The 57,448-nt window shown below is 71.4% G+C and carries 49 protein-coding genes and 1 pseudogene (2 of these 50 running past the window's edge); 26 read left to right on the top strand and 24 right to left on the bottom strand.

Translation table 11 applies throughout. The features are described 5' to 3' along the window. A protein-coding gene (locus QE428_RS03870; protein WP_307470623.1) for a sensor histidine kinase crosses the window boundary here: on the bottom strand, positions 1-1,468 show its 5' portion. The gene continues 164 nt to the left of window position 1, outside the view; only the first 1,468 of its 1,632 coding nucleotides appear in the window; it begins with the start codon at positions 1,466-1,468; the stop codon falls past the left edge of the window. A 169-nt stretch (positions 1,469-1,637) separates the two neighbouring features. On the opposite strand from QE428_RS03870, the gene QE428_RS03865 reads away from it, so the two are divergent. Together QE428_RS03865 and QE428_RS03860 are read left to right on the top strand one after the other, a co-directional pair. Then, positions 1,638-3,158 carry a CitMHS family transporter gene (locus QE428_RS03865; RefSeq protein WP_307463240.1) on the top strand — a complete coding sequence of 507 codons (1,521 nt, stop codon included), beginning with the start codon at positions 1,638-1,640 and terminating at the stop codon, positions 3,156-3,158. A gap of 86 nt (positions 3,159-3,244) precedes the next feature. Continuing rightward, positions 3,245-3,745: a hypothetical protein gene (locus QE428_RS03860; RefSeq protein ID WP_307463236.1), complete on the top strand. Its 501-nt coding sequence runs from the start codon at positions 3,245-3,247 to the stop codon at positions 3,743-3,745. A 9-nt stretch (positions 3,746-3,754) separates the two neighbouring features. Here the strand turns inward: QE428_RS03860 and QE428_RS03855 are convergent, their stop codons facing one another. Genes QE428_RS03855 through QE428_RS03835 form a run of 5 tightly spaced genes read right to left on the bottom strand, consistent with a single transcriptional unit; the run spans position 3,755 to position 8,924 of the window. Next, entirely contained in the window at positions 3,755-5,074 is a 1,320-nt protein-coding gene (locus QE428_RS03855) for an MATE family efflux transporter (RefSeq protein WP_307463233.1), read from the bottom strand. A gap of 44 nt (positions 5,075-5,118) precedes the next feature. After that, on the bottom strand, positions 5,119-6,537 hold the full coding sequence (locus tag QE428_RS03850) for a rhamnulokinase family protein (RefSeq protein WP_307463230.1): 1,419 nt from the start codon (positions 6,535-6,537) through the stop codon (positions 5,119-5,121). Further along, positions 6,534-7,391, bottom strand: coding sequence for an alpha/beta hydrolase fold domain-containing protein (locus tag QE428_RS03845; protein WP_307463226.1), 858 nt, complete (start codon positions 7,389-7,391; stop codon positions 6,534-6,536). Before QE428_RS03845 ends, QE428_RS03850 begins: the two co-directional genes overlap by 4 nt. A gap of 7 nt (positions 7,392-7,398) precedes the next feature. After that, positions 7,399-8,565, bottom strand: a complete 1,167-nt coding sequence (gene rhaI / locus QE428_RS03840; protein WP_307463223.1) for an L-rhamnose isomerase — start codon at positions 8,563-8,565, stop codon at positions 7,399-7,401. Next, on the bottom strand, positions 8,562-8,924 hold the full coding sequence (locus QE428_RS03835; RefSeq protein WP_133399136.1) for an L-rhamnose mutarotase: 363 nt from the start codon (positions 8,922-8,924) through the stop codon (positions 8,562-8,564). The genes rhaI and QE428_RS03835 overlap by 4 nt, the downstream gene beginning before the upstream one ends. A 106-nt stretch (positions 8,925-9,030) precedes the next feature. Here QE428_RS03835 and QE428_RS03830 point away from each other — a divergent pair. The 3 genes and pseudogenes from QE428_RS03830 to QE428_RS03820 form a co-directional block, all read left to right on the top strand. Next, positions 9,031-9,606, top strand: a pseudogene (locus QE428_RS03830) (LacI family DNA-binding transcriptional regulator); the annotation flags it as partial. Further along, positions 9,494-10,033, top strand: coding sequence for a substrate-binding domain-containing protein (locus tag QE428_RS03825; protein ID WP_307470621.1), 540 nt, complete (start codon positions 9,494-9,496; stop codon positions 10,031-10,033). The pseudogene QE428_RS03830 and the gene QE428_RS03825, both read left to right, overlap by 113 nt. 437 nt (positions 10,034-10,470) lie before the next feature. Continuing rightward, positions 10,471-12,765: a rhamnogalacturonan lyase gene (locus QE428_RS03820; protein ID WP_373457693.1), complete on the top strand. Its 2,295-nt coding sequence runs from the start codon at positions 10,471-10,473 to the stop codon at positions 12,763-12,765. Positions 12,766-12,885: 120 nt separating this feature from the next. On the opposite strand, the gene QE428_RS03815 is transcribed toward QE428_RS03820, so the two are convergent. Then, positions 12,886-14,190, bottom strand: a complete 1,305-nt coding sequence (locus tag QE428_RS03815) for a cellulase-like family protein (protein ID WP_307463218.1) — start codon at positions 14,188-14,190, stop codon at positions 12,886-12,888. After that, positions 14,187-17,411 carry a DUF5107 domain-containing protein gene (locus QE428_RS03810; RefSeq protein WP_307463214.1) on the bottom strand — a complete coding sequence of 1,075 codons (3,225 nt, stop codon included), beginning with the start codon at positions 17,409-17,411 and terminating at the stop codon, positions 14,187-14,189. The genes QE428_RS03815 and QE428_RS03810 overlap by 4 nt, the downstream gene beginning before the upstream one ends. A gap of 93 nt (positions 17,412-17,504) precedes the next feature. On the opposite strand from QE428_RS03810, the gene QE428_RS03805 reads away from it, so the two are divergent. Next, positions 17,505-18,368, top strand: coding sequence for an AraC family transcriptional regulator (locus QE428_RS03805; RefSeq protein WP_307463211.1), 864 nt, complete (start codon positions 17,505-17,507; stop codon positions 18,366-18,368). 48 nt (positions 18,369-18,416) lie between these two features. Here the strand turns inward: QE428_RS03805 and QE428_RS03800 are convergent, their stop codons facing one another. Then, positions 18,417-19,199: an alpha/beta fold hydrolase gene (locus QE428_RS03800; RefSeq protein ID WP_307463209.1), complete on the bottom strand. Its 783-nt coding sequence runs from the start codon at positions 19,197-19,199 to the stop codon at positions 18,417-18,419. Positions 19,200-19,376: 177 nt separating this feature from the next. On the opposite strand from QE428_RS03800, the gene QE428_RS03795 reads away from it, so the two are divergent. Beyond that, entirely contained in the window at positions 19,377-21,509 is a 2,133-nt protein-coding gene (locus QE428_RS03795; protein WP_307463208.1) for a beta-galactosidase, read from the top strand. Positions 21,510-21,533: 24 nt separating this feature from the next. On the opposite strand, the gene QE428_RS03790 is transcribed toward QE428_RS03795, so the two are convergent. The 5 genes from QE428_RS03790 to QE428_RS03770 form a co-directional block, all read right to left on the bottom strand. Continuing rightward, on the bottom strand, positions 21,534-22,493 hold the full coding sequence (locus tag QE428_RS03790) for a serine hydrolase (protein WP_307463205.1): 960 nt from the start codon (positions 22,491-22,493) through the stop codon (positions 21,534-21,536). Positions 22,494-22,527: 34 nt separating this feature from the next. Continuing rightward, on the bottom strand, positions 22,528-23,619 hold the full coding sequence (locus QE428_RS03785; RefSeq protein ID WP_307463203.1) for a mandelate racemase/muconate lactonizing enzyme family protein: 1,092 nt from the start codon (positions 23,617-23,619) through the stop codon (positions 22,528-22,530). 34 nt (positions 23,620-23,653) lie between these two features. Further along, positions 23,654-24,586 carry an NAD(P)-dependent oxidoreductase gene (locus QE428_RS03780; RefSeq protein ID WP_133399143.1) on the bottom strand — a complete coding sequence of 311 codons (933 nt, stop codon included), beginning with the start codon at positions 24,584-24,586 and terminating at the stop codon, positions 23,654-23,656. After that, positions 24,583-25,914 (bottom strand): Gfo/Idh/MocA family protein, encoded by a 1,332-nt coding sequence (locus QE428_RS03775; RefSeq protein WP_307463199.1) that lies wholly within the window; start codon positions 25,912-25,914, stop codon positions 24,583-24,585. Before QE428_RS03775 ends, QE428_RS03780 begins: the two co-directional genes overlap by 4 nt. A gap of 107 nt (positions 25,915-26,021) precedes the next feature. After that, positions 26,022-27,014 (bottom strand): LacI family DNA-binding transcriptional regulator, encoded by a 993-nt coding sequence (locus QE428_RS03770; protein ID WP_307463196.1) that lies wholly within the window; start codon positions 27,012-27,014, stop codon positions 26,022-26,024. 172 nt (positions 27,015-27,186) lie between these two features. Between QE428_RS03770 and QE428_RS03765 the strand changes: the two genes are divergently transcribed. From QE428_RS03765 to QE428_RS03755, 3 genes are all read left to right on the top strand, one after another. After that, positions 27,187-28,143: a Xaa-Pro peptidase family protein gene (locus QE428_RS03765; protein WP_307470618.1), complete on the top strand. Its 957-nt coding sequence runs from the start codon at positions 27,187-27,189 to the stop codon at positions 28,141-28,143. A gap of 45 nt (positions 28,144-28,188) precedes the next feature. Continuing rightward, entirely contained in the window at positions 28,189-29,007 is an 819-nt protein-coding gene (locus QE428_RS03760) for a hypothetical protein (RefSeq protein WP_307463194.1), read from the top strand. Between the two features lie 109 nt (positions 29,008-29,116). Continuing rightward, positions 29,117-30,433, top strand: coding sequence for an HNH endonuclease signature motif containing protein (locus tag QE428_RS03755; protein WP_307463191.1), 1,317 nt, complete (start codon positions 29,117-29,119; stop codon positions 30,431-30,433). 33 nt (positions 30,434-30,466) lie between these two features. Here QE428_RS03755 and QE428_RS03750 read toward each other — a convergent pair whose 3' ends face one another. The 6 genes from QE428_RS03750 to QE428_RS03725 form a co-directional block, all read right to left on the bottom strand. Continuing rightward, the gene (locus QE428_RS03750; protein ID WP_091357176.1) at positions 30,467-30,691 is read right to left on the bottom strand and encodes a hypothetical protein; all 225 of its coding nucleotides are present in this window, start codon (positions 30,689-30,691) and stop codon (positions 30,467-30,469) included. 49 nt (positions 30,692-30,740) lie between these two features. Further along, entirely contained in the window at positions 30,741-31,415 is a 675-nt protein-coding gene (locus tag QE428_RS03745; protein WP_307463188.1) for a rhamnogalacturonan acetylesterase, read from the bottom strand. 5 nt (positions 31,416-31,420) lie between these two features. Beyond that, positions 31,421-33,379: a DUF6807 family protein gene (locus QE428_RS03740; protein ID WP_307463185.1), complete on the bottom strand. Its 1,959-nt coding sequence runs from the start codon at positions 33,377-33,379 to the stop codon at positions 31,421-31,423. Between the two features lie 65 nt (positions 33,380-33,444). After that, a complete protein-coding gene (crcB, locus tag QE428_RS03735) occupies positions 33,445-33,828 on the bottom strand; it encodes a fluoride efflux transporter CrcB (protein ID WP_307463182.1) in 384 nt (127 codons plus the stop codon). Further along, complete coding sequence (locus tag QE428_RS03730) at positions 33,825-34,268, bottom strand: CrcB family protein (protein WP_205803050.1); 444 nt, start codon at positions 34,266-34,268, stop codon at positions 33,825-33,827. The genes crcB and QE428_RS03730 overlap by 4 nt, the downstream gene beginning before the upstream one ends. Positions 34,269-34,402: 134 nt before the next feature. After that, positions 34,403-34,735, bottom strand: coding sequence for a hypothetical protein (locus QE428_RS03725; protein WP_307463179.1), 333 nt, complete (start codon positions 34,733-34,735; stop codon positions 34,403-34,405). A gap of 159 nt (positions 34,736-34,894) precedes the next feature. Here QE428_RS03725 and QE428_RS03720 point away from each other — a divergent pair, with 159 nt between their 5' ends. The 14 genes from QE428_RS03720 (at position 34,895) to QE428_RS03655 (ending at position 50,347) form a co-directional block, all read left to right on the top strand. Further along, on the top strand, positions 34,895-36,670 hold the full coding sequence (locus QE428_RS03720) for an ABC transporter ATP-binding protein (RefSeq protein WP_307463176.1): 1,776 nt from the start codon (positions 34,895-34,897) through the stop codon (positions 36,668-36,670). Continuing rightward, the gene (locus QE428_RS03715) at positions 36,667-37,560 is read left to right on the top strand and encodes a hypothetical protein (RefSeq protein WP_307463175.1); all 894 of its coding nucleotides are present in this window, start codon (positions 36,667-36,669) and stop codon (positions 37,558-37,560) included. Before QE428_RS03720 ends, QE428_RS03715 begins: the two co-directional genes overlap by 4 nt. Positions 37,561-37,785: 225 nt before the next feature. Further along, entirely contained in the window at positions 37,786-39,072 is a 1,287-nt protein-coding gene (locus tag QE428_RS03710) for an ABC transporter substrate-binding protein (protein ID WP_307463173.1), read from the top strand. A gap of 68 nt (positions 39,073-39,140) precedes the next feature. Next, complete coding sequence (locus QE428_RS03705) at positions 39,141-40,133, top strand: carbohydrate ABC transporter permease (RefSeq protein ID WP_091357159.1); 993 nt, start codon at positions 39,141-39,143, stop codon at positions 40,131-40,133. Next, positions 40,130-41,068: a carbohydrate ABC transporter permease gene (locus tag QE428_RS03700; protein WP_091357157.1), complete on the top strand. Its 939-nt coding sequence runs from the start codon at positions 40,130-40,132 to the stop codon at positions 41,066-41,068. Before QE428_RS03705 ends, QE428_RS03700 begins: the two co-directional genes overlap by 4 nt. Positions 41,069-41,070: 2 nt before the next feature. Beyond that, positions 41,071-41,727: a hypothetical protein gene (locus QE428_RS03695; protein WP_091357155.1), complete on the top strand. Its 657-nt coding sequence runs from the start codon at positions 41,071-41,073 to the stop codon at positions 41,725-41,727. 202 nt (positions 41,728-41,929) lie between these two features. Further along, positions 41,930-43,057: a Gfo/Idh/MocA family protein gene (locus tag QE428_RS03690; RefSeq protein WP_307470617.1), complete on the top strand. Its 1,128-nt coding sequence runs from the start codon at positions 41,930-41,932 to the stop codon at positions 43,055-43,057. A gap of 3 nt (positions 43,058-43,060) precedes the next feature. Then, positions 43,061-44,263 (top strand): dihydrodipicolinate synthase family protein, encoded by a 1,203-nt coding sequence (locus QE428_RS03685; RefSeq protein ID WP_307463167.1) that lies wholly within the window; start codon positions 43,061-43,063, stop codon positions 44,261-44,263. Further along, on the top strand, positions 44,260-45,132 hold the full coding sequence (locus QE428_RS03680; protein ID WP_307463163.1) for a sugar phosphate isomerase/epimerase: 873 nt from the start codon (positions 44,260-44,262) through the stop codon (positions 45,130-45,132). The genes QE428_RS03685 and QE428_RS03680 overlap by 4 nt, the downstream gene beginning before the upstream one ends. A gap of 45 nt (positions 45,133-45,177) precedes the next feature. Next, a complete protein-coding gene (locus QE428_RS03675; protein ID WP_307463160.1) occupies positions 45,178-46,221 on the top strand; it encodes a LacI family DNA-binding transcriptional regulator in 1,044 nt (347 codons plus the stop codon). Beyond that, the gene (locus QE428_RS03670; RefSeq protein WP_307463157.1) at positions 46,218-47,324 is read left to right on the top strand and encodes a glycerate kinase; all 1,107 of its coding nucleotides are present in this window, start codon (positions 46,218-46,220) and stop codon (positions 47,322-47,324) included. The genes QE428_RS03675 and QE428_RS03670 overlap by 4 nt, the downstream gene beginning before the upstream one ends. Positions 47,325-47,335: 11 nt before the next feature. After that, positions 47,336-49,225, top strand: a complete 1,890-nt coding sequence (locus QE428_RS03665; protein WP_307463155.1) for a DUF2264 domain-containing protein — start codon at positions 47,336-47,338, stop codon at positions 49,223-49,225. Between the two features lie 175 nt (positions 49,226-49,400). Continuing rightward, positions 49,401-49,811, top strand: coding sequence for a DUF4383 domain-containing protein (locus tag QE428_RS03660; protein WP_091357136.1), 411 nt, complete (start codon positions 49,401-49,403; stop codon positions 49,809-49,811). Then, on the top strand, positions 49,811-50,347 hold the full coding sequence (locus QE428_RS03655) for a hypothetical protein (RefSeq protein ID WP_091357133.1): 537 nt from the start codon (positions 49,811-49,813) through the stop codon (positions 50,345-50,347). Before QE428_RS03660 ends, QE428_RS03655 begins: the two co-directional genes overlap by 1 nt. Positions 50,348-50,409: 62 nt before the next feature. Here QE428_RS03655 and araA read toward each other — a convergent pair whose 3' ends face one another. From araA to QE428_RS03635, 4 genes are read right to left on the bottom strand one after another with little or no spacing between them, the layout of a single operon-like run. Continuing rightward, on the bottom strand, positions 50,410-51,912 hold the full coding sequence (gene araA, locus QE428_RS03650; protein ID WP_307463150.1) for an L-arabinose isomerase: 1,503 nt from the start codon (positions 51,910-51,912) through the stop codon (positions 50,410-50,412). Then, positions 51,909-53,528 carry a xylulokinase gene (locus QE428_RS03645; RefSeq protein ID WP_307463147.1) on the bottom strand — a complete coding sequence of 540 codons (1,620 nt, stop codon included), beginning with the start codon at positions 53,526-53,528 and terminating at the stop codon, positions 51,909-51,911. Before QE428_RS03645 ends, araA begins: the two co-directional genes overlap by 4 nt. Then, entirely contained in the window at positions 53,525-54,220 is a 696-nt protein-coding gene (locus QE428_RS03640) for an L-ribulose-5-phosphate 4-epimerase (protein ID WP_307463144.1), read from the bottom strand. Before QE428_RS03640 ends, QE428_RS03645 begins: the two co-directional genes overlap by 4 nt. Before the next feature lie 60 nt (positions 54,221-54,280). After that, positions 54,281-55,273: a LacI family DNA-binding transcriptional regulator gene (locus QE428_RS03635; protein WP_307463141.1), complete on the bottom strand. Its 993-nt coding sequence runs from the start codon at positions 55,271-55,273 to the stop codon at positions 54,281-54,283. A gap of 127 nt (positions 55,274-55,400) precedes the next feature. Here QE428_RS03635 and QE428_RS03630 point away from each other — a divergent pair, with 127 nt between their 5' ends. Continuing rightward, positions 55,401-57,191, top strand: coding sequence for an alpha/beta fold hydrolase (locus QE428_RS03630; RefSeq protein ID WP_307463138.1), 1,791 nt, complete (start codon positions 55,401-55,403; stop codon positions 57,189-57,191). Positions 57,192-57,227: 36 nt separating this feature from the next. Beyond that, positions 57,228-57,448 carry the beginning of a M13 family metallopeptidase gene (locus QE428_RS03625; RefSeq protein ID WP_307463134.1) on the top strand. 1,762 nt of this gene lie beyond the right edge of the window, so only the first 221 of its 1,983 coding nucleotides appear in the window; it begins with the start codon at positions 57,228-57,230; the stop codon falls past the right edge of the window.

The raw sequence follows: 57,448 nt of genomic DNA, 5'->3' as shown, positions 1-57,448 counted from the left end.
CGTGCCCGTGCACCGCCGTGTCGGTGTCGGATCTCGTGCGCGCCGCGAACACGTCTCCGGGGTCCGCGATGCCCGCGCCCGAATCCGCCACCGTCACGACGAGCCCGTCCTCCTCCACCGCGTCGAGGAGCGTGACCTCCACCCACGACGGGCCCTCGGAGAGGGATGCCGCGGCCGTCACCGCGTTCCCGACGAGGTTCCCGAGCACCGCCAGGCTGTCCTCCACCTCGCGCAGCGTGCTGCGCAGCAACGTCTCCTCGCCCACCCGCAGCTCGACGCCGCGCTCGCGCGCGCTCTCCGCCATCGCACCGAGGAACGACTGCAGGACCGGGTCCGTCACGGCATCCAGTCCCGCGACGCGCGGGTCGACGGCGCCGCGGCCCGACACCTCGCGCAGGAAGTCGCGGGCCTCGTCGCCGCGGCCGGCGTCGAGAAGACCGGATGCCGCATGCAGCCGATTGGCGAATTCGTGACGCTGGGCGCGCAGCGCGTCGGTCAGCGTGCGTACGCCGTCGAGGCGTTCGGTCAGCGCGAGCAGGTCGGTGCGGTCGCGGAGGATGGCGGCCGTTCCGAGCGCGCGGGACCCGCGGCGCACCGGACGGACGTCGATGTAGATGATGCGATCCCCGACCGCGGCGCCCGAAGGAGCTCCGGTCGACAGGGCCTCGCGCACGGCCCGGTCGATGGGCGCGTCGACGAGCGCCGACCCCGGCTCGACCCGCACCCCCAGCATCCGTGTGGCCGCATCGCTCCACACGCGCACGACCCCGTCCGGATCCACCGCGACCACGCCCTCGTCGGCACTCTCGAAGACGGCGGTCTGCGTCTGCACGAGAGCTGCCAATTCCTCGGGCTGCAGGCCGAGCGTCACCCGCTCGAGTCGCCGGCGCATCAGCAGCGCGGCGACCGCGCCCAGCACGAGGGCGATCAGGACGGCGACGGCGATCCCGGTGAGGAGAGCGGGGAGATCGCGGAACACGCTGGCGCGCTCGAACCCGACGCTCACCTCGCCGACGGGACGGTCCGCGGTCCCGGGGGCGTAGACCGGGACCTTGGCCCGGGCAGACTCGCCGAGCGTGCCCGACTCCCACGTCACGACTTCGCGGCCGGCGAGGGCCTCGTCGAAGCTCGTGCTCACGACCTCACCGAGTCGGTCGGGGTCGGGGTGGGCGAGACGGATGCCGTGATCGTCGGTGATCACGACGAACAGCACGTCGGTGCGGGAGGTGACCGCGCCGGCGTACGTCTGGAGAGGGCCGTCCTGCAGAGCCGCCGCACCCGGGGTGCCGGGGTCAGCGGAATAGTCGGCCACCAGCCCTCGGACGTCGGGCGTCGTCGCGACGCTCCGGGCGATGTTGAGCGCAGACGATTCGGCCTCGGCACGGAGCTGCTGGACACCCAGGAACAGGAAGACACCGGCGCACGCCGCCACGACGCACACCTGCGTGACGAGCTGGAGGACCAGCATCCGGCTTCCGAATCGCATCCGCCCTCCTGGTGCGCACAATGAGCGAAAGCCACGTTACGCGCACAACGACGCGGAATGCGCCTTAGCGCGCGCACGGCCTTCGCAGGTCCCTACTCTCTCGAGACGAGGTGCCGTGTCCGTGGCGCCGCTTCACGACGAAGGAGTCGCGATGAGCATCGTGCAGACCGCCGCAGCCGAGTATCCCGTGGCGTTCACCCCGCCGGACACCGTCCTGGTCATCCTCGGCTTCGTGATGGTGCTGACCTTCATGGCGTTGATCATGACGAGGCGCCTCACCCCCATGGTCGCGCTCATCACCGTGCCGACGATCTTCGGCCTCTTCGCCGGCGCCGGCCTGGGCCTCGGCGACATGGTCATCGACGCGATCGGCGATCTGGCCCCCACGGCGGCGCTCCTCATGTTCGCGATCATGTACTTCGGCATCATGATCGACGTCGGCCTGTTCGACCCGCTCATCCGCCTCATCACGCGCCTCCTCGGCGACGACCCCGCCAAGGTCGTCCTCGGCACGGCGATCCTCGCCGGCGCGGTCTCGCTGGACGGCGACGGCTCGACGACGTTCATCATCACGACGTCCGCGATGCTGCCGATCTACCTGCGGCTCGGGATGAGCCCGGTCGTCCTCACCTGTGTCGCCGGCCTCATGAACGGCACGCTGAACATCGTGCCGTGGGGCGGCCCGACGGTGCGCGCCGCCTCGGCGCTCGGCCTGCAGCCGACCGACATCTTCGTGCCGATGCTCCCCTCGCTCGCCACCGGCCTCGTCATCTCGCTGCTGTTCGCCTGGTTCCTGGGGCTCTCCGAGCGTCGCCGTCTCGCCGGATCGGTCGACACGTCGCGCCTCGAGGGCGCTAGCGGCGACGGGCGCCTCGGCGCCCCGCGACTGTTCCGCGGCGCGGAGAACAAGCCGGGGGCGCTCGCACACCTGCGCACCGGCAACATCGTCACGGTCCGCGGTGCCCGCACCGCCGTCGACGCCGCGAAGCTCGTCGACACGGCCGACACCGCGATGGCCGACACCCTGCTCGACCCGAATCGCGCCTCGCTCCGGCCGAAGCTCATCTGGTTCAACCTCGTGCTGACCCTCGCCGTCATGGTGATGCTCGTGCTCGACATCTACCCGCTGGCGTACGTCTTCATGGTCGGCGCGGCCATCGCCCTCCTCGTGAACTTCCCCCGCCTCAAGACGCAGGCCGACGAGATCGTCGCCCACGCCCCCAGCATCGTCGGCGTCGTCTCGATGGTCCTCGCCGCGGGCGTCCTGGTCGGCGTGCTGAACGGCACCGGCATGGTCACCGCGATGGCGAGCTGGGTCACGCAGGTGATCCCGCCGTCTCTCGGACCGTTCATGGCCGTGATCACCGGCATCCTGTCGATCCCGTTCACGTTCTTCATGTCGAACGACGCGTTCTACTTCGGGATCCTGCCGATCCTCGCCGAGAGCGCGACGACCTACGGCATCGACCCCGTCGAGATGGCGCGCGCCTCGATCACCGGGCAGCCGGTGCACCTGCAGAGCCCGCTCGTCCCGGCCATCCTGCTGCTCGTCTCCCTCGCGGGCGTCAACCTCGGCGATCACCACAAGAAGGTCCTGTGGCGCGCGGTCGTCGTCTCGCTCGTGATGCTCGCCGTGGGCGTCCTCGTCGGGTCGATCCCGCTGATGGCCTGAGGCAGGCCGACCCCGCGTTCCCGGAGGGGCGGATGCCGCTACGGTGAACGTGCGCACTCTGGGGGTGCGCACGATGTGGGGGAGACATGTCACTGCAGGTTGTCGAGCGCTCGCCGCTCGCCGGCGCCCAGGTCGTCCGCGACGTCCTGGGCGCGGTCGTCCTGACGGTCGTCGCCGGTGCGGTCGTGTGGGCGGCGACGAGCACGTCCCGGCGGGTGTGCGCGCCGGTCCCGTCCGGATGGTGGGGTGGTCTCGCGCCGGCGGGAGCGCCGGAGGAGTTCTGCGCGATCCTGCATCTCGAACCGAGCCCGCTCGTCCTCCTGGCGCTCGCGCTCGTCCTCGTGTTCTCGATCTCACGGGTGCTGCGGGTGGCGCGGTCGGCGCAAGAGAGTGCGCGCATCCTGTCGCGAGCGGTCACCGCCATCGTCATCATCGCCGCCGTGACCGTCGTCGTCGGTCAGGCGTGGCTCTGGCTGTACGGTTACCCGAGTAGCGCGCCGGACGGAGCGCTACTCGTGGTGCCGCCCTTCCCCTTCGCGGGAGGTTCGGTCGAGGAGGAGACGTTCAACATCGCCTTCGTCGGCTGACGACGCGTCTCAGACCGTGGCGGTCATCCACTCCGAGCGGCGCACTCGCCACCCGAGGGTGCCGAGGCGCGCGAGCATGTAGACGCCGAAGAAGCACGCGGCCAGCCAGGCGAGTCCGCCCGATCCGCCCGGGTGCAGCGCCGCGACGACCGCGAGCGCCGGGATGTAGGGCACCAGGTTCAGGCCGCCCGCGATCGCGAGGTACTTGGCATCACCGGCGCCCATGAGCACGCCGTCGAGGACGAAGACGACACCGCACACCGGTTGCGCGATCGCGAGCACGAGGAGGGCGGGCACGATCAGGGCCGCCAGGTCGGGGTCGCCGGTGAACGCCAGCCCGATCACCCCCGAGAGTGCGGCGATGAGCACGCCCACGATGACGCCGAACCACGCGCCCCACGCGACCGTCCGTCCGAGCACGCGGCGCACGAACGGCTCGTCCTGGGCACCGAGCCCGCGCCCGATCAGCGCCTGGGCGGCGATCGCGAGCGCGTCGAGCGCGAACGCCGCTGTCGAGAAGATCGTGAACGCGACCTGCCATCCGGCGAGCTCAGCGGTGCCGAGACCCGTCGCGACCGCGACCGTGGCGAGGAACGCGGCGCGCAGCGACACGGTCCGGAGGAACAGCCAGCCGCCCGAGCGGGCAGATCCCCGCACACCGTCGCGCTGGGGGAGCACGGATGCCGCGTGCCGCCGTGCGAGCCGTCCGATGACGACGACGTAGGCCGCGACCATGCCCCACTGCGCGGCGACCGTGCCGGCGGCGGACCCCGCGATGCCCCACCCGAACCCGTAGATGAACAGCCAGTTGAGCAGGGCGTTCGCGCCGAAGCCGAGGCCCGCGATCCAGAGCGGTGTCACCGTGTCCTGCATGCCGCGCAGAAGGCCCGTCGCGGCGAACACGATGAGCATGGCGGGCAGTCCCCACATCGACATCGCGAGGTAAGTGACGGCCTGCTCGGCGACATCGCGGCTCGGGCCGAAGAGGTCGACGAGCCACGGCGTCGCGAGGGTTCCGAAGAGTGCGAGCAGGGCGCCGAGGCCGAGGGCGAGCCAGAGGCCGTCGATGCCGACGCTGACGGCGCTCTTGCTGTCGCCTGCTCCGAACCGTCGGGCGACGGCGGGCGTCGTCGAATAGGCGAGGAAGACCATGAGGCCGACGATCGTCTGGAGGATCGCCCCCGCGATGCCGAGGCCCGCGAGCGGGACGACGCCGAGGTGGCCGATCAGGGCGGCATCCACGATGAGGAACATCGGCTCGGCGATCAGCGCACCGAGCGCCGGCACGGCGAGGCGCAGGATCTCGCGGTTCAAAGTCGGCGCGGGCATGATTTTCAGCCTAGGGGTGACCGGGGACCCGTCCCGCCGTGCGGTCAGCCAGCGGCCGGCTCGTACCGTCGGGGCTCGTGGGTCCGGGCGACGAGGTCCCGCAGCGCCTCGAGCGAGCCGGTCACAAGACCCGCGGCCCGCGCCTGCACGAGGATGTTGCCGAGCGCGGTCGCCTCGACCGGGCCCGCGAGCACCGGGACGCCCGCCCGATCGGCGGTGCGCTGACAGAGCAGCTCGTTGAGCGAGCCGCCGCCGACGATGTGGATGACGCGCACGTCGACCCCGCCGATGCGGCCGGCCTCGTGTGCGGTGTCGGCGAAGGCCTGTGCGAGCGACTCGATGATGCTGCGGGCGATCTCGGCCTGAGTCTGCGGCGCCGGTACGCCGTGCTCCGCGCACCACGCGGTGATGCGTGCGGGCATGTCGCCCGGAGGCAGGAAGCGCGCGTCGTCGACGTCGAAGATCGAGACAGCACCCGGCACGGCGGCCGCGGCGGCCAGCAGTTCGGTGAGTTCGATCTCGTGGCCCTCGCGCTGCCATCCGCGGACGGTCTCGCTGAGGATCCACAGGCCCATGACGTTGCGGAGCAGCCGGGTGCGCCCGTCGACGCCGCCTTCGTTCGTGAATCCCGCCTCGCGGGCGGTGTCGGTGAGGACGGGGCGCTCGGCCTCGACCCCTACGAGCCCCCACGTCCCGCACGAGATGTACGCCGCGTCGCCGGAGGCCATCGGGACGGCGACGACGGCGGATGCCGTGTCGTGCGACCCGACGGCGGTCACCGTCGTCTGGGGCGCGCCGATGCTCGCGGCGACCTCACTGGTGAGGGGTCCGAGGGGCTCACCCGGCGCGATGAGCGGCGGCAACAGGTGCTGCGGCAGACCGAGGGCGGCCGTGAGGTCGGCATCCCAGTCGCCCGTGTCGGCTCGGAGCAGGCCCGTCGTCGACGCATTCGTCCGTTCGGCGCGTGCCTGGCCTGTGAGCCAGAACCCGATGAGGTCGGGAACGAGCAGTGCGTGTTCGGCGAGGCGCAGCACGGAGCGATCCTCGGCGGCGAGCTGGTAGAGCGTGTTGAACGGCAGGAACTGCAGGCCGTTGCGGGCGAACAGCTCGTCGTGCGGGTGCGTCGCGTGGACGGCCTCGACGCCGCGAGCGGTGCGCTCGTCACGGTAGTGGAACGGCTCGCCGAGCAGGCGCGAGCGGGCGACCAGGCCGTAGTCAACGGCCCACGAGTCCACTCCGATGCTCGCGATGTCGCCGCTCCGCGATGCCTCGCGGAGGCCGTCGAGCACGGAGCCGTAGAGGCCCAGGATGTTCCAGTGCAGGCCGTCGGCGACCCGCACCGGATCGTTCGCGAAGCGCGCGACCGTGGTGGTCTCGAGCGTGTCGGAGCCGACGTGACCGACGATGACCCGGCCGCTCGTCGCGCCGAGGTCGACGGCGGCGACGGTTCCTCGCGCGCTCACGGCGTAAGGCCGGCCAGGCGCGCGGCGAAGCGGGCCAGCGTGAGGGAGGCGGCATCCCCTTCATCGGGGCGGTTGAGGTGGCCGTGGTCGGTCCCCGGCTCGATGACGTGCTCGACGTCGCGGCCGGCGGACGTCAGCGTCCGGGCGAAGTGCTCGCTCGAGACCCGGAGTTCGTCGACGTCGCCCGCGACGATGAGCGTCGGCGGGAACTCGGCGAGGTCCTCGTGAGTCGCGAGACCCGGGATCGCGGCGAGAGGTGCGTCCACGACCGATCCGCCGACGTAGTTCTCGTACATTCCGCGGACGGCATCCGGACCGAACCGGTCGGCGTCGGGCCTGGCGTCGAGCGCGGCGCGGAGCTCGCCTCCGGGTGCCGGCTGCTCGGCCAGGAGCGTCGGGTAGGCGAGCAGCACGAGCGCCGGCAGGTGCCGGTCGTTCTGGATGAGGCGCAGGACGGCTCCGGTCGCGATGTTCGCACCCGCACTCGCTCCGCCGATCGCGAGGCGAGCCGGATCGACCCCGAGCGTCGCGGCCTCGGCGAGCAGCCAGTCCCACACCGCAAGAGTGTCGTCGGATGCCGCGGGGAACCCCGCTCGCTCGCGGCCGGGCTCCGTCGCGGGAGCTTCCCACCCGTCGGGCAGCGGCGCCAGGCGGTAGTCGACCGAGAGGACCGTAGTCCCGGCATCCGCCAGCGTCCGTGCGACGTGATCGGCCTCGGGCATGTCGATGTCCCCCGCGGCGAACCCGCCGCCGTGGAGCCATACGAGACCCGGAGTCGGGCGGTCGAGGACGCGCGCAGGGTAGACGCGGACGAGGCCGCCGGCGGCGCCGTAGGGGGTGGGGATCTCGCTCATCGGTCGATCATGCACCCCAGCCGGCCTGCGTGCCGCCGACGCGCTCGTCAGCGATCCTCTGCAGGTGACCGGATGCCGCGTACGCGGCCATCGGGTCGGCGGCGAGGCCACGCGACTCACGCCACTCGGCGAGAGCGGGACGGACGTCGGTGTAGAAGGCGTCCATGAGGATGCCGTTGGCTCCGAGGACGTCGTTGACCTGCTGCGCGGCATCCAGCGCGTTCCGGTCGATGAGCAGAGCGCGAGCCGTCATCTCCTGCACGTTGAGCACCGAGCGGATCTGGCCGGGGATCTTGTCCTCGATGTTGTGGCACTGGTCGAGCATGAACGCGACGTCGGGGTTGTTCAGACCGCCGCCGCGGACGACCTCGGCCAGGATGCGGAACAGCTGGAACGGGTCGGCGGAACCCACGATGAGGTCGTCGTCGGCGTAGAAGCGCGAGTTGAAGTCGAAGGAGCCGAGCTTTCCGAGGCGCAGCAGCTGCATGACGATGAACTCGATGTTGGTGCCCGGCGCGTGGTGGCCGGTGTCGAGGCAGACCATCGCCTTCTCGCCGAGGGCGGCGACCTGGGCGTAGGAGGTTCCCCAGTCGGGGACGTCGGTGTGGTAGAACGACGGCTCGAAGAACTTGTACTCGAGGACGAGACGCTGCGCGTCGCCGAGGCGGGCGTAGATCTGCTGGAGCGAGTCCTGCAGGCGGTCCTGGCGGCCGCGCATGTCGTTCTGGCCGGGGTAGTTCGACCCCTCGGCGAGCCAGATCTTGAGGTCGCGCGAGCCCGTCTCGTGCATGATGTCGATGCACTCGAGGTGGTGGTCGATCGCCTTGCGGCGAATGCTCTCGTCGTGGTGCGTCAGCGCGCCGAACTTGTAGTCCTCGTCCTGGAACGTGTTCGAGTTGACGGTGCCCAGCTGCACGCCGAGGTTTTCCGCGTGGCGGCGCAGGGCGGCGTAGTCGTCGACCTTGTCCCACGGGATGTGCAGCGCGACGCTGGGAGCCAGCGCCGTGTAGCGGTTGACCTCGGCGGCATCCGCGATCTTCTCGAACGGATCCCGCGGGGTGCCGGCTGTCGCGAAGACGCGGAACCGGGTGCCGGAGTTGCCGAACGCCCAGCTGGGGAGCTCGATGGCCTGCCCCTCGAGCTGGGTGAGGATGTCGGAGGACAGCGTGGTCATGAGGGATCGCTTTCTGAGGATGCGGCGGCTGTCGCCAGCTGGTCGTGCAGGTTGAAGACTTCGGCCAGCGGCGTCGCGGCCTGGTCGGGGCGTCCGTCGAGTCCGACGAAGAAGCGGGACATCTCGGCCTCCCATCGCGCGGCGATGGGGGAGGCGGCGAGGTAGGCCTGCGCCGCGGTGTCGTCGTCGACCTCGTAGTAGCCGAAGAGGCGGCCGCCGTCGCCGAGGAAGAGCGAGTAGTTGCGCCGACCGGCTGCCGCGATCTCGGCGAGCATCTCGGGCCAGACGGGGGTGTGGCGCGCGACGTACTCGTCGATGAGGGCAGGGTCGATCTGGAGTTGGAAGGCGACGCGGGTCATGTCACTCCTTCGTGAGGCCGGGTCGAGAATCAGGGAAACGTTTCATGAAACGATTCAACCTTGTGAACAGTAACGTGGGTCCGAAGCATCCGTCAAGGCAGGTCACGTGGCAGTCAGTGTGAAGGACGTCGCTCGCGCGGCGGGAGTGTCGGTGGGGACCGTGTCGAACGTCCTCAACCGGCCCGAGAAGGTCTCTCCAGCGACGGTGGAACGCGTGCACGCGGCCATCACCGAGCTCGGCTTCGTCCGCAACGACGCCGCGCGGCAATTGCGCGCCGGACGCAGCCGAACCGTCGGACTCGTCGTCCTCGACTCGGCCAACCCGTTCTTCGCCGAGGTCGCCCGCGGCGCCGAGGAGCGCGCCGCCGAGCACGGCGTGACGGTCCTCCTCGGCAGCAGCGGCCAGGAGGCGGCGCGCGAGAACGCATACCTCGACCTCTTCCGCGAGCAGCGCGTCAACGGCGTGCTGCTGACCCCGCTCGCCCTCGACGAGGCGCGGGCCGAGACGCTCGAGACGGCCGGCGTGCCGATCGTGCTCGTCGACGCCGAGGCCGACGGAGACCTCCCGTCTGTGGCCGTCGACGACGTCGAAGGCGGATACCTCGCCGTGCAGCACCTGCTGGCGCAGGGACGTCGCCGCATCCTGTTCGCCGGGGGCCCGGCATCCGTCCGCCAGGTGGCGGACCGACTCGACGGAGCGCGGCGCGCGCTCGCCGAGGTGCCGGACGCGACCCTCGAGGTCGCCTCGACCGACGAGCTCACGGTGCTCGCGGGGCGCCTCGGTCGGCGAGGACCTCGCCCGGCGCGACGCGAGCGAGCGGCCCGACGGCGTGTTCTGTGCCAACGATCTGCTGGCTGTCGGGGTGCTGCAGGGTGCCGGCATCCTCGGGTCGCTGCGCGTCCCCGAGGACCTCGCCCTCATCGGCTACGACGACATCGACTTCGCTCAGTCGACGGTCGTGCCGCTCAGCTCGATCCGCCAGCCCGCGCGCGAGATCGGCGCCGCCGCCGTCGACGCGCTGTTCGCCACGCTGTCGGACCCGGATGCCGCGCCCCAGCGCATCCGCTTCCGCCCCGAGCTCGTCGTCCGCGCCTCGACCGGGGGCTGAGCCTCGGCGGGGCACTGTCGCCGTCGGCGGGCCTGCGGCGGGTCGGGCGGCGGGGCTGAGCTTCGGCGCGCGGCACTGTCCGCGGAGATCGACGCTGTCCGCGGCGTGTCGGGCGGAATCCGAGCGCGTTTCCCCGCGAATCTCCGCGGTTCGTGCCGCAGGGCTGTGGGCGGGATGCCGAGAGGGGCGAGGCGCCGGAACGCTCGCGCCCGCGTGATCCGGACGTCGGTGAGGCGTCGCGCCGCACCGATCGCGGGGTTTTGGCGCAGCCGGCGGCGTGCGGCGCTGCCTCGGCCGCGTTCCGCTCGGATATCCGCGGTTCGTGCCGCGCGGCTGAGGGGGGATGCCGGCATCCATTGACACGATTCAACACCGCGCCTAGGCTCGGCGGACGACTGGGGAAAACGCATTCCATATCGAGTTCAAGGGTGAACAGCATGAGAAGACCCGTCCGCACATCCGTCGTCGCCGCGCTCGCCGCAGCGGCCCTCATCGTCCCGGCGCAGGCCGCGATGGCGCATCCGGGGCACGGCCCCGGGAAGCCGAAGCCGGCCGCGTCGCCGCAGCTCGAGAAGCTCGATCGGGGCCTCGTCGCCCTGCCGGGCGAGGACGGCATCCACCTCACGTGGCGCCTCTTCAAGAGCGAGGCGACGGGGGCTTCGGCCACCGGCCTCACCGGCACCGACTTCGTCGTGAAGCGCGACGGGAAGCGCATCGCGACCGTCACCGACTCCACGACCTTCGTCGACTCCGACGGCACCGACCGCTCGAAGTACACCGTCTCGCCGCTGCAGGGAAAGCGCGAGGGCAAGCCGTCGGAGAAGGTGACGGTGCAGGGGTCGCCGTTCCTCGACATCCCGCTCACGAAGCCCGCCGACGGTGTCACTCCTGCGGGCGAGGCGTATACGTACTCCGCGAACGACGTGTCGGTCGGCGATGTGGACGGCGACGGCGCGTACGAGTACATCGTCAAGTGGGACCCGTCGAACTCGAAGGACGTCTCGCAGGTCGGCTACACCGGCCCGGTCTACATCGACACGTACGAGCTCGACGGCACGCTGCTGAACCGTATCGACCTGGGCGTGAACATCCGCGCGGGTGCGCACTATACGCAGTTCCTCGTCTACGACTTCGACGGCAACGGCAAGGCCGAGATCATGATGAAGACGGCGCCGGGTACGAAGAGCACGGAGTACAAGAAGGGCAAGGCCAAGAAGGCCGAGTTCGTCACGATGCCGAAGGCCGACCGCAAGGCCGGCTACTCGCACTCCGACGACTACCGGATGAGTGCGGACGACTACGCGTCGCACCTGGCCGATGTCTTCCAGGGCTGGTCCGAACGGCCCGAGGTCGTCTCGGGTCAGTGGCCCGCGACTCTCGAGGAGGCGTTCGGCACCGCGCCGACGCACGACTACCCGCTGTCGCGCGCCGACGCCGAGGAGCTCGTCGACTACTTCATCGACGTCTACGCCCCGTCGCGTTCGGCCCGCAACGTGCTGCGGAACTTCGAGGGCTTCATCGTCGACGGACCCGAGTACCTGACGGTGTTCGAGGGCAAGACCGGCAAGGAGCTCGAGACCGTCCGCTACGAGCCGGGCCGCGGCGACGACGGCCTGCTCTGGGGCGACTACGCGATGTCCCGCATCGAGCCGGGCAACCGGGTCGACCGCTTCCTCTCGGGCGTCGCCTACCTCGACGGAAAGCGTCCGTCGGCGGTCTTCGCCCGCGGCTACTACACCCGCTCCACCGTCGCGACGTACGACTGGAACGGCAAGCACCTGACCAAGCGCTGGTTCGTCGACAGCGGGCACGTCCCGCTGGCGAACCCGTTCAACGACGGGCCGCACGGGCGTGACGGCGCCGATCCCGAATACGGCACGCTGACGACGCAGGGCTTCCACAGCCTGAGCGCCGCGGACGTCGACGGTGACGGCAAGCAGGAGATCGTCTACGGCTCTGCGACGCTCGACGATGACGGCAGCCTGCTCTACTCGTCGTTCGACACGATGCCGGAGGGCAGCGCGACGCCCGGCGAGAACGTGCGTCTCGGTCACGGCGATGCGATGCACGTCGGCGACTTCGACCCGAATCGCCCCGGCAAGGAGATCTTCACCGTCCACGAGGGCGGCACGTACGCCCCGTACGGCACGGCGATGCGGGATGCCGCGACGGGCGAGGTGCTCTTCGGTGCCTACTCCGGCCGCGACACCGGCCGCGGCATGGTGGGCGACGTCCGCCCCGACGTCGACGGTGTCGAGGTCTGGTCGAGCATGCCGGCGGGAACGGATGCCTCGGGCCTCCTGTCTGCCGACGGTGACACCCTGCAGACCACCAACCCGGGTACGAACATGTCGATCCGCTGGGCCGGTGACCTCACGACGCAGATCGTGAACGGGGCGCAGACCGTGACCCCGACGATCGACGACTGGACGCGCGGGACGATGCTCACGGCATCCGGCACCCTCACCAACAACGGCACGAAGGGCAACCCGTCCCTCGTCGCCGACGTGCTGGGCGACTGGCGCGAGGAACTGCTCGTACGGACGGCCGACTCGTCGGCGCTGCGCATCTACGTCTCGACCGAGCCGACGGAGCACAAGCTCTACACGCTCATGCACGACCCGCAGTACCGGGCCGAGATCGCGCGTCAGCAGACGACGTACAACCAGCCCGCGTACACGGACTTTTACCTGGCGTCCGACATGTCGTTCGCGGACGTGCCGCTGCGCTGAGTGGTGACGTGAGAGGGGGCGGATGCCGGTGGCATCCGCCCCCTCTTCGTGTGCGCACCCCGAATGCAGTCGGCGACATTAGAGAACATGATCCGGACAGAGGGCGGGGGCCGCGCTGGCTCAGCGCGAGCGGACGAGCGCGTTCACGCGCTGCTGCCACTCTCGCAGCTGCCACATCGGGTGGTGTGGGGCGGCGTTCGAGCACAGGACAACGCCCCACACGCCGCGGTCGAGGGCGGTCCGGATGCCGTGTTCCGCCAGCTCGCGCCCGGTCTCGGACTCCTCGAACCCGCCGTGGAGCGGCGTGTAGCCGACCCAGCCCTCGCCGATCACCGCGGGCACACCCCGCCAGCGCGCCCATTCGGCGATCGCGATGACTCGGGATTCGATCTCGCGGTGCATCACCTCGGCGTAGCGCGGGTACTCGGCGTCGAGCCACGCGTCCCAGGCCGCGGCATCCACCCAGTCGTAGCCGTAGATCATCTGGTCGGTGACGACCGTGGCGCGCAGCTTCCATTCGGCGGGCCGGCCGTACTCCGCGAACGACGGGGCATCGGCGCGCAGCAGGGCGCGCAGTTCGGCGTTCGGGAAGTCGCCGCTCCCCTCGGAGCGGATGTCGATGCGCTTCTGGAGGGCGTCGAGCACGCCGTAGCTGTAGACGTGGCACTGTGCGGCCGAGAGGGTGGCGGGCAGTTGGTGCATCGCCAGGTGCGGCGGCTTGCCGATGCTCGCTGTCACGATCAGGTCGGGATGCCGCTGCTGCAGCTCTTCCAGCGCGGTCGCTCCGCCGTCGGTCACCACCGGGAGGATCGAGAAGTCGACCTCGTTGTGGATCTCGACGAGGGCGACGAGGTCACGGCCGCCCTGCTCGTCGATCCACGCGAGCATCCGGTCCCACGCGTCCGCAAGCACGCGGTAGCGGTCCTCGAACGGCACGGCGTCGATCGCCTCGAACCACCGCGGCGACGCGGCGAACGCACAGGACTGCTGGTACTCCCAACTCGAGAGGATCAGCACGAGGCCGTGCCGCCGCGCGGCGGCGAGCAGCGCGGCGAGGTGGGCCCGCACGTCGATCGTGTACCCGCCGGGGGTGTCGTACCAGCGCGTGCGCTGACCGTAATACCCACCGGATGCCGCGGCTCCGAGCCCGTCGATCTGCAGGTCACGCGCGAGGTCGTCGAGGCCGAGGCCGCCGAACAGCAGGAGCGGAGCCGCGCAGATCCGGACGGCGTTGTAGCCCAGCGACGCGGCGTCGGCGCACGCGGCATCGAGGTCGGCGTACACGTCGCCCTCGCCGGCGCGGGTGTACCAGGAGAAGTCCCACAGCGTGATCGCGAGACGGTCGGGGAGGTGTGCGGGCACGGGTCCTGTCGGCCCGTACGGGGTTTCGGGGAGATTGCCCGACCCCAGGTAGCGATCGGTCATGCGTTCATCCTCTCGTTCGCGATGGTGCGGCCGTCAGTTGCCAGGTGGCGCAGCGCGGCGGCCTGCGCCCGACGCCGGTCGTGGGTGTCGAGATCGAACACGAGCAGCTCCGGCAGTGAGGTGGCGAAGTAGTCGACCTCGTCGGGTGCGGCCTCGATCTGCGTGGCGCGCGCGTCGAGCGCATCCCAGATCGCCTCCGCTGCCGAGCGCTCGCCGAGGCGCGTGTGGGCGACGCCGATCCAGAACGTCGCCTCGTCGGCGGGACGCGCAGCGACCGCGAGTGGCGTCGTCATGCGGGCCCGCTCCCAGGCGGCGCGGGCCGCGTCGTCGTCGCCGGCGAGGCGGTGCGCGTCGCCGAGGGCCACGAGTCGTTCGGCCTGAGGGACCGCGGGATGCCGCCCCTCGCCGAGATTCGCGGGGGCGTCGATGCCCGCCTCGAGCAGTGCGATGGCGGCATCCGCTCGGCCGTCCGCGCAGGCCCGTCGCGCGAGCAGGCACGCCGCGCGGTCGTAGGCGGCCAGCACGATCCCCTCGCCGCCCTCGAACGGACGGAACACGCGCGTCGTCAGGATCCGCCACGCGTCATCGAGTCGGCCCGCGTCGAGCAGGAGCCCGACGTGACCGACCGCGAGGTCGTCACGGGCGTCGAGCGCGGCGGGGTGGCGTTCCATGAGCGCGAGGCGGGCGGCGGCATCCGTCCCCGTCAGCTGCGCGAGCAGGTCGCGCTCGAGGACGAGGCGCGGGTCGGGGCGGCGGGCGAGCGCGGACTCGTACAGGTCGGCCGCATCGGCGGGGTCGCCGCCGGTGCGGACCGTCGCGAGGGCGAGGTTGCGCAGCATGACCGGGTCGTCGCAGCCCAGGTCCCGTGCGCGCTGGAGAGCCGTGCGGGCGTCGTCGTCGCGACCGGCATCGAGCAGCCAGGCGCCGAGCATCCCTGCCGCAGCGGAGGACCCGGCCGCGGTGCCGGCGACGAGGGCATCGTGTTGGTCGAGCCCGGCGGGGAAGGCGCCGCCGAGGTCGAGCAGGTCGGCGGCGGCGCGCTCGGTGGCGGCGAGGTCGGGGCCACCGGCGGCATCCGCCCACGCTGCGCGGAGGATCAGCCGGACCGGCTCGAGGTTGCCGAATCCGGCGTCGCCGGTCGCCTCGCGCTCGGTCGCGGCGAGGGCCTCGTCGAGCGCGCCGGCGCGGGCGAACTCGGCGCCGGCGTCGAGCGCGGCGCGCGGGTCCGACGGTGCGGAGCCTGCGAGGCAGCCCGTGATCGGGTCGAGGGGGTCCGCCGCGGTCAGGGCATCGAGTGCGGCGGCGACGTCCCGGCCGAGTCGGCGCAGCGCGAGCACGCGGAGGCGCTGGGCCTCGGCGATCGGCCCGGCGGCGTCTGCACGCCGGAGGGCGTCGAGCGGTCGACCGTCCGCCAGGGCGAGACGGGCGCGAGCGAGGGATGCCGGTGCCGCCCACACCGCGTTCCACGCCGCGCGCGCGAACCGGTGATCGGCGTCGGCACGCGCGCCGAGCCGCTCGAGCGCGAGCCCGAGCAGGTAGTGCGCCTCGCCGTCGCGGGGGTTGAGATTGCGGCGGGTCTCGCGGGCGACCGCCGCCTCGAGGTGATCGCGCGCCGCGGCGTACTCGCCCCGCGCGAAGTGCCACGAACCGAGCATCGTGCGAGCGCGGGCGTCGCCCGGATCGCGCCGCAGTGCCTCGCGCAGGTAGGGGAGGGGTGACCGGGTCGGATGCCGGTACTGCACGAGGTGGGTCGCGGTGAGCAGCAGCTCGTCGATGCCCGCGATGCGCTCGGCCGGCTCGGGCGCCGTCGCGACCCAGGGCTCGATCGGCTCCGCGTCGCGCCGGACCCATCGCACGAGGGTCGCGTCGCCCGCGACCAGCGCCACCGCGACTGCGCCCCCAGCGACCTCGATAGCGGCGGGGGAGTCGGGTCCGACGGCGACCTCGAACATTTCCCGTTCGCCGTCCTCGAGCTCGACCTCGACGCGCGCCGCCTCGTGCGCGCGCGTCGTGATCACGCCGATGCGCGACCGGCCGCCGTCGGTCGTGACCGAGACCGCGGCATCCGTCGTCGCCTGCCGAACCGGACCGATCAGGTGGATCGGGAACCAGTGCTGCGAGAACGTTTTCGTCTCGCCGGGGACCAGCCAGGCGAAGTCGGGCTGGTTGTCGGTGTAGACGCCGGCCATGAGCTCGACGTAGGGGCCGTCGGTGTCGGTGAGCTGGTCGTCCCACGCGCGTCCGATCGGTCCGTCGCCCCATGTCCACTGCTTCTTGCCCGGTGAGATCGCGGGGTCGGCCCAGTGCACGAAGCCCGCATCGGCGGCGTGGTCGTAGCCGCCGAAGAACCCGTCGTCGGTGTCGGTCATCATGTACGACGTCGGAACCGGGATGTTGCTGTAGACGTCGATGCGGTCGGCGTCGGGACGCTCGGCCGCGAGGGTGGGGTAGTCGACGCCGTAGTACGGCCGGTCGGCGCGCGGGAACGCGGTGATCGCGCGACGCGCGTGGTCGGCGACGTAGCTCACGTCGTCGGGGAAGAAGGACTGGTACCGCTCGTGCGACCGGGCGGCGACGTTCGCCCACCACAGGAAGGTCTGCGGCACGTCGGTGCGGTTGTGGAGGCGCACGTCGAGCTCGATGAGCGATGATCCCGGGCACAGTCGCACGCCGTGGACGCCCCGCATCCGCTGCAGCGGGTCGAGGTCGCTGTGCCAGACGACCGCCGCGCCGTCGTCCTCTCGCTCGATGCGGCTGTCAACGGGCAGGAACGTCGCCGGCCGGTGGTGTTGCGGCCAGTTGAACTCGACGCCGCCCGAGATCCACGGCCCGGCGAGGCCGACGAGTGCCGGTTTGATGACGTTGTTCCGGTAGAAGAAGTCGTAACCGGCGACCTTGTCGTAGCCGATGTGGATGCGTCCGCCGAGCTCGGGCAGGAGCATCAGCCGGACGTAGGCGTTCTCGAGGTGGATCGCCCGCCACGCGCGGGGCCGCTTCTCGTGCGAGATCGACTCGATCATCGGCAGCGGATAGACCCGCCCGCTCGAGCCCTGGTAGACGCGCCGGTCCAGGAACGCCGGGTACGGGTCGGGGTCGCCGGGCTCGTAGGTGTCGATGACGACGTCCTCGGACCAGCACGCGACCCCGCCGGCCGCGAGCAGAGCCTGCTGGTCGGCGGGGGCGTCGGGGAGCAGGATGCGGCTGGGCGCGGCGTCGGGCATGGGGCGAATCTATGCGGGGCGGCGAGCTCGGGCCATGGGTTCGCGTGCGGTCGACATGGACGATTCGACGATGCGGTGCGGCAGGATGAAGGGATGCAGCGCGCGGAGGGGTTCGAGCGGCAGCGGCTGAGCGTCGTGCCGCGTCCGGTCGTCGAGGCAGCCCTCGCCAAGCCGGTGACCCGGCGGATGGTGGTGACGGATGCCGGCTACTTCCCACGCGCGGCGGGCCACGGCCGGCATCGCCCCACGGGTGCTCCCGAAACGATCGTCATCGTCTGCGTGTCGGGGGCCGGATGGGTTGAGGCGGGTGGCCAACGGACGCGCGTCGGGTCGGCGACGGCGATCGTCATCCCGGGTGGTCTGCCGCACTCCTATGGGGCGGATGCCGGGGATCCCTGGACGATCTGGTGGTGCCACGTGCGCGGTTCGGACGTGCCGGAGCTGGTCGAGGCCGCGGGTGTGTCCGCGGACCGCGTGGTGCTGCCGCTGCGCGCCGTCGAGCGGGCGACCGCCCTGCTCGATGAGATCTCGACCTCGCTGGCGCGAGACACGACGCCGGCGCGGATGGTCGCGGCATCCGGGATGGCGTGGCGGTTGTTCACGCAGCTCGCGGTCGACCGACTGCTACCGGAGCACGGGACGCCCGTCGAGCGGGCGCTGCGCTACCTCGAGGAGCGCATCGACGGCACCGTGCACGTGGGGGAGCTCGCGGCGATGGTCGGGGTGTCGCCCTCGCACCTCGCCGCCCTGTTCCGCGATGCGACCGGCGGCGGGGTCATCGCGCACCACCTCGCACTGAAGATGGCGCATGCCCGGCATCTGCTCGATACGACCGACCTGCCTGTCGCGGAGGTCGCGCGCCGCGTCGGCATGGACGATGCGTTCTACTTCTCGCGGAGGTTCCGCGTCGCCCACGGGGTGTCGCCGACGGCGTACCGCGGGCAGGGGAAGGGATGATCGGTCCACCTTCGCGAGCGCAGTCGTCGTCTGAGCAGGCCGCGGACGCTAGCGGGTGCCGTCGAGAATGAGTCGGGTTGCTTCGTCCGCCGCGTCCCATTGAGGGAAGTGGCCGCAGCGCTCGAACCAGTGAAGGACGGCGTCCGGGAACAGTTCTGTGGCTCGAGAGGCCTGACGGGGCACCGTCACCAGATCACGCCGCCCCCACCCGATCGTGACCCGGCCAGGTACCGTCCCGGCCGGGGCACCCTGTTGCGTGGGTCCCTTTGTGAGGGCGTTCATGGCGGCCCCGGTCGACGGCGAATCGGCCAGTCCGCGCACGTCCGGCAGCACGATCTCGGGCGAGAGGGCCCAGGGCCGCGCCGACAACTGCGCGAGCAGCACAGTCCTTCCGACAGCGTTGCCCAGCAGGGCCGGCAGCATGCCTCGCAGCGCTCTGACCAGAGCAATCGAGGGCCGCAGCGTTGCGCTGAAGACGACGAGCTCGCGGTGACTCCAGAAGCCGCCCGGGTCCAACGCCACAGCGTCACCGCCGACCCCTCGCCGCGCGAGCTCGAGCACGATTCGGCCGCCCATCGACTGGCCTGCGGTCGAGACCCCGTCCAGCCCCTGCTCGCGGATGAAGTCCGCGACAGAGTCGGCCAACGTGGCGATCGAGACCTCACCGGCCAAGGGCGGAGTCTCACCGAACCCGGGTAGGTCGACGGCGATGACCTCACGGTGTTCCGCCAGTCGGTCGAGGATCGGGGTCCAAGACCGCAACCCTGCGCCCAGACCGTGTACGAGCAGCAGAGGGCTGCCGTTCCCGCGTCGAATGTGGTTCAGCGTCACCCACGCAACGCTATCCCTCGTGGATCCAGGGAGGGCCGGATCGCCTCGGGCATCCGCCGACGGGGCGTGGAGGACGACCGTCGCCGACGGCATGCCTGGACGATCCGACGACCTCGACTCGCCGCGTCCGCATGCGCTCCTAAGCTCGGACCCGTCCCCGCCCCCGTTGGAGTCTCGATGACGCGCGTCCACGCCCTCACCGTCCGCCCGCCCGCCACAACCGAGCTCGCGGACATCCGCCCGTCGGCGGGTGATGACTCCGGCGTCGAGGTGACGGTCCAGTCCGTTCGGCAAGGCGGCATCCCGATCTTCCCGACCACCGGCGAGATCCACTACTCCCGCATCCCCCGCGAGAAGTGGATGCCGGTGCTCACCGCCGCGCGCGCCGGCGGCCTGACCCACGTGTCGACCTACGCCCTGTGGAATCATCACGAGCCCGATCGCGGCCGCATCGATTTCACCGACGGACTCGACGTGCGGGCGTTCCTCGAGACGGCGCGCGACGCCGGTCTCGGGCTCATCCTGCGCATCGGCCCGTACGCCCACGCCGAGGCGCGGTACGGCGGTCTGCCCGATTGGCTTGTGGAATCGGGGCTTCCGCTCCGGACGAACGACCCGGCGTACCTCGCCGAGGTCGAGCGGTGGTACACCGAGCTCGCACGGCAGGTCAGCGGCATCCCGCTGTTCTCGATCCAGGTCGACAACGAGCTGTACGACGGCGCCGACCACCTCACCCGACTGCGCGAGATGGCGGAGGGGCTCGGCCTGCGCGCGCCGATCTGGACGGCGACCGGGTGGGGTGGAGCCCAGTTGCCGGACGGATTCCTGCCGGTCTACGGCGGATACCCCGAGTCATTCTGGGTCGACGCGGACGTCGAGCCCGACCTGCGCAGCCACGCGAACTTCTACCCGTCGCCGCGCCGCGATGACGATTCGATCGGCGCAGACCACCGCGCCGGCGCGCCCGTGGTCGAAGCAGTTCGGGCGCCGCATCCGTTCACGACCTGCGAGCTCGGCTCGGGCATGACCTCGGCGTATCACCGCCGTCTCGACGTGCCGGCCGCCGAGGTCGCGGCCCTCGCGATGGCCAAGCTCGCCTCGGGCAGCGTCTGGCAGGGGTACTACATGTACGCCGACGGCCGGAATCCGCGGCGCGGGCTCCAGGAGTCGCACGCTGCCGCCGGACCGAACGACTTCCCCGAGATCGCCTACGACTTCGGTGCGCCGGTCCAGGTCGACGGCGCGACGCGGCCGAGCTGGGCTGCGCTCCGTCGGCAGCACCTCATGCTGGCGCAGTGGGGATCGGCGCTCGCCGCCATGCCCGCCTTCTTCGCCGACGACGCCGTCGACTCGCCCGACCTCACCGGGCTGCGCTGGTCGGTGCGCTCGGACGGGCGACGCGGATTCGTATTCGTCGTGAACCGGCATCCTGGGGTCGACCTGCCCGCCCACGACGGTGTGCGGTTCGAGGTCGGCGACACCGTCTTCCCCGAGGTCGACATCCCGACCGGCGCGGTCTTCGCCTGGCCGTTCGGGATGCCGCTCGGCGAGGCGACCGTGCACTGGCTCACCGCACAACCGGTGACCGAGGTGCTGTGGCGGGGAGTGCCGCTGCTGGTCGCGGCGGCGACCGACGGCATCCCGCCGCAGCTCTCTGCCGACGCGGACGTGGTGGAGGTCGCCTCCGACCGCGGGCGGGTGTGGGAGCTGTCGCGCGGCGGCGGTGTTATCGCGCGGGTGCTCGTGCTCGATGAGGCGGATGCCGACGCGATCGCGGTCGCCGGCGGGCGGCTCGTCTGGGCGCCCGGCGCGGTCGTGACCGACGACGGCGAGGTGACCTTCGCGGGGGATGCCGCGGTGGCCCCCCGGCTGGAGGTGCTCGGGGATGACGGGTGGGTGGCGGTCGACGTCGAGCCCGGGCATGTGGCGGAGGTCGCGGTGACGCTCGAACGGTCCGCCGGGGCGCCGCCCGCCGGTGCCGAGCAGGGCGGCCGCGCGTCGATCCCGACGGAGTGGGATGCCGCGGCGGTCGTCACGCTCACGGTCGATCCAGCCGACGAGCGCGCGCTGCGCCTGGAGTGGACCGGCGATGTCGCCCGCGCCTGGGCCGGCGACCGGCTCGTCTCCGATGCGCTCTGGACCGGGCGGCCCTGGCGCATCCCGGCCGCCCTCCGCGGCGACGCGACCGAGCTGCGGATCGAGATCCTGCCCGGGCCGCCGTCCGGGGCGGTGCGGTTCCCCGGCGCGCCGCCCGTGGGGGCGGCGATCGTGCGCGCGGAGCTCGAGCCGCGCTCGCGCGTGCGCGTCTGACGCCTCCGGCCGGGGAGAAACCCGTCAGCGCCCCGACACCACCGCGTTGTCGATCGCGTCGAGGTCGACGCCGGGGCGCGAGACGGCGTTCGTGAGCAGGACCCAGGCGATGCCCGCGCTCGGGTGGACCCAGAACTCGGTGCCGGCCCAGCCGCCGTGGCCGTAGACGTCCTGGTCGATGAGGCCGGGCGCGCGCGAGCGGAGGTTCCACGTGAACCCCCAGTCCTGCCCGCGCTCGGCGATGTAGGGCTCGAGCCGCGGGATGTCGCCCGTGAGCGGACGACGCATCATCGCAAGTGTCGCCGGCTGCAGGATGCCGCCGGTCGCTCCGCCCTCGATGCGCAGCAGCTCCGCGCCCAGCCGCAGCAGGTCCTCGGCGCGTCCGACGAGTCCGGCACCCGGATGCCGGATCGCGGCGAACCGGGCCATGTCGACGCCCGACGTCGCAGCGTCGACGACCTCGACCGAGCCGGTGTGGTCGAGGCTGAGCCCGTCGGCGCCGATCTCGCCGGCCCAGTCACCGACGGCATCCGCCCAGTCCTGCTCCGTCGCGTGCTCGACGAGCGCCGCGATGCCCTCGAACGCGAGTGACGAGTAGCGCGAGGCGCTGCCGGCGGCGAAGTCCCGACCCCGGGTGATCAGCTCGGTGCGCAGCGGTGTCACGGGATCGAGCGGCGGTTCCGCGATGCCGGCGGTGTGCGAGGCGAGGTGACGCAGCAGCACGTCGTCGTCGCGCCCCGCGCCGAACTCCGGCACAGCTTCCCGAAGCGGCGTCTCGGGTGTCAGCAGCCCGCGCTCGATCACGCGCGCCGCCGCGATCCCCAGCAGGGGCTTCGTGATCGAGAAGAGCGGGTACCGATCGGATGCCGCGGCACCGAATCCCTCCAGCGCCACTGTCCCGTCGGCCGTGGCCACGCCGAGCACTGCCGACGGCAGCCGGCCCGCCTCGACGTGCCCGCGGACGAGGTCGAACGCCGCGCTCATGCGAGGACCGCCGGGAGCGTGTGGTGGAGCGTGATCATCGGAGTCCTTCCGGGTGGGTGAAGCGCAGGCCGAGACCCTCGTGTGGCACCTCGGTCAGGGTCCCGTCGACGATGGCGACGGGGGAGGGGCCGTCGAGCGCGCCGAGGGCGCCGAACGCGGCATCCTCGATGTCTTCGATGAGAACCTCCTGCGGCAGGACCAGCGCGAGCTGGCCCGACAGTTCGGGCAACAGGTGGGGGTGGAGGTCTATGCCCGCAGCGTGCGCGTCGCCCGCGATCCCGAGGAACGGGGTGATCCCGCCGACGCGGACGATGTTGGGCTGCACGACCTGCGCGGCGCCCGAGCGCACGACGTCATCGAAGCGGTAGCGGGTGTGGACGTTCTCGCCGAGGGCGATGGGTACTCCCGACCCCGCCCGCAGGCGCCTCGCGAGCTCGATATGGCCCGCGAGGTCGTCGGCGCGCAGCGGCTCTTCTATCCAGGCGATGTCGGATGCCGCGAGTGCCTCGACGGCGGTCGTCGCCCGGTCGAGGTCCCACCGCTGGTTCGCGTCGACCATGAGCGCACGGTCCGGTCCGATGACCCGGCGCACCGCCGCGACGCGTTCGACGTCGCGGGCGAGGTCGGGGCTGCCGATCTTCATCTTCACGGCGTCGAAGCCGGCGTCGACCCAGCGCTGCGCCTGCGCGAGCAGATCGTCGAGGTCGTAGTGCAGGTTGATGCCGCTGCCGTACGAGCGCACCGACTCGCGGCGGCGACCGATCGACGACGCCACCGAGATGCCCGCGGCGCGGGCTGCGGCATCCCACAGCGCGAGGTCGAGACCTGCGATCGCGATCGTCGTGAGACCGCCGCCGCCCGCCTCGTGCAGGTGGCGCCACAGTTCGGGCCAGACCTCCGCCGGCTCGGACGAGCGGCCGACGACGAACGCCGGGATGTCGTGCTGCAGGAGCGCAAGCACCGCCTCGGCGCCGATCTGAGGGGTCCACGAGAACCCCCAGCCTTCGGCTCCGTCCGAGCGCACCACGTGGGTCGCGATGACGCCGACCGACGTGACGTCCGCAGCCCACGGGCGCGTGAGTGGCACCCGGATCAGTCGGGCGCCGAGCGAGGCGATCGTGGTCACAGCAGTCCGCGGCCCTCGGCGAGGCGGGCGAGGCTCATACCGGCACGTTCTTGCGGTCGAGGGCGGATGGCGGAGCGGCGAGTTCGGTCCGCCACGAGTGCTGCGGTCGCCAGCCGAGCACGCGCGCCGCCTTGGCGTTCGAGAACGCGGGCGAGGTGCCGGTGAGACCGCGGGCGAGCTCGTCGGTCCCGGGGACGAAGCGCGGCAGGAGCTCGGCCAGAGGAGCATCGGCCAGCGCATCGTCGGCGCCGACGAAGAACACCTCGGCATTCGGGATGTCGGGCAGGGCGCCCAGCAGCAGGTCGGTGAACGTGGCGACGTCGCGGGCGTCGACGTAATTGAAGAGAGCAGGAGCCGACAGTGCCGGGTCGGCGATCCGCTCGGCGACCGTGTGCCCCTGTTGGGTCGGGGCGCCCGCCCATTCCTCGGGGGCGATGACATAGCAGGGGCGGAACGTCGCGTAGCGGACGTCGTCGCCGGTGCGACGGTGCAGCATCGACACGGTCTGCTCGATCATGAGCTTGGACAGCGCGTACGCATTCCACGGGCGTGGTGTCGACGTCTCGTCGAGCGGCAGGGCATCGGGCAACCACCCCGACGGGTTGCCGTAGCCGAGCACGGTGGGGCTGGATGCCGCGACGATGCGTCCGATGCCGGCATCCACCGCTCCGCCGAGCACCGAGACCGCGAGCCCCGTGTTCGTGCGCATGATGACGTCCTCGGGGGCGCTGAACGGCACGGCGATCGCGGCGAGGTGGACGATCGAGTCTGCCTTCGCGCCCGCGAGCGTCTCGGCCGTGGCCGCCGCGTCGAGCAGGTCGATCGAGATCTGCTGAACCCCGTCGATGTCGAGGTCGTCCGAGGGGGCGCGGTCGAGCGAGACGACCTCGTGCCCGCGGGCGGCGAGTCCGGCGACGAGATTGCGGCCGAGTCTGCCGGACCCGCCGGTGACGACGACGCGACTCATGGCGTGTGCCGCAGCAGGGCGACGCCGAGGTCGGCGACCTTCACGGGCATCCCCGTCTCGAGGGAGCGGTTGCCGGCGATGCCGACGGCGATCGAGCGGACACCGTCGGTCCAGTCGGCCGGGCGTCCGAGTGGATCGTCCACGGGGCCGGCGAAGACATCGGCCAGGAGCAGGGCGTCGCCGCCGCCGTGAGCCGATTCGCCCGAGACGATCGGAACCTCGACGGCCTCCTCCCAGTGGCGCTGCACGAGCAGGCGCTCGCCCATGGGGCGCAGGCTCGACCGGGCGGAATCCTGCACCGCGCTGGGGTCGACGACCGGGTGCAGACCGTCTCCGACGAGGACGGCGCCCCGCTCGACGACCTCGAGCTCGGCGCGGCCCTCGGTGCCGTTGACGGCGACGCGGTAGCCCTCCCACGGGGCGTGGGCGTTGAGGGAGTACGACAGCGTCGCGCCGTCTGAGTAGTCGACGACGAGGGCGAGATTGTCTTCGATCGTGATGCCGGGGCCGAACACGTCGCGGTCGCGGACGTAGCCGTCGTGCTGCTCGGCGTCGAGGTACAGCGCGCGCAGGCGCTCGTCGCCGCGCAGGTCGAGCTCGAACGGGTCGCGGTCGCCGTCGTGCGTGCCGCGGGCGGGCCGGTCGCCGAGGCCGCGCGCGTCGGCGTTCTCGGCGCCGTAGAAGCGCAAGGCCCCCGAGGCGAAGACGCGGCGCGGGCGCTGCCCGATCCACCAGTTGACGAGGTCGAAGTGGTGGCTGGACTTGTGGACGAGGAGGCCGCCGGAGTGCTCCTTCTCGCGGTGCCAGCGGCGGAAGTAGTCCGCGCCGTGCTGCGTGTCGAGCATCCAGGAGAAGTCGATCGAGGTGACTCGACCGATCCGGCCCTCCGCGATGACCTGACGCAGAGCGGTGTTGCGCGGCGCGTACCGGTAGTTGAAGGTCAGGACGACCGATCGTCCCGTGCGCTCGGCGGCCGCTTCGATCGCGGCGGCGCTGGCCGCGTCGATGGTGAGTGGCTTCTCGACGACGACGTCGGCGCCGGCATCCATCGACCGGACGATCAGCTCGGCGTGGAGGTCGTCGCGCGCGGTCACGATGACCCGCTCGATGCGCTCGGTGCGGATCATCTCCTCGAGCTGATCCGGCTGCCAGGTGCTCGGAGCGGCGAGGCCGTGGCCCGCGAAGCGGTCGACGTAGTACTGCGCGCGCGTCGGGTTGGGCTCGCAGATCGCGACGAGGTCGGCGCGGCCGCGGTAGTCGACGGCGATCGCGTCCACATACATCTGGGCGCGATGGCCCGCGCCGACGAGGGCGTACCGGGTGGTCATGGCTCTCCTTCGTGCCGAACTCCTCCGAGCCGGGACACCGACTCAGGAAACGTTTTCTCGACGGTAGCACGGCTGTCACCGAGACCGCGAGGAGGACGACCGAGGGATCAGCGCGCGGGGGCGCCCGTCGTTCCGCGGAGGATGACCTCGGGCACGACGGTGTGTGTCGCCTCGGCCGACTCGCCCCGCAGCAGCGCGTGCAGGGCTCGCCAGGCGAGGGCGCCGAGTTCACCCGTCGGGACGGCGGCCGTCGTCAGGGCGGGGGAGGTGTAGCGCGCGAACGGAATGTCGTCGAAGCCCGCGATCGACAGGTCGCCCGGCACCGACAGGCCGCGCTCGGTCGCCGCGCTGAGCAGGCCCATCGCCGACAGGTCGTTGAAGGCCAGGACGGCGGTCGCGCCCGAGTCGATCACGGCGTCGAGCGAACCGGCACCCGCCGCGAAGTCGACGCCGGCGGGGATCTCGACGATCTCGCAGCCGTCGAGCGTCGCCCGGGCGTCGTCGAGGGCGGCCAGGCGCTGCGCATTCGAGGCACTGCGCTTGGCGCCGGCGAGGTAGGCGATGCGGCGGTGGCCGAGGCCGTACAGGTGGTCGATCACCCGGCGGAGCGGGGTGCGGTAGTCGGCTGCGACGCTGGGGGCGTCGCCCGCGCGGTTCACGAGCACGACGGGTGCCACCTCGGCGAGGACCTCGGCGAGAGCGGCATCCGACATGCGCGGAGCGCAGAGCACCAGGCCGTCGGACCGGCGGCGGGACTCCAGGGCGAGCAGGCGCTCCTGATCTTCGTGCTCGTCCGAGTCGGCGACGAGCACGTGATAGCCGTCGGCGACGGCTGCGCGACTGAGGCCTCGGAGCATCCCCTGGAACGTGGGGTTCGAGAGGTCGGGGACGACGACGGAGATCGTCTGCGTCTTGCCGAGGACGAGGCTGCGGGCGAGCGGGTTGGCGGAGTAACCGAGCTCGGCGGCAGAGGCGCGGACTCGCTCGGCGAGAGCCGGGTCGACCGTCGCGTTCCCGTTCATGACCCGCGAGACCGTGGCCAGCGAGACCCCGGCGTGCGTGGCGACGTCGGTGATCGTCGTCGGCTTGGCTCCTGCCATCGGCTGCCCTTCGCACCATTCCGGCGCGCGCATCGCGCGCGGTCGGTGAGGTCATACTATGCGAGGAAACGTTTTATGACAGGAGACGACGGTGTCCGCATCTGCTGTTGACCGAGCCGCGAAACGTGAGCAGATGGCAGGTGTGCGGCGGGATGCCGGGGGTCGCCCGCTCGTGCTGTCCTCCCACGAAGCCGTCGCTTGGTACCTCGAAGGCGCACGCACGCACGTCTCCCTCGCCGGGCCTCCCGTGTTGGCCGTTCGCGTCGACGATGACGGAGACACCGTCTTCGTGAGTGCGAACGAGGCCGATCGGTTGATCGCCGAGGAGCTGCTGCCCGAGGATGCCGGCCGCGTCGTGCGTGTGCCGTGGCATCAGTCGGTTCTCGAGGCGGCGGGTGCCGGTCTCGCTGAAGTCGAGGTCGCTCCCGCGTTGCGCGCGGCGCGTGCGTCGCTGCTGCCCGCCGAGGCGGATCGCTACCGCGCGCTCGGGCGCGAGACGGCGGCGGTCCTGACGGCGGTCGCCCGCGGGCTCAGCGCGTCGACATCCGAACGATCAGTCGCGGCGGCGCTCGCCGAAGGTCTGGTCTCGCGGGGCATCGACCCGCTCGTGATCCTGGTCGCGGGCGAGGAGCGCTTGCCCTACCGGCATCCGCTCCCCACCGAGGGGCCGCTCGGTCGCAGGGCGATGCTGGTGGTGTGCGGGCGGCGGCACGGCCTCATCGCCAACGCGACCCGGTGGGTCGGCGAGCCGGGGGCCGACGATGACCGCATCCTCGAGGTCGAGGCGGCGTTCTTCGCCGCCACCCGGCCGGGTGCCCGGTTGGACGACGTCTTCGCGGCCGGGACCGCCGGCTACGCGGCATCCGGTTTCGACGCGGACGAGTGGACGAAGCACCACCAGGGCGGGCCGACCGGGTACGCCGGGCGCGACCCCCGTGCGACGACCCTGACGACGGATGCCGTCGCGTCGCCGCACGCGTTCGCCTGGAATCCGAGCGCCCCGGGCGCGAAGGTCGAGGACACCGTGCTCGTCACGGAATCCGGTGTCGAGGTGCTGACGGTCGACCCGGCGTGGCCGACGGTGGAGTTCGCCGGAGTGAAGCGGCCGCTGGCGCGCGCGTTCGACTGAGGCGCGCATGCCGCAGGATGGTGGCTCGGACGATCGGAGGCGTCGATGGCGTTGATCCTGCACTCCCGCACGGGTGCGCGCATCGTGGGCGGGGTGCCCGGCGTCGCCGAGGTGGATGAGGCGCGGGATGCCGGGGTGACGACGCTCCGCCTCGACACGGCATCCTTCGACGCCCCCGGTGCCGACATGCGGTGGGTCGCGGACATCCCGACGCTTCGGACCGTGTTCCTGCACGACCGGGTGAGGACGCCCGACATCGCGTCGATGCGGGGGAGCAGCGTCGACGAGCTGTGCGTCTGGACACCCGGGGCGTCACCGGTTCGGAGCGAGGACGTCGGGTGGCTGCGGCGGATCGATTGCGAAGCGGCATCCTTCGTGTCCGACGGGTGGGTGGACCTGTCGGACGTCGTCACGCTGCATATCGGTCGAGTGCGGGAGGACGTGGTCCGCATCGGCGACGGCAGTGATCGGCTCGAGTTCCTCAAGCTCCGGGGCAGGTCGCAGACGGCGCGCATCGTGTGGTCGCGTCCGCCCCACCGGCTCGGCACGTTCATGACGCACAGCGTGCGGTGGAGCGATCTCGACGACCTCGCACGGTGTCCCCGACTCGCGTCGGTGCAGGTGTACAACTCCACCCTCGACACGTCGCGGGGGTCGATCGACATCTCCGCCTTCGGCGGCTCGGCCGCGCTGCGAGAGCTGCATGTGGCGGAGAACCTGCCGTTGCGAGGCGTGCCGGCCGTGCTCGCCGGTGCGCCGCATGCGACCGTCCATGTCGCCCGCGACCTGCACGACGCTCCCGACGGGGCCGAGCGGGTTCACCGCATCGCGGTCCCGATCAAGAAGCCGCGCGCCGTGCGGTGACGCGGGTGGGTGCCGAATGAATGAATTCTCATCGTGGGGGTGTGAATAGAGGCCGTTTTCGGCCGGTTCTGCCGGGGTGAGTGTCGGAGGTTGGTGGCAGAGTGCAGGTATGGCGGAAGCGATGGAAACCCCCGGTGGCGAGGCGTATCTCGCCGCCATCGCGGGGATTGTCGCGGACGCTGAAGACATAGGCCGCCAGATCGCTGCGGGGCAGATCGCGGAGCTTCGCATGCTGGCCGCTGCCGGGCAGTTGGCGGATCAGCAGGGTGCTCGGAAAGACGCGAATGTCCTGCTTCACGACATGGCCCTGCGATCCATCTCGGCGGAGGTCGCCGGGGCGATGCGGATGACCGACCGGACGGTGCAACGCCGTATCGGCGAGGCTCGCGTGACCATCGAAGGGTTCCCCGCCGCGGTGGCGGCGTGGGAGGGCGGACGGATCGTCCAAGGGCATGTGAAGGCGATCGTGAACGCCGGGCTGACCCTGCCTGGAGAGCTGTGGGCGGCGTTCGAAGCGATCGCGATCGAACGTTGCGACGGCGAGACGCCGAACCGGGTGCGGGGTGAGCTCGAGATCCTCGCCCATCGCATGCACCCACGATCGTTCGCCGAACGGCACGAAGAGGCCGCCGCGGGCCGGTGCGTGCGACTGGTGCCGGGGAGGGATGGGATGAGCGACCTGATCGCGACCCTGCCCACCGTGATCGCGGAGGGGATTCACGACCGGCTCACTCAGCAGGCACGCGCGATCATCGACACGCGGGACGAGCGATCAGCTGACTCCGATGTCGTTGCGACCGACGCGCGCTCGACGGACCAGGTCCGAGCAGACGTGTTCGCCGACCTGCTGCTCGCAGGGACCCCGGCGTTAGACGACACGCGTGACACGACCGCCGGACCGCTCGGCGCTATCCGCGCTCGCGTGCAGATTCTCGTGCCGGCTGCGACGCTCACCGATGCAGATGATGGGCCGTGCGACCTGGCCGGCCGCTCTCCGATCGACCCCGCTACCGCCCGTCTCCTCGCTGGGTCGACGCATATCTGGGAACGCCTGTTCCACGACCCGACGACCGGGGTCACCATCTCCACGGACTCGTACCGCGTTCCGTCGGGGATGCGTCGGTTCCTGCAAGCCCGCGATCAACACTGCAGGTTCCCCGGATGCCGCGTCGCTGCGATCCGTTGTGAGGTCGACCACACCCACGACCACGCCCTCGGCGGACGAACCGAACTCTCTAACCTCGCCCACCTCTGCCAGAGACATCACTCGATGAAGCAATTCACCGCCTGGCGCGTTCGACAACTGTCGGGTGGTGTCCTCGAATGGACCTCACCCCTCGGCAGGACCTACAGAGAAGACGCACCCACCCCGGCCGTCGCGTTCACCCCTGCCGCAACACACCCCGGAGACCCCGCGCCGTTCTGACGCCGCCCGACGTCAGCGGGCTCCGGCCTCGCGTCAGGCCGCCGAGACAGCTTCGCGCCGGCGCGCCATGAGCGCTCCGACACCGACGACAACCGAGACGACGCCGGCGAGGCCGAGCCAGAACACGTCCAGGGCGAAGAGACTGCCCGCGGTCCCTTCCCGATCGACACGGTCCATCTGGGCGGAGAGGTTCACCTGCGCGAGCACGACGAGCGCGAGGCCAGCGAGGATGAGCGCGGTGCCGACGATGAGTCGCATCAGGGGTCCTCCGTGACGTGGCTGATGCCCTCACCGTACGACATCGCGGTCACGCCGTGAAGGTCGACCCTTTCGAGGGCTGATCCCCGTCGGGCCGCTCGATCGCCCGCAGGCTCTTCGCCACGAAGCGTGCGATCCGGCGCGCGCCCTCGACGCGGAAGTGCGTGTCGTCGACGAGACCTTCCGGCCAGGCCGCCGCCTCGCCCGGTGCGTAGTGCGACAGCAGACGAGCGGATGCCTCGTCCCCGAGGTCCTCGTAGAGCCAGGTCGTGAACGCCGTGAGGTCGATGAGGTCGACGCCCTCGCTTGCGGCGAGGTCACGGACCGCGTTCGGATAATCGCCGTGCGTCGGCGTCACGCGGTCGCCGTCGAACCATCGCCGCTCGCACGACGTGCAGAGCACGGGTCGCGCGCCGCGCTCGCGCACGTCCGCCACCATCCGCCGCAACCGATCGGTGTACCCGCCGCGGGAGGCGAGCAGTTCGGGCTGCTTCTGGTCGTTGTGGCCGAACTGGATCACGACGGTGTCACCGGCGACCACATCGGTCAGCAGCGCGTCCCACGTCCCGGTTTCGAGGAACGACTCGGTCGTCGCCCCGCCGAACGCGTGGTTATGGACGGGTGCATCGGTGACCTCGGCGAGGCATTCGCCCCAGCCGGCCATCGGCTCCTCGCCCGCCTTCATGGGCGCGACGGTCGAGTCCCCTGCCAGGTGGTAGATCACGTCCGTCAGCCGACACGCAGCGCGGCGACGACCTCGTCGTCCGACAGGCGGCCGTCGGCGACGAGCAGGCGGTACGAACGGGAGACGGGGACGCCGGGCGCCAGGGTGACCTCACGATCCCAGGCGAGGGCGGCGCCGATGCCCGGGTATCCCGCGACCCGGACGAACCACGGGTCCGCGGCCGAGCCCTCGTCGAGAGGCGCCATCGCGACGGTCGCCGTGCCCGTCGGGAACTCCGCCGACCAGGCGAGCCACGGCGCGGTCGTGCCGTGCACGGCGTCTTCGCCGCGCGCCGTGGCGGTCCGCACGTCGACATCGGTCGCGGCGGGCAACCGCCAGGCGAGTCCCCCGTAGCCGCCGCCGACCCGGCCGTTGCTGCCCGGCCCACCGAGGTGCAGCGTCCCGGCACGCGTGGCGAGCGAGAACCTCAGGTCGATGGTGGTCGCCCCTGGCCCGGCCTCGGCGACCGTCATCCGCCGCTGCTCGGTCAGCATCTGCGCGCCGTCGCGCCCGATCCACGAGAACTCGGCTTCGAGAGCGGATGCCGCCCCCTCGACGCGTGTCGCGACGATGCGTCCGTGATCGTCACGCCAGACGTAATCGCGCCCGGGGGTGTGGGTGCGGCCGCCCCAGAAGTTCACGCCCGAGACGTCCTGCAGCGTGACGCTGATGCCGAGGTGCCAGTCGTGGTCGGCCGGGTGCGTGTCGGAAACGACGACGCCGCCGGGCGTGCTCACCGGGTGGAGGTAGGGGCGCGGACTCGACGAGCGGGTCACGTCGGCGCCGTCGACGAGGACGGCGGCCGGATGCCGCGGCTCGCCCGGCGCCGCCAGGTCGGCCAGCACGGCGGCCTCGGTCTTCGCCGCCCACGGCAGGTGCAGCTCCGCGAAGGTCGCTTCGGCGTCAACGGCTCGTTCCACGGCATCCTTCACATCCGTGATGACGGCACGCGGCGAGCGGCCCTCCCCATTCCACGTCACGTGCGCGGCGCCGATCGCGACCGGTTCGGTGTCGGCGACGGCATCCATCACCCGGACGAACGCCCCCGTCTCGTGCAGTGGCGCGAGGAGGGGGGTGCCGTGATCGCGGTGATCGAGCAGGTTCTCGACGAGATCGATGCGGCCGAACTCGACGCGGCGGTCCTCGGTCTCGACGACGTCCTCGGTGTAGAAGAACCTCGCCGACCCGCGGGTGCCGCGGATGAGGACGTAGGGATCTTCTTCCTGCTCGGCGCAGAGGGTCAGCGCGGAGGTGACCCGGATGCCACGGCCGGTCGACAGGCGGATGACGCTCGTGTCGTCGCCTTCGATCGCGTTGGCCCGGTACAGGTCGGCGGTGACCTGGTTCACGTCCGACGCCGATGTGGACTGCGCGACGGCGAGAGCCGTGGCGGTGGCGTGAGCGAGCGGGTTCGCGACCACACCATCGAGGACGGGGAACCCGTCGAGGGTGCGGTGGCCCGCCCAGCGGCTGCGCGACCAGTAGGCGAGGTCGCGGCACCAGAGGCCGACGGCCCCGATCGCCTGGATGGGGCCGAGTCCGAATTCGTCGGCGATGAGGGCGGGGATGGCGAGCGATCCGAGGCTCTGGAACCCGACCTGGACGCGCGCGCCCGAGGCCGCCGCGGCATCCGCCAACACGGCGAAGTCGGCCGACGAGAGCACGGGCGGCTTCTCGAGGTAGAGGTCGATGCCGCGCGAGACGACGAGCCCTGCGAGGGCGGCGTGCGTGTGCAGCGGCGTCGCGACGATGACGACGTCGATGTCGTCGACGGCGTCGAGCGCGTCGGCGAGCGAGGCGAACGCCTGCGTGCCCGCCGGAAGGTTCTCGGGAGGGACCGGGGCGGGATCGGCGACGGCCACCAGCTCGACGCGGTCGCCGAGGCGGCGCAGGTTCTCGAGATGAACGGTGCCGAAGCCCTGGGCTCCGGCGAGGACGATGCGGGTTCGTCGGGGGACGGTCACGGGGACTCCTTCGTCGGCTCCCTCGAGTATGCCAGCAAGCGCTTTCCCGTGCGCCCTTCCGGAAGTCATCCGACGAGGAGGTGGCCGAGCAGGATGCCGAGGAGCCCCGCGCCGACGGCGGCCACCAGCATCCCGACCGCGTTCACCGAGGCCAGGACGTGCCGGCGCTGCTGCACGAGACGGACCGTCTCGAAGCTCGCGGTGCTGAACGTCGTGAACCCGCCGCAGAGGCCCGTGCCGATCACGAGCCGCCACGTGTCGTCCAGGATGCCGCCGAGCGCGAGCTGCGTGATGACCCCCAGGACGAGCGAGCCAGACGCGTTGATGAGCAGCGTGCCGAGCGGGAATGCCGTACGGGTGCGGGCCTTGATCGCACCGTCGAGGACGAGGCGAAGGACGGCGCCGACGCCTCCCGCGAGCGAGAGCGCTATGAAGAGAAGGGGCGTCATCGGGCAGGCTTCCCGTGCCGCGCGGCGGCGAGGGCGATCCCTGTGACCGTCGCCAGTGCTCCGACCGCCACCGTGGCGAGCGCGTACAGGACGCCGACGAATGCGTCGCCGCCCGTCAGCAGCACGCCGGTGTCGACGGCGAGGGCGCTGTACGTCGTGAACCCGCCCGCGAACCCGGTGCCGAGCAGCAGCCGCAGCGATCTGCGCCGGCCGGCATCCGGCCCACGCCGGGAAAGAGCCTCGAGCAGCGCGCCGAGGAAGAGAGCGCCGACGATGTTGATGAGGAAGATGGCGACAGGGACGCCGCCCACCGGCGGGATCGCCAGCGACAGGGCCTCGCGGGCGGCGGTCCCCGCCGTCCCGCCGACGAGCACGAGCAGAATCGACGACCAGGCGAGGTGCACGGGGCGCGGCTCGTGCTCGGGTGCTGGCGTGGTCATCGGGTCCCGGGGTCGAGGGCGTGCGGGCGGTTCCACGATAGACCCGCGCGTTCCGGCGCCAGCGGACGGGCTTCCAGGGACTGGATGTATCGCGGATGCCGGGGCTCGGTGGCATCCCGCGTCTCAGGAACGCGTCAGCGGTGGTCGCCAGACTCCGGCAGGTGCAGGGGGTCGTTCGGCAGCCCCGGACCGTACTGGCCCTGCGGCCGGGTCTCGATCGTCGGATGCGTGGGGGGCGTCCTGCCGAGGTAGGCGTCCGAGTACGCGTCGGACGCCGACAGTTCCGGCGTGACCGGGCCTCGCGCCGGCCGGCGGGCAGCGGCGAGCGCCGCAAGCGCGAGAGTCCCGGCGAGGACCGCGATCAGCACCCACGCCTCCGCGCGGAGAACCGTCGCCACGACGAGGATCGCGAACCCGATCGCGCCGATGATCAGCGGCGCGAATCGCCGCAGTGCCACGACTGTCATGCTTCACGGTACGTCGGTCGCCGGCGGGCGGCAACGGGCTTTCGGGGACTCGACGTGTCGCGGATGCCGGGGCTCGGCGGCATCCTGCGTCCCCGGGACGCGCGAGACGGCCCCGGCGGGGGCTTCCGGCACGGCAGCCCCCGGACCTACGATGGAACCATGACGCGGAAAACGCTTTCCAGCCTGGACGGCCTCATCGACGGCGACCGGCCCGCCCGATCGGTGCTGCGTCTGCTCGCCCGGCGGCCGGGGCGGATGACCGTCGCCGTTCTCGCGTTCGCGGCGAAAGAGATCCCGCTGTGGTTCCTGCCGGTCATCACCGCTGCGGTCATCGACGTCGTCGCCGGTCGCGGTGACGTGTCGCAGGTGATGTGGTGGTTCGTCGTGGCAGCGGTCCTCCTGCTGCAGAACTACCCGAACCACATCCTCTATACGCGCAGCTTCATGACGGTCGTCCGCGATACCGGCGCGGACCTCCGCAACGCCCTCGCCGAGCGGTTGCAGAGCCTGTCGATCGGCTATCACACGCGCATCAGCTCGTCGATCGTGCAGACCAAGGTCGTCCGCGACGTCGAGAACGTCGAGCTCATGCTGCAGCAGGTCACGCATCCGCTTTTGTCCGCGACGATGGTCATGATCGGCGCCATCTCGATGACGGCGATCGCCGTCCCCGCGTTCCTGCCGGTTTACGCGCTCGCCGTGCCGATCGCCATCGGCATCCGCTACGCGATGCGCCGCCGCTCGCACGCACGTAACGCGTCGTTCCGTCGCGAGGTCGAGACGCTGTCTGCCCGCGTCGGCGAGATGGCGTCGCTCATCCCCGTCACCCGCGCCCACGGGCTCGAGCAGACCGCCGTCACGCGCGTCGCGACCGGCGCCGACGGCGTCCGGCGCGCCGGACTCCACCTCGACATGCTCAACGGTCACGTCGCATCGGTGTCGTGGGTCGCCATGCAGTTGCTCGGGGTGGGATGCCTCGTCCTCGCCGCGACCTTCTCTCTCACCGGCATCCTGCCCATCACCCCCGGTGAAGTGGTGCTGCTGTCGACGTACTTCACGCTGCTGACCCAAGGGCTCACGCAGCTGCTCATGCTCATCCCGGTCGGCGCCCGCGGACTCGAATCGGTGCGCTCGATCGCCGAGGTGCTGCAGGACCCCGACCTCGAGCAGAACGCGGGCAAGCGTCGCGTCGACGCTGTCACGGGCGACCTGACCCTCGCGCACGCGTCGCATCGGTACGCCGGCGCCGCCGAGGACGCGCTCCACGAGATCGATCTGCGCATTCCCGCGGGTGCGACCGTCGCGTTCGTCGGATCGTCGGGGTCCGGCAAGTCGACGATGCTCAACCTGATCCTCGGGTTCCTCCGCCCCACGAGCGGGCGCATCCTCCTCGACGGACGCGACATGCAGGACCTCGATCTGCGCACCGTCCGCCGGTTCGTGTCGGTGGTGCCGCAGGAATCAGTTCTCTTCGAGGGGACCATCCGCGAGAACATCGCCTACGGTCTCGGCGACGTCGACGACGCCCGCATCGAACGAGCCCTGCGCGATGCGAACGCGTGGGGGTTCGTGCAGGATCAGCCGCAGGGGTGGGACACCGTCGTCGGCGAACGCGGCGCTCGCCTGTCCGGCGGCCAGCGGCAGCGCCTCGCGATCGCCCGTGCCCTCATCCGCGACCCGAGGATCCTCTTGCTCGACGAGGCGACCAGCGCCCTCGACCCCGAATCGGAGGAGCTCGTGAAAGAGGCCCTCAGCCGTCTCATGATCGGGCGCACGACCCTCGTCGTCGCCCACCGGCTCTCGACCGTCCGGCAGGCCGACGTCATCGTCGTCCTCGAGCGGGGCGAGATCGTTGAGAGCGGCTCGCACGACGAGCTGCTCGACCGGGGCGGCCGCTACGCGCAGCTCCACCTCACGCAGGCGGGTCTCGCATGATCGAGGTCTACCGCGACCCGGTGTACGACGGCGCCACCGATCCCCTCGTCGTGATCGCCGGCACCGGCGACTGGTGGATGTTCTACACCCAGCGACGCGCGACCCACCCCGACCCGGGTCCGGGCGTCGCCTGGGTGCACGGCAGCCGCATCGGCGTCGCGCGCTCGGCCGACGGCATCCGCTGGTCGTACGCCGGAACCCTCGAGCCGACCGCCGACGGGCTGAGACTGGATGCCGCCGGCCCGCCCGCGAGCACGGACCGCACGCACTGGGCGCCCGAGGTCGTGTTCGACGGGCATCTCTGGCGTATGTATCTGACCGAGATCGACGGTGTTCCGGATCGGTGGCCGGGGCACGCGCGCCACATCGTCGAGTACCGCTCGACGGATCTGTCGGCGTGGCATCGCATCGGTCCGCTCACCCTCGACAGCGACCGCGTGATCGACGCGGGCGTCGCGCGCACGCCCGACGGGCGCTGGCGTCTCTGGTACAAGGACGAGGCTGCCGACTCGGTCACGAAGGCCGCAGTCTCGGACGATCTGACCGCCTGGAAATCCGAGGGAACCGCGATCGGCGGGCGGCCGCACGAAGGTCCGACGGTGTTCGAGCTCGGTGGCTTCTGGTGGATGATCGTCGACGAGTGGCGGGGCATGGGCGTGTACCGCTCCGACGACGCCGTCTCGTGGCGCCGCCAGGGCGGAGCGGATGCCGTCATCCTCGGCGCGGGCACGGTGCCGAGCCCGGGGTTCGGCCACCACGGGGCGCCGGTGCGCGACGGGGACCGCGTCTGGTTCTACTTCTTCACGCACCCGGGAGTGCCCGATGACCGCCGCTGCGCGGTCCTGCGTGTCGAGCTGGTCGTGCGGGATACCGAGCTCGTCGTCCGCTGACAACGTCGGCTCCTGCCCTCGATGTCGGCCATGATCGACGCGGCACCGGCGGTTAGACTGCCCTTGGGACCGGTCACAGGCACCTCTTGAAAAACGTTTCAATTGTCGCTACTCTCGTGGCAAGCGCTTTCCTGTGGGCCCGGCCCACGGCACCGAAGGAAGCCGCAATCACGGACCAAGACGTCCACCAGCACTCGCAACACGGACGTTCGAGAGAGGACAAAGATGTTCAGCAAACGCGCACTTGCCGCCGTCGCACTCGCGACGGGGTCGGTCATCGCCCTTGCCGGCTGCGCCGGTTCGCCGGAGCCCGCCGGCACGTACGACCCCGACGAGAAGGTCTCGCTCGACCTCGCCTTCTGGGGTAACGACGTCCGCGCCGACCTCTACAACAAGGCGATCCAGGCGTTCAACGAGAAGTACCCGAACATCACGGTGAGCACGAGCTTCCTCGCGTTCCCCGAGTTCTGGGAGAAGCGGCAGACCGAGGCGGCGGGCAAGAACCTGCCCGACGTCATGCAGTTCGACTACTCGTACCTGCGCCAGTACTCCGAGAACGGGCTCCTGCTCGACCTCGACCCGTACCTCGGCGGCATCATCGAGACCGACCCGCTCCCGCAGAACATCCTCGACATCGGCGTCGTCAACGACACCACCTACGGCATCGCGACCTCGACCAACGCCTGGGGCCTGTTCACCAACCCGGTCCTCCTCGAGAAGGCCGGCGCGGACGAGTTCCCCGGCGGCTCCTGGGACGACTACACCGCCTGGATGAAGGACATCACCGACGCCAGCGGCGGCGAGTACTGGGGCGGAAGCGACTACACGGGTCGCATCCAGAACTTCGAACTCCAGCTGCGCGCCGAGGGCGGCAACCTCTTCACCGAGGACGGCGAGCCCGGCTTCGACGAGGCGCGGTTGAAGGCGTTCTGGGAGGAGGGGCAGTCGATCCGTGACGGCATCGGCGCGCCGCAGCAGACCGTAGAAGAGGCGTTGCCGCTCGGGCCGTTCGACACGGCCATCACCGCCAGCGAGCTCACGTGGGACAACTTCGGTGCCGGCTACCTCGGCAACCTCGGCGCGGACTACACCGAGCTCGGTCTCGTCGCCCCGCCGGTGACCGAGGAAGGCGCGAAGGACCTCTACCTGAAGCCCTCCATGCTGCACTCGATCGCGGCGAACACCGACCACCCCGAGGCCGCGGCGACGCTGGTGAACTTCCTCGTCAACTCGCCCGAGTCGGGTGAGATCTTCGGCACCAACCGCGGTCTGCCCGCGTCGGAGACAGCCCTGGCCGCCGCCGACCTCGACCCGCTCAGCGAGCAGGTCAAGGCATACGAGGAGTCCATCGCCGACCGTCTCGGCGACGCACCTCCCGTCCCGATCGTCGGCTATGGCACTCTCGAGGAGAAGTTCCGTCAGCTCGGCGTGGAACTGAACTTCGGGACCATGACCGTCGACGAGGCCGTCTCGCAGTTCTTCACCGAGATGGACGTCGCCCTCAACTCGTGACCGATCGCGGGGTCCGGATGCCGCGGCATCCGGACCCCGCACCGTCCCCCCGACATCTGGAGCAGCCCGTGAGCACCACCGCGACGAGAGTCATCGTCACCGGCGAGAAGCGGCGTCGCGCACTCGCGAACAAGCGCCGGCCCGAGAACCTGAGCCGTCCCACCCAGCGCTCGCGCGCTCGCAAGGAGACGCTCGCCGGCTACGGATTCCTCATCCCATGGCTCGTCGGCTTCTTCGGCCTGACGATCATCCCGATGGGGTACTCGCTGTACCTCTCGTTCACCCGGTACAACATCTTCACCCCGCCCCGCTGGATCGGGCTCGACAACTACGTCCGCCTGTTCACGAACGATCCCCAGTTCATCCAGTCGGCGCAGATCACCCTCGTCTACGTCTTCGTCGGAACGCCGATCACCCTGATCGCGGCGCTTCTCGTGGCGATGCTGCTCAACTACCGCGACAAGGGCGCCGGCTTCTTCCGCTCGGCGTTCTACGCACCCTCGCTCATCGGCGGGTCGGTGTCGGTCGCGATCGTCTGGCGCGCGATGTTCGGCTCCGAAGGCCCCGTCGACTCGTCCCTGTCGGCCATCGGCATCGACCTCGGCGGGTGGATCGGAAACCCGAGCCTCGTCCTGCCCGCCATGATCATCCTGTCGATCTGGCAGTTCGGCGCGACGATGGTCATCTTCCTCGCCGGACTCAAGCAGGTGCCGAAGGAGCTCTACGAAGCGGCCGAGATGGACGGCGCCGGACCCTGGTACCGCTTCCGCGCGGTCACCCTCCCGATGCTGTCGCCGGTCATCTTCTTCAACCTGCTGCTGGGTCTCATCGGCGCGTTCCAGGTGTTCGCCTCGGCGTACATCATCTCGAACGGCTCCGGCGGCCCCGCCGGCATGACGAACTTCATCACGATCTACCTCTACAAGCGAGGCTTCAGCGACGGCCAGATGGGCTACGCCGCAGCCATCGCCTGGGTCCTGCTGGTGGTCGTCGCGATCATCGCCTTCATCCTCTTCCGCACCCAGCGCTCCTGGGTGCACTACGCCGGAGACAACCGATGAGCACCTCCAACGTCGCCACGACCTCGGGCGCGGCATCCACCCCCGTCTTCGCCGCGCAGCAGACGATCGCCGCTCCGCCGCAGCGCCGTCGTCGCGTGAAGCGCAAGACCTGGCAGACGGTCATCTGGCTCGTCGTCCTGATCGCGCTGACCGCCCTCGTCCTGTACCCGCTCGTGTGGCTGGGCATCTCGACGCTGAAGCCGAACTCCGAGTTCGGTCAGAACCCCGGGCTGATCCCGCAGCAGCCGACCTTCGACAACTATCTGAAGGTCTTCGACGGCATCGCCGGCGTCCCGCTGTGGCAGTTCTTCGGCAACTCGCTGATCCTCGCGGTCCTGGCCGTCGTCGGCACCGTGTTCTCCAGCGCGCTGGCCGCCTACGCGTTCGCCCGCATCCAGTTCAAGGGCCTCGGGATCCTGTTCGCCGCGATGATCGGCACGCTGCTGCTGCCGTTCCACGTCGTGATCATCCCGCAGTACATCCTGTTCAACAATCTGGGCCTGGTCGACACCTTCTGGCCGCTCGTCCTGCCGAAGTTCCTCGCGACCGAGGCGTTCTTCGTCTTCCTCCTCGTGCAGTTCATGCGGCAGATGCCGCGCGACATGGACGAGGCGGCCCGCATCGACGGCGCCGGACACGTCCGGATCTTCTGGGCGATCATCCTGCCTCTCGTGAAGCCCGCGCTGATCACCTGCGCGATCTTCGCCTTCATCTGGTCGTGGAACGACTTCCTCGGGCCGCTGCTGTACCTGACGAGCCCGGAGAACTACCCGCTCCCGATCGCGCTGCGCCTCTACAACGACCAGTCGTCGACGAGCGACTTCGGCGCGACGGTCACGGCGTCGTTCCTCGCTCTCGTGCCCGTGCTGCTCTTCTTCCTCGTGTTCCAGCGCTTCCTCGTGGACGGCGTCGCGACGCAGGGCCTCAAGGGCTGACGATGGCCGGGACGCGAGCGGATCGGCGCGCGGCGCGTGCCGCGGTGCGCGCCGACCGCTCCGGCAGCGGTCCCGTCCTCGACGAGCGCCCGCCGTCCCGGTTCCCCGGCGCCGCCGCGAAGTTCGCGCTCTTCGGTGAGGTCCTCCTCGTGGGGCTCCTCGTCGTGCTGGTGGGCGCGCTGGTCGTGACCCTGCCGATCGCCCTGGCGGCCGGCATCCGTCATCTCGGTCGCTACATCGCAGCGGACGATTCCCGGCTCGGTCTGTTCTGGCGCGATGTGCGTGCCGGGATCGCCGGCGGCAGCGTCGTCGGGCTCATCGCCGCTGTGGTCGCCGTCGTGCTGGTCATCGACATCGACCTCGCACGATCCGGGTTCCTGCCCGGCGGCGTCGTCATCGAAGCCGTCGGCTGGGCAGGCCTCGCCGTGCTCGCCGTAGGGCTGCTGATTGCGGCGGGTGCGTGGGATCCGCGAGCCGGCTGGCGGGCGGCCGTGCGCAGCGTTCCGGCGATCGTCCGGAGCGACCTGCGAGGACTCGTGTTCTACATCGCGGCGGCTGCGCTCGTCGTCATCCTGACGTGGATGCTCCCGCCCCTGCTGCCGGCAGCCCTAGGCTGCGCGGTTCTCGCCGTCGTCGCAGTCCCCGCCCGGCGGCGCTGAGTCTCGGTTCTTGCGCAAACCGACCGCCGGTGTCACACTGGGGGAAAGCGCTTACCCATCGACCTCGCCGTCGTCCGACGACGGCGCCAGGCACTGCACGCGAACAACAGACGAGGACCACACCGTGTCAGAGACGACCATCACCGCACCCGCCCCGGCTGCCGCTTCCGCCGCCCCCGCCGTCCGCGAGATCGGCATCATCATGAACGGCGTCTCGGGCCGCATGGGCTACCGCCAGCACCTCGTGCGCTCCATCCTCGCGATCCGCGACCAGGGTGGCATCGAGCTGCCCGACGGCTCGAAGGTCACGGTCAAGCCGCTCCTGGTCGGCCGCAGCGAGGCCAAGCTCGCCGAGCTCGCCGCGAAGCACGGCATCGAGGACTACACGACCGACCTGGATGCCGCTCTGGCAGATCCCCGCTGGGAGATCTACGCCGACTTCCTCGTGACGAAGGCTCGCGCCACGGCGCTCCGCAAGGCGATCGCCGCAGGCAAGACCATCTACACCGAGAAGCCGACGGCGGAGTCGCTCGAAGAGGCACTCGAACTCGCGAAGCTCGCCGCCGAGGCCGGCGTCAAGACCGGTGTCGTCCACGACAAGCTTTACCTTCCGGGTCTGCAGCAGCTCAAGCGCCTGATCGACTCGGGCTTCTTCGGCCGCATCCTGTCGGTCCGCGGCGAGTTCGGCTACTGGGTCTTCGAGGGCGACTGGCAGCCGGCGCAGCGTCCCTCGTGGAACTACCGCGCCGAAGACGGCGGCGGCATCATCGTCGACATGTTCCCGCACTGGAACTACGTGCTCGAGAACCTCTTCGGCGGTGTCAACACGGTCTACGCGCAGGCGTCCGTCCACATCGCCGACCGCTGGGACGAGAAGGGCGAGCACTACACCGCGACCGCCGAGGACGCCGCGTACGGCGTCTTCGAGCTCGAGGGCGGCGTCGTCGCTCAGATCAACTCGTCGTGGACCGTCCGCGTGAACCGCGACGAGCTCGTCGAGTTCCACGTCGACGGCACGCACGGCTCTGCCGTGGTCGGTCTGTTCGGCGCCAAGATCCAGCCGCGGAACGCGACGCCCAAGCCGGTGTGGAACCCCGACCTCGAAGACACCCACGACTACGACGCCGACTGGCAGAACGTCCCCGTCAACGACGTGTTCATGAACGGCTTCCGCCAGCAGTGGGAGGAGTTCCTCGTCTCGTACGCCCTGGGCACCGACTACGAGTTCGACCTCCTCGCCGGTGCGCGCGGTGTGCAGCTGGCCGAGGCGGGCCTGCGCTCCAGCCGCGAGGGCCGCAAGATCGAGCTCGACGCGCTGTCGCTGGACTGATCGATGACCGACCTCACCCTGCTCTCGGGGGACGGCGCGCTCCGGCGCGTCCCCCTCGTCGACACCTCCGGGTACATCCGCCCCGAGGCGCCGCTCCGCAGCCGTGTCGCGTACGCGGCCGCGCACGTCGTGCCGAAGACGCACGCCGACAACACCCCCGGTCAGCCGGCCGACATCGACTGGGATGCGACCCTCGACTTCCGCCGCAACGTGTACTCGTGGGGTCTCGGCGTCGCTGACGCCATGGACACCGCGCAGCGGAACATGGGACTGGATGCCGCGGCCACCCGCGAGCTGATCGCCCGCTCCGCCGAGGTCGCCCGTGAAGAGGGCGGGTCCGTCGCCGTCGGCGTGAACACCGATCACATCGACGAGGAGCGGATCACGCTCGACGAGGTCGTCTCGGCCTACCTCGAGCAGCTGCACTTCACCGAGGAGCAGGGTGCGGGTCCGGTCCTCATGGCCTCCCGTCACCTCGCGCGGGTCGCCGAGAGCGCCGACGACTACCGCCGCGTCTACGACGCAGTGCTGTCGCGGGCGACGACGCCGGTCGTGCTGCACTGGCTCGGCACCGCCTTCGACCCGCAGCTCGCGGGGTACTTCGGTGCGACCGACTGGCAGACGGCATCCGCCGTCCTGCTCGAGGTCATCGAGGCGCACGTCGACAAGGTCGCCGGCGTCAAGATGAGCCTGCTCGACGCGGCCTCCGAGGTCTCGGTGCGCGAGCGCCTGCCGGAGTCGGTGCGCATGTTCACGGGTGACGACTTCAACTACGTCGGCCTCATCGGTGGTGCGGACGTGCCCGACGCCCCGCAGCCGCCCCGGGACCCGGCATCCGCTCGGCAGCACTCCGACGCCCTGCTCGGTGCGTTCGCGGCGCTGACGCCGGTCGCCTCGGCCGCGATCCAGGCGCTCGATGCGGGCGACCCGGCGCGCTACCTCGAGGTGCTCGCACCGACCGAGGCGCTCTCGCGCCAGGTGTTCGCCGCCCCGACGTTCTACTACAAGACCGGTGTCGCCTTCCTCGCTTGGCTGAACGGGCACCAGCCCGCGTTCCAGATGGTCGGCGGACTGCACTCGGCGCGCAGCCTGCCGCACCTCTCGCGCATCGTCGAGCTCGCGAACGACGCGAAGGCCTTCGAACGTCCCGAACTGGCCGCCGAGCGGTGGAACGGGATGCTGCGACTGAACGGTCTCGACGCGTGAGCGCCGTCGACCCGCGCCTGTCGATCAACCAGGGCACCATCAAGCACGCCGACCTCGCGACCGCGCTCCGCGTGACCGTCGAGGCGGGCGTGCAGAGCATCGGCCTGTGGCGGGAGCCGGTGCAGGAGGTCGGTCTCGCGACCGCGGCATCCATGCTCACGGACTCCGGGCTGCGGTTCTCGACGCACTGCCGGTCGGGCTTCTTCACGATGCCCGAGGGTCCCGCGCGTCGCGCGTCGATCGACGACAACCTCGTCGCGATCGAAGAGGCGGCGACGCTCGCCGCAGCCGGTGCGCCCGGATCCGAGGCGGTGCTCGTGCTCGTCGCGGGCGGACTCCCCGAAGGATCCCGTGACCTGGTCGGGGCTCGTGAGCGCGTGCGCGACGCCCTCGGCGAGCTCGCTCCGCACGCCGCCGAGGCCGGGGTCACCCTCGCCATCGAGCCGCTGCACCCGATGTACGCGACCGATCGGTGCGTCGTCTCGACCCTCGGGCAGGCGCTCGACCTGGCGTCGGGCTTCGATCCGTCGGTCGTGGGGGTCGCCGTCGACACGTTCCACATCTTCTGGGACCCCGACGTGCTCGACGCGATCGAGCGGGCCGGCCGCGAGGGCCGCATCGCCACGTACCAGGTGTGCGACTGGAAGACGCCGCTCCCGGCGGACGTGCTGCTCGGCCGCCACTACCCGGGCGACGGCGTCATCGACCTGGCGGGCCTCACCCGCGCGGTCGCCGACACCGGCTACTCGGGCGACGTGGAGGTCGAGGTCTTCAATGCCGACGTGTGGGCGACCGAGCCGCTCGAGGCGGTCCGGCGGACGGCCGCGGGGTTCGCGGCATCCGTGTCGCCCTTCCTCGGCGCCCGATGACGCGCCGCTCGGAACGCCGACAGACCCGCCCGTAGACTGCGCACCATGACGGACCGCACCCTGCGTCGAATCGCGCCCACCGGCGCGGTCACCCTCGACGATGTCGCCCGCGAGGCGGGCGTCTCGCTCGCCACCGCGTCGCGCGCCCTTAACGGATCGACCCGGAAGGTGGCGGACTCGTACCGGGAGCGTGTCGAGGCGGCAGCGGCCCGCCTCGGGTACACGGCCAACCTGTCGGCGCAGGCGACGGCTCGAGGGACGTCGGCGATCATCGCGCTGCTCGTCGCCGACATCGCCGACCCGTACTTCGGGCTCATCGCGTCGGGCGTCGCCCGCGGTGCGGACGAGGCGGGACTCGTCGTGACGGTCGCGATCACGGAACGCGACGCCGAGCGCGAGGTGCGACTGGTCCGCGCGCTCCGGGGCCAGCGCCCGCGGGGACTGATCCTCGCGGCGTCGCGGACCTCGTCGGGGCCGAACCCCGACCTGACCCGCGAACTCGACCTGCTCGGCGCCATGGGCGGCCAGGTGGTCGCGCTCGGGCCGGGAGCCGGCGCCGTGCGCTCACTGATCCTCGACAACCGCAGCGGGGCCGAGGCTCTCGGCCGCGCGCTCGTCGACCGCGGCTACCGCGAGGCCGTCGTCCTCGCGGCGGAGGAGGGCACGGCGACCAGCGACTCGCGTGTCGATGGCTTCACGGCCGGGTTCACCGGAGCCGGCGGGACGCAGCCGCGCGTCTACCGCGGCGGGTTCACCCGCGACGCGGGCTACGAGGCGATGACGCGCGCTCTCGAAGACGGGGTCGGCACCGGCACCGTCGTCGTCGGCATCAGCGATGTCGTGGCGATCGGAGCGCTCACGGCCATCCGTGCCGCCGGACGCACGGCGGGCGAGGACATCGCGCTCGCGGGGTTCGACGACATCCCCACCAGCCGCGACGTGACCCCCGCCCTCACGACGGTCCGCGTCCCGCTCGAGGAGGTCGGGTATCAGGCGTTCCGCGCGGCGACGGATGCCGACTGGGAGCCGCACCCCGACGACCTGAGACTTGAGGTGCTGCTGCGCGAGAGCACCCCGCCGCGCGCATGAGCATCGTCATCGCGCTCGACAGCTTCAAAGGCTCGGTCGCCGCTGCCGCCGCATCGGCCGCCGTCGCCGCCGGCTGGCGCGACGCCGACCCCGCCGCGGACATCGCGTTGCGTCCGATGGCGGACGGCGGAGAGGGCACGCTCGACGCCTTCGCCGCCGCCGTCCCGGGCGCCGAGCGGCGGCCGGTCCGGGTACGCGGCCCCCGCGGCACCGCCGTCGACGCCTCGTGGCTCCTGCTCCCGGACGGCACGGGCGTCGTCGAGCTCGCCTCCACCAGCGGGATCGAACTCCTCGGTGACGACCGACTGCCGTGGGATGCCGACACGACGGGCTTCGGGCAGGCGATCGCCGCAGCGCTCGACGCCGGTGCCACCCGACTCGTCCTCGGTATCGGTTCGTCGGCGTCGACCGATGGCGGCAGCGGGATGCTGCGTGCCCTGGGGGCGCGCATGGTCGACGCCGACGGGCGGGACGTGCCCGCCGGCGCGCGCGGACTCGCCGCCGTCTCGGCGATCGACCTCACCCACGTGCGGCCGATGCCGGCAGGCGGGGTGACGGTCCTCAGCGACGTCACGAATCCGCTGACGGGGCCGTCGGGCGCGGCAGCCGTGTTCGGCCCGCAGAAGGGGCTGACCGCCACCGACGTCGAGGTCGTCGACGGCGTGCTCGAGCGGTACGCGGCGTGCATCGCGCGTCACGCCGCAACCGCCGATCCGCTCCTGCCCGGTGCGGGCGCCGCGGGCGGCACGGGCTTCGCCCTCGCCGCCTGGGGTGCGGATCTCGTCCCGGGGGCGGAGCGGGTCGCCGAGCTCATCGACCTCGCCGGTGCGGTGGCCGCGGCATCCCTCGTTGTCACGGGTGAAGGCTCGTTCGACGGCCAGTCCGCGGCGGGCAAGGTTCCCGCCTTCGTCCGCGGGCTCGCGACGTCGCGATCGGTGCCCGTCGCGGTCGTCGCCGGTCGGATCGGAGCGGATGCCGACACGTCGGGGTTCGCGCACGCGCTCTCGACGACCGAGCTGGCCGGGAGCGCGGCCTCGTCGATGGCCGAGCCCGAGCGGTGGCTGCGCGAGGCCGGACGAGCCCTCGCGAGCCGGCAAGGCTGAAGGAGGCGGCCGTGGTCGCCGAGGAGTGGTCGCGAGCCGACTGGCTCGCCCACGCCGACACGCTGCTCGACGCCGCGCGGCGCCACGCCTCACCCGGCGGCGGATGCATCCACTTCCCGGGAGCCGAGGGCGGCTACGGCCACGACATCGACGGTCTCGAAGGGTTCGCTCGCACGCTGCTGCTGGCGGGGTTCCGCATCGCGGGGGAGCGCGGCGTCGGCGTCGACGACCTGATCTCGTTCGTGCGCCGCGGGGTCGCGGCGGGCGTGGACCCCGGAGCGCCCGATCGGTGGGTGCGACCGGACGAGCACGGGCAGGCGAAGGTCGAAGCGGCATCCATCGCCCTCGTCCTCGACCTCACGCGTCCCTGGGTCTGGGACGCCCTCGACGCCACCACGCAGCAGCGCGCGATCGACTGGTTCGCGCCCGTCGTGGGCGACGACGCGTACCCGCGCACGAACTGGGTCTGGTTCCGCATCGTCGTCGAGACCTTCCTGCGCTCGGTGGGCGGCCCGTGGTCCGCGGCCGACATCGAGGCGGATCTCGCGTGCCATGATTCGTTCGTCCGCGAAGACGGCTGGCTGTCCGACGGCGAGGAGCGCTCGTACGACCACTACGTCGGCTGGGCGCTGCACGTGTACCCCGTCCTGTGGTCGCGGATGTCGGGGGCCGCCGAGCTCGCCGGCGGTCGGACGGCGGGGGACGTCGCCCGCCTGGATCGCTTCCTCGACGATGCGCTCGCCCTCGTGGGCGGCGACGGCTCGCCCCTGATCCAGGGCAGGAGCCTCATCTACCGGTTCGCCGCCGCCGCGGTGTTCTGGGTCGGCGTCATCGCCGAGGTGCCGTCGCACTCGGCAGGCCGTCTGCGGCACGCGGCGGAGCTCATCGTCCGCCACTTCGCCGACCGGGGTGCTCCCGACACCGATGGCGTCCTGACGATGGGATGGCACGGCGAGTGGCGCACCCTGGCGCAGTCCTACTCCGGGCCGGGGTCGCCGTACTGGGCGGTCAAGGGGCTCCTCGGTGTCCTGCTGCCCGCAGATCATCCGGTCTGGACGACGCCCACCGAGCCGCTCCCCGTCGAGTCGGGCGACGTCCTGCGCGCCGTGGCCTCGCCCGGATGGATCGTGGCGGGGACCGCGAGCGACGGGATCGTCCGTGTGTTCAATCACGGCACGGACCACTCCGGCCTGGGCGTGGTGTCGACGGACTCGCCGCTCTACGCGCGCATCGGCTACTCCACCGCGACCGCACCTCTGCTTGACGCGACGGCATGGCTCGAGCCCCTCGAGCAGTCCGTGACGCTGACGGATGCCGACGGCCGCGGCACCCACCGGAGTGGGATGCGGCTGCTCGGCGCGCGTGTCGAGGCCGGGATCGGCGTCGCGTCGGCGACGTGGGACGCCCAGTGGATCGCGCCGGCGCCGACGGCCTACGCACACGGATCGGGGTTCACCGGAGAGGCGCGTCCGGCCGGTCGCATCCGGGTGGATTCGCTCGTCCGCGGCGGTGTCGAGGTGCGAATCGTGCGGATGGACGGCGTCGCGGCCGACGCGGTGCAGCTCCGCGTCGGCGGATGGGCCATCGCGGGCGGCGACCCGGTGTCGCGCGGGAGCGGCGCGGTCGCCGAGGCGTCCGCGCACGGGGTGACCAGCGGCATCCGCTCGCTGACCGGCGGAACCGCCGACGCGGTGCGCAGACAGGATGCCAGCCCCCTCGGCGCGAGCGCTGTCGTACCCGTCGTGGAGCTCGAGCCTCGTGGTGAGGCGATCGTGGTGCTGGACCTGCGCGGAGCCGGCGCGTCCGTGCGGACGGAGGCGGTCGTCGAACGAAACGGTGACACCGTGTCGATCACGTGGCCCGACGGTCATCGGTCGCGGACACAGCTGCCGGTGGCATAGCCACTCCATAGCAGGGCCTCAGGAGGCGTCACAAGCCCTGCGAGACGGCGCGGGCGCATCCCTACAGTCGCAACGAGGGCCTGGACGCAATCCGTTCCGGGCCCCGCACCGAATGCTGTGCAGCACCTGAACGCACGGCCCGCGGCATCCGTCGCACCAATGGAGGGACAATCGCATGACCAGCTCACCCAACCGCCTCGTCGCCGTCATCTTCGGCGCCGTCTACATCCTCGTCGGCCTGCTCGGCTTCACGGCCACGGGCGGTGTCGACTTCCTCGCCACCGATGGCGGGCTCCTGCTCGGCATCTTCATGGTCAACCCGCTGCACAACATCGCGCACCTCCTGATCGGTGCAGCGCTGCTGATCGGCGGACTGTCGAACGTCCGCGCCGCGAAGGGCGTGAATATCGTCGTCGGTGCGGCCTACCTGCTGCTCGGCATCGTCGGCTTCTTCATCGAGGGCAGTGCCGCCAACATCCTGGCGCTGAACGCCGCCGACCACTTCCTGCACCTGGGTAGCGCGATCGTGCTGCTGGGCGTCGGTCTCGCCGCCGACAAGCAGGTCTCCACTCGCGCGGCTGTCTGATGTCGCCGTCCGCTCTGGTCCGCTCCTGGCCGACGCTCGCCGCGTGGGGCGCCGGACTGCTGCAGCTCGGACTCGGCGCGGGCGCCATCACCAAGGGCGCTGACGTCGCAGCTCGCGGCGTCGGCGTCCTCCTGGTCACCGTAGGGGCGGCGGCACTCATCTGGGGTGCCGTGGCCCTCGCCAAGGGCCGCCTCGTCGCTCCGCGTGGGGCGATGATCATCGGGCTGGCCGGTATCGCCGCGGCCACGACGGTGCTCCTGGTCAATCCCGTGCAGATGAGCGCCTACCCGGTCGCGGTCGCGCTCGCACTGTCGCTGGTGGTCGGTGTCACCGCGGCCGTCGCGGTCCGTCGGTCCGCACGGCGCGAGCCGTCTGCTGCTCGCACCGCCGCGCGCACGAGCGTGTGGGGCCTCGTCGTCGGGGCTTTCCTGCTGTCGGGCATCGTCACGCCGGCGCTCGCCGCGACCCCCGTCGGGAGCGATGCCCCCGGCGCCAATGTCAACGAGGTGTTCATGCCCGGCCACGGCGGGCACTGAGCATTCCGCACGAGAACGGCCCCGGCATCCGATGAGGATGACGGGGCCGTCGTCGGTTCCGGTTACAGCCCTTGTGCGAGGCGGTAGTACGCCTGGTTCCAGCGGAGCTCCTTCTGGAAGCCGCGCACCGTCGTGTCCTCGTCGATGACGAGCAGCTCGGTGCCGGCGATGTCAGCGAAGTCGCGGAACACCTCGATGCCCACGGCCGTCGTCATGACGGTGTGGTGCGCGGCGCCGGCGGCGAGCCAGCATGCGGCCGAGGTCGCGAAGTCCGGCGACGGCTTCCAGACGGCGCGGCCGACGGGGAGCTTGGGCAGGTCGGGCGCATCGACGTTCTCGACGACGTTCGCGACGAGGCGGAACCGGTCGCGCATATCGCTCATCGCCACGACGAGGGCGGGGCCGGCATCCGCCGTGAACACCAGGCGCACGGGGTCGGCCTTGCCGCCGATGCCCAGCTCGTGCACCTCGAGGCGCGGCTTCGAGGTCGTGAGCGTCGGCGAGACCTCGAGCATGTGCGCCCCGAGGATCCGCTCGGCACCGGGAACCAGGTCGTAGGTGTAGTCCTCCATGAGGCTCGCGCCACCGGGCAGGCCCGACCCCATGACGTTCGCGACGCGCACGAGGATCGCGGTCTTCCAGTCGCCTTCGGCGCCGAAGCCGTAGCCCTCGGCCATGAGGCGCTGCACGGCGAGGCCGGGCAGCTGCGTCAGCGCGCCGAGGTCCTCGAACGAGGTCGTGAACGCCCCGAAGCCGCCGGCCTCGAGGAACGAGCGCAGTCCGATCTCGATCGCGGCGCCATCGCGCAGCGACTGGTGCCGCTCCGCGCCGGGGAGCAGCTCGTCGGCCACGTCGTACGAGGCGACGTACTCCTCGACGAGTGCGTCGATCTGCGCATCGGATGCCTGGGCCACGGCATCCGCCAGTTCGTTCACCCCCCACGTGTTGACCTGCACGCCGAACTGCAGCTCGGCCTCGGTCTTGTCACCCTCGGTGACGGCGACGTAGCGCATGTTGTCGCCGAAGCGGGCGAGCTTGAGGGTCTTCACGGCCTGCCAGCCGGCGGCCGCGCGCTCCCAGTCCTCGATCTGCTGCACGACGACGGGGTTCGAGACGTGACCGACCACCGTCTTGCGGGGAACGCCGAGGCGCGTCTGGATGTACCCGAACTCGCGGTCGCCGTGCGCGGCCTGGTTGAGGTTCATGAAGTCGAAGTCGATGTCGTTCCACGGCAGCTCGACGTTCGCCTGCGTGTGCAGGTGCAGCAGCGGCTTGCGGAGCGCGTCGAGGCCCGAGATCCACATCTTCGCGGGGCTGAAGGTGTGCATCCACGCGATGACGCCGATGACCGAGTCGTCGGCGTTCGCATCGAGCGCGAGGCGGCGGATCGAGTCCGAGTCCTTCAGGACGGGCTTCCACTCGACCTTCACGGGCAGGCCCGCGAGGCCCTCGGCGACGGCCTGCGACTGCTCGGCGACCTGCCGCAGCGTCTCCTCGCCGTAGAGGTTCTGGCTGCCGGTGACGAACCAGACGGTGTACTGCTCGAGGCTGGTGGAGAGGGTCATGCTGTTCCTTCGTTCTTCGATGAGCGGATGCCGCCGAGCGGCAGTGCGGTGACGGCGGCGGCCTCGACGGCCAGGCCGTCGCGGTAGCGCGCGAGGTAGTCGGCGAACCCGGCGACGTCGGCCGGCTCGGGGGTGGCGGTGTCGGAGGCCGACCCCGCGAATACGTGGTCGGTGAGGTAGGCGGCGAGGTCCGTGCCGGATTCCGCGACCGCGTACGCGGCGAGCACGGCCATGCCCCACGCGCCGCCCTCGGCGGCGGTGTCGCCGACCGTGACGGGCACGTCGAGCGCCCCGGCGAGGAAGCGCTGCGCGACCCCGGCGGTGCGGAAGACGCCGCCGTGCGCGAACATCGCGTCGAGCTCGACACCCTCGGCGGCGAGCGTCTGCATGCCGATCGCGAGCGTCGCGAAGACGCCGTAGACCTGTGCGCGCATGACGTTCGCGAGCGAGAAGTCCGCGTCGGGCGTGCGGACGAGCAGGGGGCGCCCCTCGGCGAGGCCGGCGATCGGCTCGCCCGACAGGTGGTTGTAGGCGAGGAGACCACCGGCATCCGACCCGCCCTCGAGCGCTTCGCGCAGGAGCGTCTCGTAGACGGCATCGGACGAGAGCGACTGACCGGATGCCGCGGCGAACCGCGCGAACAGCGCCGCCCACGCGGCGAGCTCGCTCGCGCCGTTGTTGCAGTGGACCATCGCGACGGGGTGGCCGGCGGGCGTCGTGACGAGGTCGATCTCGGTGTGGACCCGCTCGAGCGGGCGCTCGAGGACGACCATCGCGAAGATGCTCGTGCCGGCGCTGACGTTGCCGGTGCGCGGCGAGACCGCGTTCGTGGCGACCATGCCGGTGCCGGCGTCGCCCTCGGCCGGAGCGGCGACCGCGCCAGGGCGCAGAGTGCCGGTCGCGTCGAGCAGGGCGGCGCCTGCGGGGGTGAGAGTTCCGGCATCCGCCCCTGCGGGGAGCACCTCGGGCAGCAGGTCCGTCAGGCTGCGGCCGGCGAGGAACCCGGCGGCGTGCGCATCGTAGGCGGCGACGCGGTCGCGGTCGTAGCCGCCGTCGGTGCCGATCGGGAACATACCCGACGCGTCCCCGACGCCCAGTGCGAATCGGCCCGTGAGCTTCTCGTGGACCCACCCGGCGAGGGTGTTGATCTTCGCGAGAGAAGCGAGATGCGCCTCATCGTCGAGCACCGCCTGGTGCAGGTGAGCGATCGACCAGCGGAGCGGGATGTTGATGCCCAGCAGATCGGTCAGCTCGGCCGCGGCGGCACCCGTGGAGGTGTTGCGCCACGTGCGGAACGGGACGAGCAGGTTTCCCTCGGCGTCGAAGGCGAGGTAGCCGTGCATCATCGCCGAGACGCCGATGCCGGCGAGGTCGGTCAGTTCGGCGCCCTGACGGCGGACGTCGGCGAGGAGGTCGGCGTAGGCGGCCCGCAGGCCCGACCAGATCGCGTCCTCGGAGTAGGTCCAGACGCCGTCCTCGAGAGCGTTCTCCCATTCGTGGCTGCCGACCGCGAGCACGGTGGTCGGGTTCGACGCATCGACGAGGCACGCTTTGATGCGGGTCGAGCCGAGCTCGATGCCCAAGGCGGCGGCACCGGAGGAGATGACCGCGCTCATCGGCGGGCGTCCGTGCTCTGGCCGTACACGTTCTGGTACCGGTTGTAGAGGGCGTCGATCTTGTCCTGCGGGATGGGGATCAGTTCGCCGCCCTGTCGGGCGAAGTGGACGGTGCGGGCGGCGTCCTCGCACATGACGGCGGCTTTGACGGCATCCTTCGCGCTGACGCCGATCGTGAACGGCCCGTGGTTCTGCATCAGGACGGCGCGGGAGCGGTGACCGCTCAAGGTCTCGACGATGCCGCGGCCGATCGAGTCGTCGCCGATGATCGCGAACGGTCCGACCGGGATCGGTCCGCCGAACTCGTCGGCCATGCCCGTGATGACGCACGGGATCTCCTCGCCGCGCGCGGCCCAGGCCACGGCGTAGGGGGAGTGCGTGTGCACGACGCCGCCGACCTCGGGCATGTTCCGGTAGACGTAGGCGTGCGCTGCGGTGTCGCTCGAGGGGGAGCGGTCGCTGCCGGCGCTGCCGGGGACGACGTTGCCGTCGAGGTCGCAGAGGATCATGTTCTCGGGCGCGAGGTCGTCGTACGAGACGCCGGACGGCTTGATGACGAACAGGTCCGCGCCCGGGACCCGACCTGAGACGTTGCCTCCGGTCCAGATGACGAGGCCGTAGCGGACGAGTTCGGCGTGCAGGGCGGCCACGTCCGCGCGGACGGCGGCGATCGCCTCATCGAGATCGGTCATGGGGTAGATGTTATCGGTAACATCGCGGTCGCACCAGAACCGTTACTGCCGTTCCCCGTGTCAGCCGCGCGGCGCGGCGCTCGACGCGCGGGCCACGAGCACCGGCTCCGCCGCTGCGACGGCGGCCGGCAGGCCGAGGGCCTCGGCGACGACGCGCCGCGCCTCACCGGCCGTGTCCACGCGCACCGTCGTGAGCGCGGGCGTGTAGAAGGCGGCATCCGCGTTGTCGTCGAACCCGGTGACCGACACGTCCTCGGGAACGCGCAGTCCCTCGGCGACGAGCCCCGCGATGAGGCCGAGCGCCATCTGGTCGTTCGCCGCCGCGACCGCCGTCGGCCCGTCGGCGTCGCGCACGGCCTGCGCGACCTCGCGTGCCGCCGAGGCCCCCGCCGCGGCGCTCCAGTCGCCGTGCCAGATGGCTGCGGAACGGATGCCGGCGGCCGCCAACGCCGCATCGACACCCTCATCGCGGGCCGTGGCCTCGAGCCAGTCGGCCGGGCCGGCGAGCCGCGCGATCCGACGATGGCCCAGTGAGACGAGGTGCTCGACCGCGAGCGCGGCTCCCGCACGCTGCCGCTCGGCGCCCTCGCCGGTGTGAAGGGCGGCGAGGGGAACCCGGCCGGCGACCTCCTGCAGGGCGGGGAGGGTCGCGGTGTGCGGGGCGACGACGACCAGCGCATCCACACCCTGGGCGAGCAGTCGCTGGGCGGCGTCGGTGACGGATGCCGGGTCCGCGGCATCCGCGTAGGCCGTCGCCAGCCAGCGGTCCGCGGCACGGGCCGCCGCGTCGAGCGCGGCGATGCCCGCCCCAGGGCCCCACAGGGTCGCGTCGGAGGCGATGACCCCGACGGTCCGGGTCGTCGAGGTGCCCAGGGAGCGCGCCGCGTTGTTGACGCGGTAACCGAGTTCGGCGATCGCCGCCTCGACGCGGGCACGGGTCTCAGGGCGCAGGTTCGGACTGTCGTTGAGCACGCGCGAGACGGTCTGCGTCGACACTCCCGCGCGCGCGGCGACGTCGCGCACGCTCGCGCGCATCGTTCCGGCCCGTCCCATGGCGCTCACTGTAGCCCCGCGCGGTCCGCCCCCTTGCACGTATCGTCACCTGCTGTCGAGGAGCGGCAGCTCGCAGATGCGGCCGTTAGCGTGGAAGGTCGACGCCGACACGCGGAGGAGGGACCGGATGCGGCTGCTGCAGCGACTCGCGCTCGGACGCTTCTACGCGCGCCTGCCCGAGTGGGTCCGCATCGTGGTGGCGGGGGCCGCCGTGGTCCTCGGCGTCGTCATCGTCATCCGGCCGACGACCGCGCTCGGCGTGCTCGCCTGGCTCATCGGCGGCGGCATGGTCCTGACGGGCGTGCTCGATCTCACCGGCCGCGACGGCGACAAGCAGCGCCCCCGCTGGCGCACGGTCACCGGGGGAGCGTGGGTGGTCGGCGGGCTCATCGTGCTCCTCACCCCGGGGCTGACGGTCCGCGTCGTCGCGACGCTCGTCGGCATCCTTCTGCTCGCGGCGGGTGCAGCGGGCCTCGTCGCCGTGTTCGCCAAGGGCCGCACGCTCGACGCCCGTATCGCGGATGCCGCGTTCTCGATCTCCGGCTTGATCTTCGGCGTCCTGGCGCTCTTCTGGCCCGACATCACCCTGCTCGTCGTGGCTGTGGTCTTCGGAGCGCGTCTCATCATGAGCGGGGTCACCGACCTGTGGACCCGCCTGCGCCGCCGTCGTGACACCGAGGCGGAGCGTCGCCACGAGCCGAGGCGGTTCCGCCGGTGGGGGCGCACCGTGACGGCGCTCGTGTCGGTGGCGCTCGCGGTGACGACGGCGCTCGTGACGGTGCCGCTGCGCGAAGGCTCGACCGTCGTCGACGACTTCTACGCCGCGCCCCGTGACATGCCGGGGGAGCCCGGACGGCTCGTCCGCGCCGAAGCGTTCACCGCCGGCATCCCCGTCACGGCGACCGCCTGGCGGATCCTCTACACGACGACCGGTGTCGACGGCGCGGTGCGCGTGGCCAGCGGCGTGGTCGTGGTGCCGAAGGAGGGCGACGGGCAGTGGCCGGTCGTCGACTGGAACCACGGCACGACCGGGTTCTCGGAGAGCTGCGCGCCGTCGCTGCAGCCGCGAGGGCTCTGGTCGGGTGCGCTGTACATCCTGCCGACGATCATCCGGCAGGGGTGGGCGGTCGTCGCGACCGACTACATCGGCCTGGGCACGGAGGGCCCGCACCCCTACCTGATCGGACCGCCCAGCGCGACGGCGTCGCTCGACGCGGTGCGCGCTGCGCGGGAGCTGCAGGATGCCGACCTCGGCACCCGCACGGTCATCTGGGGGCACTCGCAGGGCGGTGCTGCCGCGCTCTGGGCGGGCTCGATGGCGCGCGAGTACGCGCCGGAGCTGTACGTGCAGGGCGTCGCGGCGCTCGCGCCGGCGAGCGATCCGCCCGCACTCGTGCAGAACATCTCGAGCGTGACCGGTGGCAGCATCTTCGCCTCGTACGCGTTCGCGGCGTTCTCATCGATCTACGACGACGTCTCGTACGACCAGTACGTGCGACCCGGGGCCGACACCGTGCTCAGGCAGATGTCGGAACGGTGCCTGTCCGATCCGTCGATCGTCGTCTCGGTCGCGGCGTCGCTCGGCATGATCGGCGACCCGCGGCTGTTCTCCGAGCCTCCGGCATCCGGTCCCCTCGGCGAGCACCTGCGGGACAATGCGGCTCCGCTCCGGCAGAACGCGCCCGTCCTGCTTGCGCACGGCGGGGCGGACAGCGTGATCCCCGTCGCGACGCAGACCGCGTTCGCGAAGCGGATGTGCGCGGCGGGTCAGGTCGTCGACTACCGCATCTACGACGGGTACGAGCATGCGGCGGTCGTGGAGCGTCCGTCGCCCCTGCTCGATGAGCTCATCGACTGGACGGCGGCCCGGTTCGCCGGCGAGCCGGGACCGGAGAAGTGCTCGACCACGAGGGAATGAGCCGGGCCGTCCGGACGCGCCCATAGGGTGGGACGCATGACCGAGAACACCCTTCCCTCCGGCATCGACCTCGCCGAGCTCAGTGCCGACGTCCGGCCGCAGGACGACCTGTTCCGCTACGTCAACGGCTCGTGGCTCGAGCGCACCGAGATCCCCGAGGACAAGGCGCGGTGGGGGTCGTTCCACCTCATCGCCGAGCAGGCCGAGCGCGACGTCAAGACGATCATCGAGGAGTCGACGGATGCCGAGCCGGGCAC

The sequence above is a fragment of the Microbacterium sp. SORGH_AS_0505 genome (assembly GCF_030818715.1).
GTDB lineage: Bacteria > Actinomycetota > Actinomycetes > Actinomycetales > Microbacteriaceae > Microbacterium.
Note: the sequence above shows the minus strand (reverse complement) of the source record. Positions and strands in the feature narration are given on the sequence as shown.

Bases quoted from the DNA above. Each gene is read 5' to 3' on its own strand.
- QE428_RS03820 (WP_373457693.1), top strand. From the start codon at position 10,471: ATGAGAAGACCCGTCCGCACATCCGTCGTCGCCGCGCTCGCCGCAGCG.
- QE428_RS03720 (WP_307463176.1), top strand. From the start codon at position 34,895: ATGACGCGGAAAACGCTTTCCAGCCTGGACGGCCTCATCGACGGCGAC.
- rhaI (WP_307463223.1), bottom strand. From the start codon at position 8,565: ATGACCACGCTGTCCTCCGACATCCTCACCCAGCTCGAGGGGCAGGCC.
- QE428_RS03725 (WP_307463179.1), bottom strand. From the start codon at position 34,735: ATGACAGTCGTGGCACTGCGGCGATTCGCGCCGCTGATCATCGGCGCG.
- QE428_RS03855 (WP_307463233.1), bottom strand. From the start codon at position 5,074: ATGCCCGCGCCGACTTTGAACCGCGAGATCCTGCGCCTCGCCGTGCCG.
- QE428_RS03790 (WP_307463205.1), bottom strand. From the start codon at position 22,493: ATGAGCGCGGCGTTCGACCTCGTCCGCGGGCACGTCGAGGCGGGCCGG.
- QE428_RS03635 (WP_307463141.1), bottom strand. From the start codon at position 55,273: ATGGGACGGGCCGGAACGATGCGCGCGAGCGTGCGCGACGTCGCCGCG.
- QE428_RS03835 (WP_133399136.1), bottom strand. From the start codon at position 8,924: ATGACCCGCGTCGCCTTCCAACTCCAGATCGACCCTGCCCTCATCGAC.
- QE428_RS03710 (WP_307463173.1), top strand. From the start codon at position 37,786: ATGTTCAGCAAACGCGCACTTGCCGCCGTCGCACTCGCGACGGGGTCG.
- QE428_RS03700 (WP_091357157.1), top strand. From the start codon at position 40,130: ATGAGCACCTCCAACGTCGCCACGACCTCGGGCGCGGCATCCACCCCC.
- QE428_RS03660 (WP_091357136.1), top strand. From the start codon at position 49,401: ATGACCAGCTCACCCAACCGCCTCGTCGCCGTCATCTTCGGCGCCGTC.
- QE428_RS03780 (WP_133399143.1), bottom strand. From the start codon at position 24,586: ATGAGTCGCGTCGTCGTCACCGGCGGGTCCGGCAGACTCGGCCGCAAT.
- QE428_RS03795 (WP_307463208.1), top strand. From the start codon at position 19,377: ATGACGCGCGTCCACGCCCTCACCGTCCGCCCGCCCGCCACAACCGAG.
- QE428_RS03645 (WP_307463147.1), bottom strand. From the start codon at position 53,528: ATGAGCGCGGTCATCTCCTCCGGTGCCGCCGCCTTGGGCATCGAGCTC.
- QE428_RS03760 (WP_307463194.1), top strand. From the start codon at position 28,189: ATGGCGTTGATCCTGCACTCCCGCACGGGTGCGCGCATCGTGGGCGGG.
- araA (WP_307463150.1), bottom strand. From the start codon at position 51,912: ATGACCCTCTCCACCAGCCTCGAGCAGTACACCGTCTGGTTCGTCACC.
- QE428_RS03640 (WP_307463144.1), bottom strand. From the start codon at position 54,220: ATGACCGATCTCGATGAGGCGATCGCCGCCGTCCGCGCGGACGTGGCC.
- QE428_RS03770 (WP_307463196.1), bottom strand. From the start codon at position 27,014: ATGGCAGGAGCCAAGCCGACGACGATCACCGACGTCGCCACGCACGCC.
- QE428_RS03730 (WP_205803050.1), bottom strand. From the start codon at position 34,268: ATGACCACGCCAGCACCCGAGCACGAGCCGCGCCCCGTGCACCTCGCC.
- QE428_RS03805 (WP_307463211.1), top strand. From the start codon at position 17,505: ATGCAGCGCGCGGAGGGGTTCGAGCGGCAGCGGCTGAGCGTCGTGCCG.
- QE428_RS03685 (WP_307463167.1), top strand. From the start codon at position 43,061: ATGACCGACCTCACCCTGCTCTCGGGGGACGGCGCGCTCCGGCGCGTC.
- QE428_RS03670 (WP_307463157.1), top strand. From the start codon at position 46,218: ATGAGCATCGTCATCGCGCTCGACAGCTTCAAAGGCTCGGTCGCCGCT.
- QE428_RS03845 (WP_307463226.1), bottom strand. From the start codon at position 7,391: ATGAGCGAGATCCCCACCCCCTACGGCGCCGCCGGCGGCCTCGTCCGC.
- QE428_RS03750 (WP_091357176.1), bottom strand. From the start codon at position 30,691: ATGCGACTCATCGTCGGCACCGCGCTCATCCTCGCTGGCCTCGCGCTC.
- QE428_RS03815 (WP_307463218.1), bottom strand. From the start codon at position 14,190: ATGACCGATCGCTACCTGGGGTCGGGCAATCTCCCCGAAACCCCGTAC.
- QE428_RS03755 (WP_307463191.1), top strand. From the start codon at position 29,117: ATGGCGGAAGCGATGGAAACCCCCGGTGGCGAGGCGTATCTCGCCGCC.
- QE428_RS03630 (WP_307463138.1), top strand. From the start codon at position 55,401: ATGCGGCTGCTGCAGCGACTCGCGCTCGGACGCTTCTACGCGCGCCTG.
- QE428_RS03860 (WP_307463236.1), top strand. From the start codon at position 3,245: ATGTCACTGCAGGTTGTCGAGCGCTCGCCGCTCGCCGGCGCCCAGGTC.
- QE428_RS03675 (WP_307463160.1), top strand. From the start codon at position 45,178: ATGACGGACCGCACCCTGCGTCGAATCGCGCCCACCGGCGCGGTCACC.
- QE428_RS03810 (WP_307463214.1), bottom strand. From the start codon at position 17,411: ATGCCCGACGCCGCGCCCAGCCGCATCCTGCTCCCCGACGCCCCCGCC.
- QE428_RS03865 (WP_307463240.1), top strand. From the start codon at position 1,638: ATGAGCATCGTGCAGACCGCCGCAGCCGAGTATCCCGTGGCGTTCACC.
- QE428_RS03695 (WP_091357155.1), top strand. From the start codon at position 41,071: ATGGCCGGGACGCGAGCGGATCGGCGCGCGGCGCGTGCCGCGGTGCGC.
- QE428_RS03715 (WP_307463175.1), top strand. From the start codon at position 36,667: ATGATCGAGGTCTACCGCGACCCGGTGTACGACGGCGCCACCGATCCC.
- QE428_RS03775 (WP_307463199.1), bottom strand. From the start codon at position 25,914: ATGACCACCCGGTACGCCCTCGTCGGCGCGGGCCATCGCGCCCAGATG.
- QE428_RS03655 (WP_091357133.1), top strand. From the start codon at position 49,811: ATGTCGCCGTCCGCTCTGGTCCGCTCCTGGCCGACGCTCGCCGCGTGG.
- crcB (WP_307463182.1), bottom strand. From the start codon at position 33,828: ATGACGCCCCTTCTCTTCATAGCGCTCTCGCTCGCGGGAGGCGTCGGC.
- QE428_RS03690 (WP_307470617.1), top strand. From the start codon at position 41,930: ATGAACGGCGTCTCGGGCCGCATGGGCTACCGCCAGCACCTCGTGCGC.